Annotated in this window: 64 protein-coding genes (1 of these 64 only partly in view); 52 read left to right on the top strand and 12 right to left on the bottom strand. The window is 69.4% G+C overall.

What is annotated here, in order from left to right; translation table 11 throughout:
- On the top strand, nucleotides 1–363 hold the 3' portion of the coding sequence (locus ACFVT1_RS36495; protein ID WP_389803865.1) for a low molecular weight phosphotyrosine protein phosphatase. It extends 57 nt beyond the left edge of the window; the window shows 363 of its 420 coding nt (coding positions 58–420); the start codon falls outside the window, past its left edge; it ends in the stop codon at nucleotides 361–363.
- Between the two features lie 13 nt (nucleotides 364–376).
- Here the strand turns inward: ACFVT1_RS36495 and ACFVT1_RS36490 are convergent, their stop codons facing one another.
- The 5 genes from ACFVT1_RS36490 to ACFVT1_RS36470 all read right to left on the bottom strand — a co-directional run bounded on the left by ACFVT1_RS36490 (nucleotide 377) and on the right by ACFVT1_RS36470 (nucleotide 3383).
- Entirely contained in the window at nucleotides 377–1552 is a 1176-nt protein-coding gene (locus tag ACFVT1_RS36490; RefSeq protein ID WP_389803862.1) for a glycosyltransferase, read from the bottom strand.
- 60 nt (nucleotides 1553–1612) lie between these two features.
- A complete protein-coding gene (locus ACFVT1_RS36485; protein WP_389803859.1) occupies nucleotides 1613–1852 on the bottom strand; it encodes a hypothetical protein in 240 nt (79 codons plus the stop codon).
- 129 nt (nucleotides 1853–1981) lie between these two features.
- The gene (locus ACFVT1_RS36480; protein ID WP_389803856.1) at nucleotides 1982–2173 is read right to left on the bottom strand and encodes a hypothetical protein; all 192 of its coding nucleotides are present in this window, start codon (nucleotides 2171–2173) and stop codon (nucleotides 1982–1984) included.
- Nucleotides 2174–2294: 121 nt separating this feature from the next.
- Nucleotides 2295–3161: a hypothetical protein gene (locus tag ACFVT1_RS36475; RefSeq protein ID WP_389803853.1), complete on the bottom strand. Its 867-nt coding sequence runs from the start codon at nucleotides 3159–3161 to the stop codon at nucleotides 2295–2297.
- 93 nt (nucleotides 3162–3254) lie between these two features.
- Complete coding sequence (locus ACFVT1_RS36470) at nucleotides 3255–3383, bottom strand: hypothetical protein (protein ID WP_389803850.1); 129 nt, start codon at nucleotides 3381–3383, stop codon at nucleotides 3255–3257.
- A gap of 668 nt (nucleotides 3384–4051) precedes the next feature.
- On the opposite strand from ACFVT1_RS36470, the gene ACFVT1_RS36465 reads away from it, so the two are divergent.
- Entirely contained in the window at nucleotides 4052–4393 is a 342-nt protein-coding gene (locus tag ACFVT1_RS36465) for a hypothetical protein (RefSeq protein ID WP_389803847.1), read from the top strand.
- Nucleotides 4394–4483: 90 nt separating this feature from the next.
- Here the strand turns inward: ACFVT1_RS36465 and ACFVT1_RS36460 are convergent, their stop codons facing one another.
- Both ACFVT1_RS36460 and ACFVT1_RS36455 read right to left on the bottom strand, forming a co-directional pair.
- Nucleotides 4484–5314 (bottom strand): hypothetical protein, encoded by an 831-nt coding sequence (locus ACFVT1_RS36460; RefSeq protein ID WP_389803845.1) that lies wholly within the window; start codon nucleotides 5312–5314, stop codon nucleotides 4484–4486.
- Nucleotides 5315–5548: 234 nt separating this feature from the next.
- Nucleotides 5549–5851 carry a hypothetical protein gene (locus ACFVT1_RS36455; protein WP_389803843.1) on the bottom strand — a complete coding sequence of 101 codons (303 nt, stop codon included), beginning with the start codon at nucleotides 5849–5851 and terminating at the stop codon, nucleotides 5549–5551.
- A gap of 192 nt (nucleotides 5852–6043) precedes the next feature.
- On the opposite strand from ACFVT1_RS36455, the gene ACFVT1_RS36450 reads away from it, so the two are divergent.
- The 17 genes from ACFVT1_RS36450 (at nucleotide 6044) to ACFVT1_RS36370 (ending at nucleotide 16014) form a co-directional block, all read left to right on the top strand.
- On the top strand, nucleotides 6044–6394 hold the full coding sequence (locus tag ACFVT1_RS36450; protein WP_389803840.1) for a hypothetical protein: 351 nt from the start codon (nucleotides 6044–6046) through the stop codon (nucleotides 6392–6394).
- Nucleotides 6391–7083, top strand: coding sequence for a hypothetical protein (locus ACFVT1_RS36445; RefSeq protein WP_389803837.1), 693 nt, complete (start codon nucleotides 6391–6393; stop codon nucleotides 7081–7083). Before ACFVT1_RS36450 ends, ACFVT1_RS36445 begins: the two co-directional genes overlap by 4 nt.
- 115 nt (nucleotides 7084–7198) lie before the next feature.
- Entirely contained in the window at nucleotides 7199–7324 is a 126-nt protein-coding gene (locus tag ACFVT1_RS36440; protein WP_389803834.1) for a hypothetical protein, read from the top strand.
- Nucleotides 7325–7397: 73 nt separating this feature from the next.
- Nucleotides 7398–7640, top strand: coding sequence for a hypothetical protein (locus ACFVT1_RS36435; protein ID WP_389803831.1), 243 nt, complete (start codon nucleotides 7398–7400; stop codon nucleotides 7638–7640).
- The gene (locus ACFVT1_RS36430) at nucleotides 7637–7774 is read left to right on the top strand and encodes a hypothetical protein (protein WP_389803829.1); all 138 of its coding nucleotides are present in this window, start codon (nucleotides 7637–7639) and stop codon (nucleotides 7772–7774) included. Before ACFVT1_RS36435 ends, ACFVT1_RS36430 begins: the two co-directional genes overlap by 4 nt.
- A 95-nt stretch (nucleotides 7775–7869) precedes the next feature.
- On the top strand, nucleotides 7870–8313 hold the full coding sequence (locus ACFVT1_RS36425; protein WP_389803826.1) for a Pycsar system effector family protein: 444 nt from the start codon (nucleotides 7870–7872) through the stop codon (nucleotides 8311–8313).
- Nucleotides 8314–8366: 53 nt separating this feature from the next.
- The gene (locus tag ACFVT1_RS36420) at nucleotides 8367–8501 is read left to right on the top strand and encodes a hypothetical protein (RefSeq protein ID WP_389803823.1); all 135 of its coding nucleotides are present in this window, start codon (nucleotides 8367–8369) and stop codon (nucleotides 8499–8501) included.
- 11 nt (nucleotides 8502–8512) lie between these two features.
- On the top strand, nucleotides 8513–9709 hold the full coding sequence (locus ACFVT1_RS36415; protein ID WP_389803821.1) for a hypothetical protein: 1197 nt from the start codon (nucleotides 8513–8515) through the stop codon (nucleotides 9707–9709).
- A 59-nt stretch (nucleotides 9710–9768) separates the two neighbouring features.
- Nucleotides 9769–10020, top strand: coding sequence for a hypothetical protein (locus tag ACFVT1_RS36410; protein ID WP_389803816.1), 252 nt, complete (start codon nucleotides 9769–9771; stop codon nucleotides 10018–10020).
- Nucleotides 10017–10616: a hypothetical protein gene (locus tag ACFVT1_RS36405; RefSeq protein ID WP_389803815.1), complete on the top strand. Its 600-nt coding sequence runs from the start codon at nucleotides 10017–10019 to the stop codon at nucleotides 10614–10616. Before ACFVT1_RS36410 ends, ACFVT1_RS36405 begins: the two co-directional genes overlap by 4 nt.
- A complete protein-coding gene (locus ACFVT1_RS36400; RefSeq protein WP_389803812.1) occupies nucleotides 10613–11122 on the top strand; it encodes a hypothetical protein in 510 nt (169 codons plus the stop codon). Before ACFVT1_RS36405 ends, ACFVT1_RS36400 begins: the two co-directional genes overlap by 4 nt.
- Nucleotides 11119–12015, top strand: coding sequence for a hypothetical protein (locus tag ACFVT1_RS36395; protein ID WP_389803809.1), 897 nt, complete (start codon nucleotides 11119–11121; stop codon nucleotides 12013–12015). Before ACFVT1_RS36400 ends, ACFVT1_RS36395 begins: the two co-directional genes overlap by 4 nt.
- Nucleotides 12016–12198: 183 nt before the next feature.
- Complete coding sequence (locus tag ACFVT1_RS36390) at nucleotides 12199–12360, top strand: hypothetical protein (RefSeq protein ID WP_389803807.1); 162 nt, start codon at nucleotides 12199–12201, stop codon at nucleotides 12358–12360.
- Nucleotides 12357–12767 (top strand): hypothetical protein, encoded by a 411-nt coding sequence (locus tag ACFVT1_RS36385; RefSeq protein ID WP_389803804.1) that lies wholly within the window; start codon nucleotides 12357–12359, stop codon nucleotides 12765–12767. Before ACFVT1_RS36390 ends, ACFVT1_RS36385 begins: the two co-directional genes overlap by 4 nt.
- Before the next feature lie 426 nt (nucleotides 12768–13193).
- Nucleotides 13194–13916: a DNA-methyltransferase gene (locus tag ACFVT1_RS36380; RefSeq protein WP_389803801.1), complete on the top strand. Its 723-nt coding sequence runs from the start codon at nucleotides 13194–13196 to the stop codon at nucleotides 13914–13916.
- A gap of 176 nt (nucleotides 13917–14092) precedes the next feature.
- Nucleotides 14093–14584 (top strand): hypothetical protein, encoded by a 492-nt coding sequence (locus ACFVT1_RS36375; RefSeq protein ID WP_389803798.1) that lies wholly within the window; start codon nucleotides 14093–14095, stop codon nucleotides 14582–14584.
- Nucleotides 14581–16014 carry a phage terminase large subunit gene (locus ACFVT1_RS36370; protein ID WP_389803796.1) on the top strand — a complete coding sequence of 478 codons (1434 nt, stop codon included), beginning with the start codon at nucleotides 14581–14583 and terminating at the stop codon, nucleotides 16012–16014. The genes ACFVT1_RS36375 and ACFVT1_RS36370 overlap by 4 nt, the downstream gene beginning before the upstream one ends.
- A 49-nt stretch (nucleotides 16015–16063) precedes the next feature.
- On the opposite strand, the gene ACFVT1_RS36365 is transcribed toward ACFVT1_RS36370, so the two are convergent.
- On the bottom strand, nucleotides 16064–16813 hold the full coding sequence (locus tag ACFVT1_RS36365; RefSeq protein WP_389803793.1) for a hypothetical protein: 750 nt from the start codon (nucleotides 16811–16813) through the stop codon (nucleotides 16064–16066).
- 256 nt (nucleotides 16814–17069) lie between these two features.
- Here ACFVT1_RS36365 and ACFVT1_RS36360 point away from each other — a divergent pair, with 256 nt between their 5' ends.
- The 7 genes from ACFVT1_RS36360 (at nucleotide 17070) to ACFVT1_RS36330 (ending at nucleotide 25879) form a co-directional block, all read left to right on the top strand.
- On the top strand, nucleotides 17070–17846 hold the full coding sequence (locus ACFVT1_RS36360; protein ID WP_389803791.1) for a hypothetical protein: 777 nt from the start codon (nucleotides 17070–17072) through the stop codon (nucleotides 17844–17846).
- A gap of 119 nt (nucleotides 17847–17965) precedes the next feature.
- A complete protein-coding gene (locus ACFVT1_RS36355; protein WP_389803788.1) occupies nucleotides 17966–18304 on the top strand; it encodes a DUF1360 domain-containing protein in 339 nt (112 codons plus the stop codon).
- Entirely contained in the window at nucleotides 18301–19986 is a 1686-nt protein-coding gene (locus ACFVT1_RS36350; RefSeq protein WP_389803785.1) for a hypothetical protein, read from the top strand. The genes ACFVT1_RS36355 and ACFVT1_RS36350 overlap by 4 nt, the downstream gene beginning before the upstream one ends.
- A complete protein-coding gene (locus ACFVT1_RS36345; RefSeq protein ID WP_389803782.1) occupies nucleotides 19983–20219 on the top strand; it encodes a hypothetical protein in 237 nt (78 codons plus the stop codon). The genes ACFVT1_RS36350 and ACFVT1_RS36345 overlap by 4 nt, the downstream gene beginning before the upstream one ends.
- On the top strand, nucleotides 20212–23646 hold the full coding sequence (locus ACFVT1_RS36340) for a phage minor head protein (RefSeq protein WP_389803781.1): 3435 nt from the start codon (nucleotides 20212–20214) through the stop codon (nucleotides 23644–23646). Before ACFVT1_RS36345 ends, ACFVT1_RS36340 begins: the two co-directional genes overlap by 8 nt.
- Nucleotides 23646–23816 (top strand): hypothetical protein, encoded by a 171-nt coding sequence (locus ACFVT1_RS36335; RefSeq protein WP_389803778.1) that lies wholly within the window; start codon nucleotides 23646–23648, stop codon nucleotides 23814–23816. Before ACFVT1_RS36340 ends, ACFVT1_RS36335 begins: the two co-directional genes overlap by 1 nt.
- A 434-nt stretch (nucleotides 23817–24250) precedes the next feature.
- Nucleotides 24251–25879 carry a major capsid protein gene (locus ACFVT1_RS36330; RefSeq protein ID WP_389803775.1) on the top strand — a complete coding sequence of 543 codons (1629 nt, stop codon included), beginning with the start codon at nucleotides 24251–24253 and terminating at the stop codon, nucleotides 25877–25879.
- Nucleotides 25880–25971: 92 nt separating this feature from the next.
- Here ACFVT1_RS36330 and ACFVT1_RS36325 read toward each other — a convergent pair whose 3' ends face one another.
- Nucleotides 25972–26844 (bottom strand): hypothetical protein, encoded by an 873-nt coding sequence (locus tag ACFVT1_RS36325; protein WP_389803773.1) that lies wholly within the window; start codon nucleotides 26842–26844, stop codon nucleotides 25972–25974.
- A gap of 124 nt (nucleotides 26845–26968) precedes the next feature.
- Between ACFVT1_RS36325 and ACFVT1_RS36320 the strand changes: the two genes are divergently transcribed.
- From ACFVT1_RS36320 to ACFVT1_RS36215, 22 genes are all read left to right on the top strand, one after another.
- Entirely contained in the window at nucleotides 26969–27814 is an 846-nt protein-coding gene (locus ACFVT1_RS36320; RefSeq protein WP_389803771.1) for a cupin, read from the top strand.
- Nucleotides 27811–28356: a hypothetical protein gene (locus tag ACFVT1_RS36315; RefSeq protein WP_389803768.1), complete on the top strand. Its 546-nt coding sequence runs from the start codon at nucleotides 27811–27813 to the stop codon at nucleotides 28354–28356. Before ACFVT1_RS36320 ends, ACFVT1_RS36315 begins: the two co-directional genes overlap by 4 nt.
- A complete protein-coding gene (locus tag ACFVT1_RS36310) occupies nucleotides 28356–33443 on the top strand; it encodes a hypothetical protein (protein WP_389803765.1) in 5088 nt (1695 codons plus the stop codon). Before ACFVT1_RS36315 ends, ACFVT1_RS36310 begins: the two co-directional genes overlap by 1 nt.
- 35 nt (nucleotides 33444–33478) lie before the next feature.
- A complete protein-coding gene (locus ACFVT1_RS36305; RefSeq protein ID WP_389803762.1) occupies nucleotides 33479–34105 on the top strand; it encodes a hypothetical protein in 627 nt (208 codons plus the stop codon).
- Nucleotides 34105–34587 (top strand): hypothetical protein, encoded by a 483-nt coding sequence (locus ACFVT1_RS36300; RefSeq protein ID WP_389803759.1) that lies wholly within the window; start codon nucleotides 34105–34107, stop codon nucleotides 34585–34587. Before ACFVT1_RS36305 ends, ACFVT1_RS36300 begins: the two co-directional genes overlap by 1 nt.
- Nucleotides 34584–35027 (top strand): hypothetical protein, encoded by a 444-nt coding sequence (locus ACFVT1_RS36295; RefSeq protein WP_389803756.1) that lies wholly within the window; start codon nucleotides 34584–34586, stop codon nucleotides 35025–35027. The genes ACFVT1_RS36300 and ACFVT1_RS36295 overlap by 4 nt, the downstream gene beginning before the upstream one ends.
- 14 nt (nucleotides 35028–35041) lie before the next feature.
- Nucleotides 35042–36025, top strand: a complete 984-nt coding sequence (locus ACFVT1_RS36290) for a glycosyltransferase family 4 protein (protein WP_389803754.1) — start codon at nucleotides 35042–35044, stop codon at nucleotides 36023–36025.
- 76 nt (nucleotides 36026–36101) lie between these two features.
- Nucleotides 36102–36806: a hypothetical protein gene (locus ACFVT1_RS36285; protein WP_389803751.1), complete on the top strand. Its 705-nt coding sequence runs from the start codon at nucleotides 36102–36104 to the stop codon at nucleotides 36804–36806.
- Nucleotides 36807–36808: 2 nt separating this feature from the next.
- On the top strand, nucleotides 36809–37525 hold the full coding sequence (locus ACFVT1_RS36280) for a hypothetical protein (protein WP_389803748.1): 717 nt from the start codon (nucleotides 36809–36811) through the stop codon (nucleotides 37523–37525).
- Nucleotides 37525–38340 (top strand): hypothetical protein, encoded by an 816-nt coding sequence (locus ACFVT1_RS36275; protein WP_389803745.1) that lies wholly within the window; start codon nucleotides 37525–37527, stop codon nucleotides 38338–38340. The genes ACFVT1_RS36280 and ACFVT1_RS36275 overlap by 1 nt, the downstream gene beginning before the upstream one ends.
- A complete protein-coding gene (locus ACFVT1_RS36270) occupies nucleotides 38331–38915 on the top strand; it encodes a hypothetical protein (RefSeq protein ID WP_389803744.1) in 585 nt (194 codons plus the stop codon). The genes ACFVT1_RS36275 and ACFVT1_RS36270 overlap by 10 nt, the downstream gene beginning before the upstream one ends.
- Nucleotides 38912–39289, top strand: coding sequence for a hypothetical protein (locus ACFVT1_RS36265; RefSeq protein ID WP_389803741.1), 378 nt, complete (start codon nucleotides 38912–38914; stop codon nucleotides 39287–39289). The genes ACFVT1_RS36270 and ACFVT1_RS36265 overlap by 4 nt, the downstream gene beginning before the upstream one ends.
- Before the next feature lie 99 nt (nucleotides 39290–39388).
- Nucleotides 39389–39835: a hypothetical protein gene (locus ACFVT1_RS36260; RefSeq protein ID WP_389803739.1), complete on the top strand. Its 447-nt coding sequence runs from the start codon at nucleotides 39389–39391 to the stop codon at nucleotides 39833–39835.
- A 284-nt stretch (nucleotides 39836–40119) separates the two neighbouring features.
- Nucleotides 40120–43329: a hypothetical protein gene (locus ACFVT1_RS36255; RefSeq protein WP_389803737.1), complete on the top strand. Its 3210-nt coding sequence runs from the start codon at nucleotides 40120–40122 to the stop codon at nucleotides 43327–43329.
- Complete coding sequence (locus ACFVT1_RS36250; RefSeq protein ID WP_389803734.1) at nucleotides 43329–44765, top strand: hypothetical protein; 1437 nt, start codon at nucleotides 43329–43331, stop codon at nucleotides 44763–44765. Before ACFVT1_RS36255 ends, ACFVT1_RS36250 begins: the two co-directional genes overlap by 1 nt.
- 22 nt (nucleotides 44766–44787) lie before the next feature.
- On the top strand, nucleotides 44788–45780 hold the full coding sequence (locus tag ACFVT1_RS36245; protein ID WP_389803731.1) for a hypothetical protein: 993 nt from the start codon (nucleotides 44788–44790) through the stop codon (nucleotides 45778–45780).
- A 1429-nt stretch (nucleotides 45781–47209) separates the two neighbouring features.
- On the top strand, nucleotides 47210–48004 hold the full coding sequence (locus tag ACFVT1_RS36240) for a hypothetical protein (RefSeq protein WP_389803728.1): 795 nt from the start codon (nucleotides 47210–47212) through the stop codon (nucleotides 48002–48004).
- 13 nt (nucleotides 48005–48017) lie between these two features.
- Nucleotides 48018–48332 (top strand): hypothetical protein, encoded by a 315-nt coding sequence (locus tag ACFVT1_RS36235; RefSeq protein WP_389803725.1) that lies wholly within the window; start codon nucleotides 48018–48020, stop codon nucleotides 48330–48332.
- A gap of 1 nt (nucleotide 48333) precedes the next feature.
- Entirely contained in the window at nucleotides 48334–48564 is a 231-nt protein-coding gene (locus tag ACFVT1_RS36230) for a hypothetical protein (protein WP_389803722.1), read from the top strand.
- Entirely contained in the window at nucleotides 48564–49499 is a 936-nt protein-coding gene (locus tag ACFVT1_RS36225) for an N-acetylmuramoyl-L-alanine amidase (protein ID WP_389803719.1), read from the top strand. Before ACFVT1_RS36230 ends, ACFVT1_RS36225 begins: the two co-directional genes overlap by 1 nt.
- Nucleotides 49499–49741 (top strand): holin, encoded by a 243-nt coding sequence (locus ACFVT1_RS36220; RefSeq protein WP_389803716.1) that lies wholly within the window; start codon nucleotides 49499–49501, stop codon nucleotides 49739–49741. Before ACFVT1_RS36225 ends, ACFVT1_RS36220 begins: the two co-directional genes overlap by 1 nt.
- Nucleotides 49738–49995 carry a hypothetical protein gene (locus ACFVT1_RS36215; protein WP_389803713.1) on the top strand — a complete coding sequence of 86 codons (258 nt, stop codon included), beginning with the start codon at nucleotides 49738–49740 and terminating at the stop codon, nucleotides 49993–49995. The genes ACFVT1_RS36220 and ACFVT1_RS36215 overlap by 4 nt, the downstream gene beginning before the upstream one ends.
- Nucleotides 49996–50055: 60 nt before the next feature.
- Here ACFVT1_RS36215 and ACFVT1_RS36210 read toward each other — a convergent pair whose 3' ends face one another.
- Nucleotides 50056–50259 carry a hypothetical protein gene (locus ACFVT1_RS36210; RefSeq protein WP_389803711.1) on the bottom strand — a complete coding sequence of 68 codons (204 nt, stop codon included), beginning with the start codon at nucleotides 50257–50259 and terminating at the stop codon, nucleotides 50056–50058.
- Nucleotides 50260–50335: 76 nt separating this feature from the next.
- Here ACFVT1_RS36210 and ACFVT1_RS36205 point away from each other — a divergent pair, with 76 nt between their 5' ends.
- The 4 genes from ACFVT1_RS36205 (at nucleotide 50336) to ACFVT1_RS36190 (ending at nucleotide 53147) form a co-directional block, all read left to right on the top strand.
- Nucleotides 50336–50974 (top strand): HAD family hydrolase, encoded by a 639-nt coding sequence (locus tag ACFVT1_RS36205; protein ID WP_389803950.1) that lies wholly within the window; start codon nucleotides 50336–50338, stop codon nucleotides 50972–50974.
- Between the two features lie 53 nt (nucleotides 50975–51027).
- Nucleotides 51028–52212: a helix-turn-helix domain-containing protein gene (locus tag ACFVT1_RS36200; RefSeq protein ID WP_389803709.1), complete on the top strand. Its 1185-nt coding sequence runs from the start codon at nucleotides 51028–51030 to the stop codon at nucleotides 52210–52212.
- A 633-nt stretch (nucleotides 52213–52845) separates the two neighbouring features.
- Nucleotides 52846–52980, top strand: coding sequence for a hypothetical protein (locus tag ACFVT1_RS36195; RefSeq protein WP_389803707.1), 135 nt, complete (start codon nucleotides 52846–52848; stop codon nucleotides 52978–52980).
- Nucleotides 52977–53147 (top strand): hypothetical protein, encoded by a 171-nt coding sequence (locus ACFVT1_RS36190; protein WP_389803704.1) that lies wholly within the window; start codon nucleotides 52977–52979, stop codon nucleotides 53145–53147. Before ACFVT1_RS36195 ends, ACFVT1_RS36190 begins: the two co-directional genes overlap by 4 nt.
- A 92-nt stretch (nucleotides 53148–53239) precedes the next feature.
- On the opposite strand, the gene ACFVT1_RS36185 is transcribed toward ACFVT1_RS36190, so the two are convergent.
- Both ACFVT1_RS36185 and ACFVT1_RS36180 read right to left on the bottom strand, forming a co-directional pair.
- Complete coding sequence (locus ACFVT1_RS36185; protein ID WP_389803701.1) at nucleotides 53240–53479, bottom strand: helix-turn-helix domain-containing protein; 240 nt, start codon at nucleotides 53477–53479, stop codon at nucleotides 53240–53242.
- A 141-nt stretch (nucleotides 53480–53620) separates the two neighbouring features.
- On the bottom strand, nucleotides 53621–55072 hold the full coding sequence (locus tag ACFVT1_RS36180) for a recombinase family protein (protein ID WP_389803698.1): 1452 nt from the start codon (nucleotides 55070–55072) through the stop codon (nucleotides 53621–53623).
- Between the last annotated feature and the right edge of the window lie 47 nt (nucleotides 55073–55119).

The following is a 55119-nucleotide window of genomic DNA, read 5'->3' as shown; positions in this document are numbered from 1 at the left end:
GCCCGCCGGGGCGGTGACGACGTGCAGGTCCGCTCGGCCAGACTGATCGGCAAATGGCAGGACCAGCCCGCCAACCCCTCCATGATCAAGGCGGCCGGCCGACTGGGCTACGACCTCAGCACCCACCGAGCCCAGCAGATCACCCTGGAGATGCTGGACTGGGCCGACACCGTGCTGACGATGAACGCCGCGGTCCTCGAAACGCTCCGCACGATCTGCACCGAGGACAACGCACAGAAGCTCGGCCTCTACCTCGGCGACCGCGACGTCCCCGACCCGATGGGCCAGGGCGGCGACGTGTTCAACGACTGCGCCGTGCTGATCGAGACCGGCACAGCCCTGCACATCGGTCGCCTCCCGTAACACCCCGCACCGGTCAGCCGGACGCAGCGGACAGGATCACATCCACGAGCCTGTCCGCCGCGTCCGGCCTCCCGTGCGCACGGGCCCGCTCCGCCATCGCCACCCGCCGTGCGGGGTCGGTGAGCAGCGGACCCACCGCGTCGCGGAGGCTCGCCGCCGTCACTTCGCCGAGCAGTGCGACAGCAGCACCCGCCTCCGCCAAATGCTTGGCGTTGTGGGCCTGCTCGTTCCCGGCCGAGGTCGCGAGCGGGACGAACACGGCCGGCTTGCCCAGCGCGGTCAGCTCGGCCAGCGTGCCGGCACCGCTGCGCGAGATTACGACGTCGGCCAGCGCCAGCACGTCAGGGAGTTCCAAGCCCATGAACCCGGCGAGGCAGTAGCGGCTCGCCAGCTCCGCCGGGAGACCCGCCGTGTCGCGCCGCAGCTCCTCCACGTTCGCCGGCCCGCACTGGTGGATCACGTTCGACCGCTCCAACAGCCACGTCAGCGAGTCCCGCACGACGCCGTTGATCTGCTGCGAGCCCTGCGCACCGCCGGTGACGTACACGGTCGGCAACCGCCGGTCGAAACCGTGCAGTCCCAGCGCCGCAACTGCCTTGTCCGCGTGGCCGGTCAGCACCTCGGGGCGGACCGGATTGCCGGTGACGACCGCAGCGCCCCGCACCGACTCCGGCAGGAGCGGCAGCGACGACTCCGACGACACCGCGATCCTCGTCGCCGAGCTCGCCAGCTTCTGGTTGGCCAAGCCCAGGCGCACAGTCTGCTCGTGAAGAACCAGCGGGCGGCGGCACATGCGGGCGGCCAGACCAGCAGGGACGGCCACGTAACCGCCGGTGGCAAGCACGACGTCCGGCCGGAAGTCAGCGACGACCTTCCGAGCCTGCGCCACCCCGAGCGGCACCCGGGCCATGTCCCGCACGTTCGCCGGCGACACCATCTTGAGCGGATTACTGGAACGCCGGATCTTGCCCGTGGCGACCGTAGTAAAGGCGATGCCCTCGGCCGGTGCGACGCGGGCCTCCAGACCGTCCGGCGTCCCGATCCACAGCACGTCGAGCTGTCTGCCCTCCGCCGCCAGCCGGTCCTGCAACGCTCGAATTGCGGTCAAGGCGGGATAGGTGTGGCCCCCGGTACCTCCCCCCGTGACGATCAGACGGAAGGCACGGGGAAGAGAGGAAGCATTGTTCACCCGGCGCACCCTACTGGTTGCGCTCACCCATGACGGCTCCAACGCCACCCATCACGTAGTTCACACCTCCGGAGAACTCTGACCGGGCCAGGCCGCGTCCCACTGGTGCGCGCCGCCCCCACGCCACTCGACCCACAGCGGATCATCGAGGACCTGCTCAGGGTCCAGGACCCCCGCGGCTTCGAGGAACACCACCAGGTCGCGGTCGGAGTGGGCCAGGCCCAGGATCTGCCCGCGCACGGATACCCTTCGGCCGCCCGTGGCTGACGGCCGGTGCACGACGATCGGTGCTCCGTCCATGCCTCCCATCGTGCGCCGGCCCGCACGCCCCAGCACCCCGAGCCACACACCACACACCACGGCACCACGCACCACGCACCACGCACCACGCACCACGCACCAGTGGAGCGACGCCGCGAAAGCGACGTCCTACAGCACCCAGCCGATGTCACGCACCTCCAGGCCGTCGGCATAGGCCACGAACGAGACCCAGCACCAGGCCCCGAAGGCGTCGGCGACCTCTTCGCCACCGGGCGGCGGCCACCGCTCGGGACGCCCGGCGACTTCGACGAGAAGGTCCTGCACCGCCGCCCGCGCCTTGTCGCACGGCAGCCCAGCCATGACCTCAGCCGCAAGCCACTCCATCCGTACGTCCCGCATCCCGCACCCCCCTGATCGACAGGGACAGCACGCTATGGCGGGGCAGCCGCTCCTGCCCAGCCCTGTGGATAACTCCGTAGCGCTACTCGCGTACGCGGGTGACCGTGACGGTTGCATGCCTGGTCGTCCCCGCCAGCACCTCCACCAGCAGCCCCCGGTCGCACGTTGTGTACGGCTCGCCCCCGCTGGTCCAGGCCGCGGCGCCCGGCTCGGAGGCGACCAGGGCGAGAGCAGCACGGAAGCGCACCGGGGCGCTCAGCCGCCGCGACAGCGCCACCCGCCCGCCAGGAAGCTCGACCGCGAGATGCGTCGGCCGTGCCGGGGCGCCGATATACCCCACGACGGGGCAGTCGACCGTGTCGGCATGGCGCAATTTCCGCCACCCGTACCGACCGCTGGGATACGGCCCGTCCAGCGACTTGATCACCAAGCCTTCGACACCCTGCTCCCGTAGGGCCTCCCACCAGACGCGCGCCTCGTCGGGGTCGGTCGTCATCGGGGTCGGCTGGATCGGCGGCTCGCTGGACACCTCAGCCAGTAGCAGCGAGCGGCGCACGCGGTACGGGCGCGACCGCACGTCGCCCTCCTCGGGATGCTGTAGAAGGTCGAACGCCACGAACGTGGCCGGCAGGTGCTTGGCGAGCACGTACCCCCGTGCGTGGCCGCTGGCCGCCCGCTGCTGCACCGCACTGAAGTCCAGCCGCCCGTTCCGGTAGATGACGATCTCGCCGTCCAAGATCACCCCGGGGCGCAGCCGCATAGCACCAACCGCCAGGTCCATCCACGCCGACGTGATCACCCGGCCCGTCTTGGACCGCAGTACAACCGTCGACTCGGTGCGCTCCACCGTTGCCCGGTGGCCGTCGTACTTCGGTTCGTACGCCAGGCCCGGCGATGTGGGCAGAGTGCCGACGGCTTTGGCGAGAGCGACCGTGATGGGCGGGTCCATACGACCAGCGTGCGGCGAGGTACCCGCTACAGCAGCCCCGGACGCATCCCCCCGCCGACGGACCACGCGGACGGACGCGTCCGAGGTGTCCGGTCAGCGCCTGTCGCGTCCTGACCGGGCCTCGATCTTCGCGATCTCCACGCGCGCCTTCGCGAGTACTGCGGTGAGCGTGACGACACACACGCTTCCGATCGCGATGACCAGCCCGGCAGTTCCGCTCATGGTTCGGTCCTTCCACTCCTCGGTGGCCCGGCCCAGAACCAGCGGCGATGCTCAGGCTACGGCGGTTGCCCCAGCTCCCGGCCCACACCAGCCGACATCGCGAACCTCAAGCCCATCCGCGAACGCGGCCACCGTCACCCAGCAGCGGGAACCGAATACGTCGACCACCTCCTCGCCGCCGGGCGCCAGCCACCTGGCTGGCGCCTGCACCACTTCGTCGATCACGGCCTGGACCTCGGCCCTGGCCTGGACCGACACGCATCAGCGCCCCCTCAAGTCGACAGGCCAGAACCGTACGCGCGGCGATTGCCAGCCTGCCCGACCTGTGGATAACACTGTCAGTCGATGAACCCGCCATCCATGCGCCGCTGATGACCGCCGAGCAAGTGCTTGCACTGCGGGCAGTGCCGCATCGCGCCCCGCTTCACCGCCCACGAAATCCCCACCGTGCACAGGTGCATGAAGCCCACGGCACAGCTCTGGATCAACCGGGCCAAACCCGGCTTCGTGCATGTCCCGCAGTCCCGACACCCGCTACTCATTGCGCCCCCTCGTCGTCCGATCCGGAAAGCCGAAACCTAACCGCACATCGACAACCTGCGGCAACTTCCCGGACAACCTGCCGCATTCCTCAACGGACACCCCACCCCGGCCGCTACGGTCCCGTCGTGCGATACACCTACCGCTGCGACGCCTGCCGCCTCACCTGGGACGCCCACGACGACATCTACCTGGCCAGATCCGACCAGAAGCAGCACATGTACCGGGCTCACGAGGGCGCCAGGCCGGACGGGCAGATCATCGAAACCCCCGGCCCGCTCGACCAGCTCGGCAGCGCAGCGTGGGCGGTCGTCTCCTCGGTCGCCCAGCTGATCGTCCGAGGTGTCGTACGCGGGATCCGCTCCAAGAGCTTTCGCGAGGCACAGCAAACCGAGTGGTTCCGGCAGGCCGCAATGCTCCTCGGCGGCGGGGTGCTGCTCATGGTGTTCGTCCGCTGGCTCACCCACTGACCCCGTCGGCCCTAGCCCGAGGCCGGACAGCGAGAAGCCCCCACCTCTAACTGCGCGAGGTGGGGGCTTCGCTTTGCGGACGAGTCGCCGCTACGTCCCGGCCTGCTGCGACGGAACACCGGCAGCGTCAGCAGGCGGCTGCGGCGGCCCGGCCACCATCGCCTGCACCAGGGCCATCAAGATCTCCGCACGCTGTTCGTCGTTCAGCTTCCCGTCAGCGATCAGCCGCTCCGCGGCAAGGAACCGGGACAGCTCCAGCGGCTGATCGAAATACGACCTGAGATGGCCGGCAGCTGCTTCCTGCGACCGTACGAACGTCCGGCTCACATAGCCCGCCAGCGCGGCCGAGACTGCCCCAAGTCCTCCAGCAACGATGCTGCCCGCCGTAGTAGACGCCTTCAGCGCTACGACGACGAATGCGACGAGCAGTACGAAGCCCATCACCATTGCCACCTGAGCGTTCCGGAACGACTGCTTCGCCTGACCGGTAGCGATCTTGTGATAGAGCTCCAACCGAGCGTGCGTAGCCGCCCACAACTCCGCCAACGCGAGATGCTGCGATCCTGCAGCGCCTTCCGGCGAGGTGGATTCTGGTCCAGCCGCAGCGTCCGCTTCCTCACCATCTCGCGGCTGCGGAGGATGCACGTGCACATCCCCGTGTACCTCACCGTGGATTGCTACCCCTTGAGCGTGGACCGCCTCATTACGAAGTGCACGCTCAAGGTCTCGCTCGGCCGCGGTCAGACGCTGACGACTTTCTCCGATGCTCTCGCTATCGCGCCGCACCCGCTTTTCAACCAAGAGGATTACACCAAGAACACCAATGCCAGCGAATACGACAGCGCAGACAATTAAGATCTTCTGCTTAAACGTTACATCCCATTGATTAACCTCTCCCCACAAAGCAATCGCGATGGTCACAAGGACGGGAATTGGCATGAAAATTTCAAATTTCCACTGACTGAGGCGCCGAAATCGCCTGAACCTACGCGGTGAGCTGCTGGTTGGCATAGCCGATCAGCATGCCAACCAGCCCCTCCCCAGTCCAGCCGGGAGCGCCCAACCGTCACATCCGGGCCGGCCCTTGCGCCTGAAAGCTCAGGAGTCGTCCGGTCGGATGCAGGCCGGGCGATCCTCTACACCGCTCGGCCGTTCCTATTCGGCTGGGCGGTCAGATTGCTTCGGTGGCCTCTTCGTTCCCCGAAGCCCGGCGCCGATCTGCTGCGCGCGGGCTGCCGTGATCCCGCCGAGAAGGCCTCCGATCTCGGCCCAGGTCTTACCCTGGGCCCTGAGTGACTGCACTCGTTGCTGTCGGAGCTCGCGCAGCTGCGAGTGATAGTCCGGCCAGTCGTTGAGCGCCTTGGTGACGGCTGCCGCGCATGCAGCGTCGTCCGTGATGTCGTCGAACGCCTTGATGGCTTGCACGAGCCGCTTCACCTCCTTCTGTTCGTCGGCCAATCCCGCTCCGCCTTCCGTTTCGGGAGCGCGACACCATGAGGTTAAACCCTAGGGTTGCAGTGGCTCAACCCTAGGGTTTATGTTGTTCCTGCGGGGCCGCCTCCGGTCTCGTGCCTGCCAAACGGCCCCGGTCTGGAGTTCGCTCCTCCAGCCGGGGCCAGCCAGAACCTGCTTCCGACAGGAGATCTGACCGTGTCCAAGGCTATCCGCCGTACCCGGCGCGCAACACGCCGCGCCGCCCGTGCCGTCCTCCGGGACCGCGCCCGCGCCAACCGCCCGCACTCCCTCGCCTCGTACGTTCTGAACGGCGGCGAGACCGCCGAGACCGCGAAGAGCATCTCTGCTGGTCTCCGCACCGCTGCGAAGAAGCTCGGTCTCACCGGAAAGGCCAGCCGTACCCGCCGGACCGTCGACGGCCGGGGCCGCCTTCGCCGCGTCGTCCGCTACACCGCCGATCAGTTCCGGGCCGCGCTCGCCGCGTACCGGCCGCGCAAGCAGGCGTACATCGCCGCCCGCGCCCGCCTCCTGGAGGTGGCCGCGTGACCACCGCCGACGAGATCCGCACCAACATCACCGAGTGCGAGAAGAAGGTCGCCCGCCTGGAGCGGACCTGGCACCTGCACAACAGTCACTTCGACCGCGAGAACGCGGCCTCCGAGCTGTCCGGCCTCGTGCAGTACGTCGCCCGGCAGCGCGAGGAACTCGTCGCGGTGGAGGCGGCCGAGCGCGCCACCCAGGCCACCGTCGGCCAGCTCACCGCCGCCGCCACTCGCAGCGGCAACCCCGCCGCCGTCGCCGTCGCGTACGTCGTCTCGGGGGTGACGGTCACGTCCGACAACTCCAGCCCGGGTGCGGACGAGGACCTCCACCGCGTGGTCCCCGTCGACGAGCCGCTCTACGGCCCCACCGCCCGCGCCATGCGCGACGCCCTCCGCAAGACCACCGCCCACAACGGCGACAGCGACCCCGACGCGGACGAGGCGCTTCGCCGAGCCCGCCAGCGGCCCGGCGCCCGTACCGCGAGCCACCTCTCGGCGGTCGGCACGCACTTCGCCACGCACCGGCCGGCCGACCCGATGACGGAGGCCGCCCGTATGACGGTCACGCTCCGCACCGCCGGTAGTGCCGACGCGGCGCGCACCATCCTGCGCCGCCTGCCGTTCCCGGCGGGTGGTGTCACCCGCGGCGAGTACGGACACCGCGTCCTCACGCAGGCGGGAGGTGCCCGATGACGTGCTGCGGACAGCCGATGGCTCTCCAGGGCGACAAGTTCGTCTGTGGGAAGTGCGGGGCCTGGTTCATCCCCGGATTCGTTTCCGTTTTCCGCGCGGCGGAGGTGACCGTCTGATGGCCGCGACCACCCCTGTCGACCAGGACGCGAACGCGTCGGCGGCCGAGTTGATCGCCCGCGCAGAGGCCGACCGCCAGGCGCAGGCCGCCGCAGAGGCCGCCCGCAGCGCCCGTCAGCGCTGACCACCCCAGTTCGGCCGGGCCGCGCCACATCCCCCCGCGCGGCCCGGCCACCGAAACCCTTCAGGAGCACCTCGTGCAGAACACCCATGCCTCCGAGCCATGGCCCGATGGCGTCGTCGCCCGCTACCTCACCGTCGGCGGCGCCACCGTCGACCTGACCATTCGGCTCACCCTCCCGCCCTCGCCCGAGCCCTTCAACGGCGGCGAGCCCGTTGAGGAACACACCCCGGAGACGGCGGACGAGCAGGCCCGTGCGTGGGCCCAGTCCCACGCCGAGACCTGCCGCGCCATGCCGCGCCCGGAGGCGGCCCGATGACGTGCGAGTTCTGCCATCAGGCCAAACCCGACGTGACCGTCAGGCGCGACCCGTTCGCCTGGGAGGTCAACGACGAGGACTGGCAGATCCCGCTGTGCGACGCCTGTGAACAGGACCGCGCCGACGAAGCCTGACCGCATTACCAGCCCCGGCCCCGGCGTGACGCTGCCGGATCAGATCCGGCCTGGGGCGCTCACCGCACCACTCGACCACCACCAAGAGGACCGCCATGGACCGCACTGACACCAACCTCGATAACGCGATCAGCCACACCGTTTCGGAGATCAGCCGCACGGACACCAAGGCCGGCTTACTCCTCACACTCAACGGCCTGCTCGTCGCCGCACTCGGTCTCACCGGCACCGACCTCCACGGCCCGGCTCTCGTGCTCGCCGTCACCGGTGTGGTCGCTCTGGTCGGGTCCGTGGTCCTGGCCCTGCTCGTCATCCGCCCCCGCCTCGCGGGCGGGTTGATCGACGACCGGGCGAGCTTCGCCTTCTACGCCGCCGCCGCCCCGGACGAGATCACTTCCGCGCTGGCCGACGACCGCCGCCCCGCCCGTCTCCAGGCGCTCAGCCGCCTGACCCTCCGCAAGATGCGGCTGCTCATCATCGCGGGCGACGCCGCTCTTGCTGCGCTCGTCCTGATCGCCGCCGCGATCCTCGCCCACTGATCCTCACCGCACCGCAGCCCCGGCAGCAGCCGTGGCCTATATCGGAGCCCCGCATGCATCGCTTCCGCACCCCCCTCGCCCGCTGGGGCTTCACCACCCTGGCCATCCTCGGCGCCGCCACCGGCCAGTACATCCCGGCCCTCATCACCGGCGCCCTCGCCGCCTACGCCTGGACCAACCGCCGATGAAGGGCCAGCCCATGCTTTCCCAAGTGCAGAACGTGGCCGAACAGGTGCCCGTGCAGGCATGGGCCGCCCTGCTCTCCCTCGCCACCCTCACCTTCGGCTACCGCATCGCCCCAACCCTCCGAGCCCGAACCGGCCACCGGAAGCCCCGCGACACCAAGAAGCGCCGCAGCACCATCGGCTTCGCCGGGATGGCGCTCGTCGTCACCTTCGGCTTCGGCCTGTCGGCGAATACGTCAATGCGGTTCGCCGAGACGCGCCTTCACATGCTGCACCCGTGGACTCTGACGATCGGCCTCGCACTTGAGGCGATCGTCCTCGGCCTGACCCTGTACTCGTGGGCATTCGAGGACAAGAGCACCGCCCGCGCGGCATACCTGCTCGTCTTCGCACAGGCGATCGGCGCCATCGAAGTCGTCCGGTCCGAAGGCGAAGACATCGGCACCGCCCTCGTCCGAATCGTCGGCCCAGTCATGCTCGCGTACGGGCTCCACAAGCTCCTCGGCCTGGAGGCGAAGCTCGGCCACATCGAGATCCGGCCCGACGGGCTGCTCGCGCGCGCCTGGCGCGACCGGCTCAAGCGCTTCGAATCCAGGCTCGGGATCGGGTCACGCGGCGCGTCCGCCGAGGCGATCAGCCGTCGTACCGCCCAGGACAAGCTCGTCGCCCTCGTCACCCTCGGTAAGCCCCGGATTATGGCGCAGCGCCGCTACGAGAAAGCCTTGATGCGGGCAGGCGACGCCTCGTTCCACGGCCTCAACGACACCCTCGACGAGTACGGAGTCGAGCTCCGCATCACGACCCGAATCGACCGCATGCGGGCCTTCAAGAACCTTCCCGACCGGGCCGAGCAGTACAGCCTCCGCGCCATGCGCCCCACCGGCGCGCCCCAAGGCGCACCTGAGGCAGCGCCCGACGACGCCAACGCTCTGACCAGCGAGGGCACACCAGGGCGCACCTCAGGGCGTGGTGAAGGCGCGCCCGAGGCGAACTCGGGCGAGGCGCAGGCGAACAAGGGGCGCGAAGGGGACGACGTGACCCGTCGCACCCTCGCGTTCGACCTCTACTTCGACCTCCGCCGTGGCACACAGCCACCCTCACAGAACGCCTTCGAGAAGGCCTGGCGCGACAAGGGATACGGCCTGAAGACCGACGACATCCGCGCCCTCTACAAGGACGTCCACATCAAGGTCACCGGTAACAACCCGTAGCAGCCAGCCTCTCCAGGCGATCCGAAACAGCAAGCCACCCACACCCGAAGGACCGTCCGATGACCACGACGTACTACGCGCCCCGGCCCCGGCCGGCCGACCCACGCACGCCCCGCACCACCAGCCGCCCGGCCCCAGACGGCGATGTCCGGCAGATGCTCGGCGTCGCGCTGCCCGACGGGTACGCGTGGACGCACCGCCCCACCCTCACCGTTATCTACGGCGGCGACCCGAACGCGCCCGGACAGGACGAGCTCCAGACCCGTGCCTGCATGATCCGCGCGATCAGCCGGTGGGGAGTATCCGCATGAGCGCCGACCAGCCCGCCGGGGAGCGCCGCGTCGTCACCCCGACCCGCATCATCCCGGCCGACCACGAGATCCCCACCGCCCGCCCCATGCCCCAGGCGCCCCCTGGGACGACTGATCTCCCGCCGTGGCGCACAGCCGCCCCCATGCCAGCGCCTGCGGCTCCACCACCCCCACCGCCCCCGCCGCCCGTACAGCAGATCTTCATCCCGCAGGGCCCCTTCGAGGTCCACCTCACCCTCCAGCCGCCGGAGCCCGAGCCGACCTGGTGGGAGCGATTCACCACGTGGGCCGGGCGGTTCGGTCGACCGTGGCAGATCTGCGGCGGGGTAGTCCTCGCCCTGATCCCGATCCCCGGCGTCGGATACAGCGTCGCCACCACCTGGGCTTCCGCCGTGAGCGAGACCCGGGACGCGTGGGGGCAGGGGACCGCATATGGGCTCGCTCTCACGCCGCTCGCCTGGGCCTTTCTGCGTCTCTACTACCTCGGCGGCACCATTCGCCGCCTCACTGTCCTTGCCGTATCCGTCGTCGGTCTGACCGGCGTCTTCCACCTCTACGACCCCGTCACCTGGGTCACGGGAGTCCACGCATCATGACCACCACCCAGACCGGCGCCACGCTTGCCGGATGCACGGTCGCCATCGCGATCCTCTTCATCCACCTCAGGAAGTGGTGGACGGGCGGCAGAGCCCTCAAGGATCTCATCGCGACCATTCAGGGGTTCATCACTGGGGCACTCGGCACCATTTGCGTCGGCGGCCTCGCTGGCTGGCTCGCCGGATGCACCCGACAGGCCGCCAATACCGGGGGCGGCAAGGCGATCACCGGCGTCACCGGCACGAGCTCGGGAAGCTCTATCGCGTCTGGCTCGATGGGGCAGCTCACCGAAGAGGGCGGCGTCGTGGTGTTCCTGATTTTCGTCGTCCTGGTCATCACGTACAAGGCAGCGCCCAAGGAGGACAAGGGGCGCCTGGTCGGTGCCATGGTGGCTGGCTTCATTCTCTGCGGCACTGCCGGAGTTGCTGGGGCCCTCAACGGCCTGCCCGACCTGGTCAACTCCCTCGGCCTGAGCGGAAAGAACGCCTTGGGCGGTGCCCTGTGACCACCAACCTGTTCAAGAAGCACGGCAAGTCAGCCACCGGCGAAGCCCCGCCGGCCGAGCCGGAGCAGGACCAGGAGGCGAGGGAGAAGACGAACCCCGCCGTCGAGGAGACGGAACTACGGGAAGCGCTGCGCGAACTGCGGGAAGCGGTGCAGGAACTGGGCTCGCGGCTCAGGCAGGGGAGCATCTGGATGTGCCAGCGCTGCGGCAGGGGAGTAGCCGCTTGGTGCAGCGCCGGCCGCCGCGACGACCTGGAGGGGATTGCTGCGGAATACGGCGTGTGGCTCAGGGGAGCCGTCCTCCTCGGAGCCGCTTACGGAGCCTGGAAGGGTGTCACCGCAGCCCCGTGGGTGCCGATCCCGGCCGCTGGCGTGTGGCTCGTCGCCTCGCTCTACGCCAAGGCCCCCGCAGAACCAGAGGGCGAAGCCGAGGAGCAGAAGGAAGAAGGAGCGGAATCCGCGGCCGAGGACGGGGCCAACGTCGAGGGATCAGCAGCGCCGCCGGTCGAGGAGCCGCCGCTGCCGTCCCATCAGGCCCTCCACGAGGCGCTCTCCAGGGTCGGTACTCCGCACGCCCACATCGCTGTCCTCGCCGAGGATCTGGGCACCCCCGCCGAGCGTGTTCGGGCAGCCCTCGACCAGCTGTCCATCCCGGTCGAGGCAGTGAGGATGCGTGGCCGGGGCTCCTCCACGGGCATCCGCGCCAACAAATTCCCGGCCCCTTCCCACGCCCCGGTTGCCCCTTCTGGCGGTGTTGTTGGTGCAGGTCAGAGCGCCAACAACGACAACAACAACACCGTGAACCTGGTTCACCGAGAGGGGCTCGTCATCGCCTACACCGACGACGTGACCAACCCAGTCCGCACCCACGTGCACGTCCAGACCGGCGCCTGAGGAGAGACTCATGGATCAGCCGACCACCCAGCAGTAGATGGATATCGCCGAGCAGACCGGCCGGGACGGCGATGCCCGAGGCCCCACCCGAACTTCCCCCCCGGGCGGGGCCTCTTCATGTTTCCGCAACCGAGCCCCCGGGGGAGCATCAGGCAGCACACCAGCCCACCACCGGAGCACCCCATGACCGCCACACCCGACCACCACGCCGAGTCCCAGGCGCAGCACATCGCCGACCTGCGGGAAGCCCTCCAGGAGTCCACCCGCTGGCTCGCGCACTCCGCAGGCCGGGAGGCTGCCACCGACCCGCACCCGGGACCAACCTTTGAAAGGAATCGCCCATGACACCCGAGGAGATCGCCGGGCGGATCGCGGCGATCCACGCAGAGAACCCGCAGGGCGCGTGGAACCGCATTCCGCCGCTGTGGCGGGACGTGCTCACTGCCATCGCGGCCGGCGCCCCGGACGCCCATCTACTGGCCTCTGCGGCACTACGTACGGGCAAGCCCCAAGCACCTCGGACGCGGCCGCTACTCACCCGCGGTCGGCTGCGCGCCCTGCTCGCCGCATACGACGGCACGGACCTGGCTACGGCCGCTCAAGACCTGGGCCTGCGCCCTGCGACCGTCCGCACCTACATCCGGGACGCGCTACGCACCCTCGACGCCCGCGACGCTGCCCACGCTGTCGAGATCCTCCTCGCCCGTGGCGAAATCAGCGAGACCGACCTGCGGCCGCTCCCGCCCAGCTAGCCGCCGACGGGCCGGAGGATGCCTCAGCCCGACCGAGCCTCCTCGTACCCACCCCTACCCTCCCCACGACGAAGGGAGGGACATGGACGACCTCAAGGGACATCACCGGCCGCGCGCTGGCTACCGCTGGGTGCGACGGCCGGAGACCGCCGAGCGGGACGCCGCCGCTGCCCGACTCCGCGCGGACCCGGATCGCCAGACTCCCCTTCGGGGACGCGGCCCGCGCCACCCGCACCGTCTCCGCCGGGATCTCCCAGGCCCCTTCAGCTACATCGACATCAATACCCGCCCCACTATTCCGATACCAAATTCCGGGCACGTCAATTGAAAACCGGGCAAATGGGTATGTCGGGGTCAAGCCTCCACCCCGTAGGCCGTGTACCGACTCGCTCGCACCCGCACACGCGACCGCACGAAAGCAGACCCATGCCAACCTGGACCATCCACCACGGCGACGCCCTCACCCTCCTCCCCACCCTCAACACCCTCGTCGACGCCGTCATATGCGACCCCCCGTACAACAGCGGCGGCCGCACAAACGCCGAACGCAAGAGCCAGGGCGCCCGCGACAAATACGTCTCCGGCGACGCTCAGCACACCCTCGCCGACTTCGACGGCGACACAAGAGACCAGCGCGGATACACCCACTGGCTCGGCCTGGTCCTCGCCGACGCCTACCGCCTCACCCGCCCCGGCGGCAGCCTCCTCACCTTCACCGACTGGGCACAGCTCCCCGCCACCACCGACGCCCTCCAGGCCGCCGGATGGACCTGGCGCGGCATCATCCCCTGGCGCAAACCCATCAGCCGCCCCGTGAAAAACGGGTTCCGCCGCGAATGCGAATACGTCCTCTGGGGCACCCGCGGAGAACCGCTCCGGCACGCGCCGACCATCTACCTGCCGGGTTGGCTCGAAGGGTCACAGCCGCGCGGCAAGCAGAGACACCACATCACGCAAAAACCCGTCACGGTCATGCAGCAACTCGTCCGTATCGCACCCGAAGGCGGCACCCTGCTCGACCCATTCACAGGCTCCGGGACCACCGGAGTTGCCGCGCTCGCAGAGGGCCGGCACTTCATCGGTATCGAACAGTCCGCGCAATACGCCGAGGTAGCACGCCAGCGCCTGACCGGAGCCAAGGCTGCGTAACCGAGACCGCCCGGGACTTCGTGGGGGCGGCAACCGTGAGGCCCCACCACGCAACCCCGCGCGGCGGGGCCTCACCCATGCCCACAGCGCGCCAATACCCCACCGGCCTCGAACCAGTGACGCCACCACCACGCCTCGTATCCTCAACACACAGACACACGAGGACGGAGGCACCCATGGCGGACTCGACTGAGCAGCCACGAGACGGCAACAACAAGTACGAGTACGTACACACAGCCGTTCAACGCGACGCCGCCGCGTCCCTCCTCAAGGCGGAGGGGAAGACCTACCAAGAGATCGCGGACACCCTCGGCTACTACGACCGCGGCCACGCCTGGCGGGGCGTACAGCGAGCCAGGACAGCCATCCTCCGAGAGCCTGCCGAACACCTCATGCAGGTCGAGGCTGAGCGCCTGGACGAGCAGTACGTGGCAGCGCTCAGCATCCTGGAACGTGAGCACCTCACGGTCTCCCACGGCAAGGTCGTCTACGACGACACCGGACAACCCATCCTCGACGACGGGCCGAAACTCGCAGCGCTACGAGAGATGCGGCAGATCCGCGAGAGCTACCGCCGCCTTCACGGCCTCGACTCCCCGGCCAAGGTTGATGTCGGCGGAGAGCTCAAGTACGAAGTCGTGGGGATCGCCCCGGAAGACCTGGCGTGACCACCGTTCGCTACGAGCCGCGCGGCGCAGCCCAGGACCTGTTCCGCATTCGCGACTCCGAGGTGGTGGTGGCCGGGCCGGCCGGTACCGGCAAGTCCCTGGCCTGCCTGTTCCGGCTCCACTTCGCGGCGCTCAGCACCTCGGGGATCCGCTGCCTCATCGTGCGGAAGACCGCGGTCTCGCTCGGGTCGACGACCCTCGTGACGTATGAGAAGAAGGTCGCCGTGGACGCCCTGTCGAGGGGCATCGTCCGATGGTTCGGTGGCTCGGCCCGCGAGGCACCCTCCTACCGGTACGCGAACGGCAGCGTGATCGTCGTCGGGGGCATGGATAAGCCGGAAAAGGTCATGTCGGCCGAGTACGACCTGGTGTTCGCCGATGAAGCCACCGAACTGACCCTGACCGACTGGGAGTCGATCGGCACCCGGCTGCGCAACGGGGTTCTCTCGTGGCAGCAGCAGCTCGCGGCGTGCAACCCGGCCCAGCCGAAGCACTGGATCAAGCACCGGGCCGAACGCGGCGCCATGCGCATGCTCGTGTCCCGGCACAAGGACAACCCCGCCTACATCAACCAGGACGGCACGCCCACCGAGAAGGGGCGGGACTACTTCGCCAAGCTCGACGCCCTCACCGGGGTCCGCCGACTACGACTGCGCGACGGAATCTGGGCCGCCGCGGAAGGACTCATCTACGAGGGATGGGACGACGACGCCCACCTGATCGACAGCTTCCCAGTGCCGCCCTCCTGGCCCCGCTGGTGGGCCGTGGACTTCGGATACTCCAACCCGTTCGTGCTCCAGTGCTGGGCCGAGGACCCCGACGGCAGGCTCTACCTCTACCGGGAGCTCTACCGCACCCAGCGCCTCGTCGAAGACCACGCCATCGACATCCTCCGCCTCGTACGGCGCTGCGCCGACTGCTGCGGATCCACACGCGACGGGCACGAGTGCCAGACGTGCGAGACGTGCGCGCTGGAGTGGACGGAGCCGAGACCACAGGCGGTGATCTGCGACCACGACGCCGAGGACCGGGCCACCCTCGAACGGCACCTGGGCCTACCGACCACCGCGGCCCGCAAGACCGTCTCCCCGGGAATCCAGGCAGCGCAGTCCCGGCTGAAGCCGGCAGGCGACGGGAAGCCGCGTCTGTTCCTCATGAGGGACGCGCTCGTCGACAGGGACCAGGCGCTCGACGAGTCCAAGCGGCCGGCCTGTACGGCGGAGGAAGTCCCCGGCTACGTATGGGCAGTGAAGCCCGGAGGCGAAGCCAAAGAGGAACCGTTGAAGAAGGACGACCACGGAATGGACACGCTGCGGTACGTCGTCGCCCAGCACGACCTGGTCGGGCACGCCCGGGTGAGCTCACCGTCCGGGCCGCGCACCGAGCGGCCCTCTGCCGGGGCCGCACGCTACGGACGGCGGATCGGGTAGGCGCACGGCCCGGGGTCGGGATAGGGCCCGCGGAGCCGCAGATGTACGGTCAGTACTCGCCCGCGACTTCACGGCTACGGGACAGCCCGGGACGTTTCGCGGAGCGGTGAGACCGGCCGAGAGACGGATTGAGCAACCAGTCGTTGGCGGCCTCCACGAACCGGGACAGCGCCGCCGCCAACTCGACTTCCGCCTCTCGACGGGCAGCGGCACGCATCTGGTAGAGCCTCCGCTCCGACGCCGGCTGCAACACAGGGCTCAAATCCATTTCCAGCAAGTTCTCCAGTTGATACAGGTCATCCCTGTACTGCTCGACGTCCGGGCCGTCTTCCCCCTTGACTGCCGCCGCGTCCAGCTCCGCAATGATGCGCGATACGAACTTCAGGCCACCTCGGGCCGTCTCGGCCACGAAACCGTTGTGCGTGAGGTCTTCGAGCTCACGCAACAACCGGGGGACCTGGCTGGGCGGCGGCTCCGGATTCTGGGCCAGAACTCCGGCCCATTTGCCTGCGTCGGCCGCCGCGTCTTCAACACCGGAGCGGCCAGCGAACCCGAGACGCACCTTCATGGCCGAGGCGGCAACCGCTCTCGCGGCCTTGGTCTCGGCCTCTTTGCCCGAAGATGCCGAGAAGGCGTCCACGGCGTCCAGGAACGCGGTGGCGATGTCCAGCCGCTTGTCGAGGTGGGAGGTGTGCAGTTGCAGGGCAGTCTGGCGGCGCCCTTCCCATAGCGCGTACAGGGCGGTGATCAAGGCGCCGATCGCGGGGCCCAGGAACAGTAAGTTCTCGGTCTTTGACATATCCCCAGGCTGGTCTCTTCCGGCCCCAGGTATGCCGCTCTTGAGGTAGTTCGGAGGTTCAGTAGACCGTTCGTGTCCGGGCATTGACATACCGAGAGGGGGAGTGCCTGTAGCCGCAGTAGTCCACTCCGCGATCTCGCGCCTGTTGGCGGTGCTGCACCAGTTGATGGCATGTCGGCCGATCGTTCCTAGCAAGCCCGTCCCCGATCGGTAATCCCTTCGGGCATACCGGGTTGGGCCCGGCAGGATGTTCGGCGTGAACACGGTCATCGGATTCATCAAAGACAACCCCGAGGCGTTCGCCGGAATAGTGGCGTTCCTCGCCATCTTCGGAGGCGTCCTCGGTAACTGGATCTCTGCCAAGGTGCAAGCCGCAAGCGGCAAGGCACAGGCGTCTGCCGCGCGGGATGCGGCCTGGATCGCGGCCGAGGCGCAGCGCCTGGCCACCTTGCACACGGACCGACGGATCGAGATAGCCGCGTTCATCCGAGCAGCTCGGGAAGCCGTCAAGAACGCAGAGCTGATGTACGTGCGGGAGGGGTGCGAAGAGCCGGCCCAGGCCGCGTACGCGAACCTGACGTTGAAGCAGGCCGAGCTGGAACTCATCGCTCCCGGACCGGTCGTGGAGCTGGCCGGCATCCTCGTGGACGCCGTCAAGGACCACATGAGCCTGGCGTTTCGGCGGGCTGCCGCCACGCGAACGTTCAAGCTGGTCACGCGCATTCGCGCGGGCGAGCCTGGACACCGGGCTGCCCACCGGGCATCGTCCGCGATGGAAGCACTGCGCACCGTGTGCGAGGGCGAGGACAACGAAGACGAACGGCAGGCCTTCCGCTCGGCGGCAGGGACCGCGCTTGACGACGTGCCCGGTATCAACCGCGAGCAGGCTGAACTGCTGCTGCAGGATGCGCCTCTGCCCGCGGTAGGGCCTCTGAGGCATGGCGCTGTCACAGTGTTCGGCGCGGCCCTGCGGGACCTGGTGACCGCGACCCGCGCGGTGCTGTGCGCCGACGACGTACAGCGGGCAGGATGACCAAGGAACCCTGTGGACGGGAAATTTTTCGGTCAATGCGAGATCGAACGGGAATATTTTCGGCCTAAGCCTATGATGGTCGGCGTACCCGCAAGATCTTCCTGATTGGGTAGGCCGCCGTGATCACGCTCCTCGTCCTCGCAGTACTCGCCGTCGCGGCCTACCGCGCCACCCAACTCGTCGTCCACGACACGCTCCTGGACCTCGTCCGAGACCGCGTCCACGCCTGGCACGCCGCCCGCCCCGCCTCCGCCCTCCGCACCGGCGTGATCACCCTCATCTCGTGCACGTACTGCGCGGGCTGGTGGCTCTCCGGCGCAATCCTGGCGACCTATCTCTTCGCCACCGGCAGTTGGGACACCGCCCCCGCCCTCGTGCACGGCATTGAGTGGTTCGCTGTCGCCGGCGGGCAGGCACTCCTCAACCGCCACGACGACAACCGCCCGGTCACCGCATGACCCGCGAACTCGTCGGCGCAGCTACCCGATACACCACCCGCACCGCGAAGACGACCGCACAGAACCCCTCCCGTGTGCAGCAGGCCACAGCCTGGGGCTTCTACAAGACCACCCCTGAGGTCCGGTTCTTCGCGAACTGGATCGGCAACGCCATGAGTGGGGCGAGGCTGTATGCGGGCCGCCGCCGCCCCGACGGCACGATCGAGCCCGCCCCCGACAATCACTCCGCCGCCCGGCTCGTCGCGACGATCGCGGGCGGCCCGGACGGGCAGACGCAGCTCCTGCGGAACTTCGGCCGGCACCTCGCCGTCGCCGGAGAGGGCTGGGCTGTCATCCAGCCCCGCAAGGACGGCGAGGACTGGCATGTCCTTTCCGTCATGGAGGTCACGCAGAAGTCCGGGGCGCTGCAAGCGGAGATCGACGGCCAGGCGGTCAAGATCCCCGCAGGGAACTCCGATACCCCTGCCGCATCCATGGACCCGATTGCCATCCGTGTATGGGATCCCAGCCCGGTCCGGCACCTCGAAGCAGACTCCCCGGTCCTGGGTAGCCTCGAACAGCTCGATGAACTCAAGCTGTTGAGTGCCGCGGTCCGTGCGATCGCTCGCTCCCGGCTCACCGGCCGCGGCGTCCTCCTCGTCCCACAGGGCACGCGCTTCCCTTCCACGCCTGGTACGTCGGACGCCGAGGACGACCTGATCGATGTCTTCATGACGGTCGCCGAGACCGCGTACCGCGACCCGGAATCCGCCGCCGCGACCGTGCCGATCATTCTTGAGGTCCCGCCCGAACTCCTCGCCCAGATCCAACGCCTCACTTTCGAGTCCGACTTCGACGAGCTCGCCATCAAACTGAGGCAAGAGGTCCTGACCCGTTTCGCGAACGGGTGTGACATCCCTGCTGAAATCTTGCTGGGGATGGCTGCGGTCAACCATTGGGGGACCTGGTCTCTGACCTCGGAGGCGATCCGCCTCGGGATCGAGCCGCGCCTCGCCACAGTTGCCCATGCCCTGACCACACAGTGGCTGCGCCCCCTCCTGGAAGGCGACCACGTCGAAGACGCCGACCAGTGGATGGTGTGCGCCGACTCCTCCCCACTCCGCGTCCGTACGAACCGCGCCCAGACTGCCCTGGAGGTCTACGACCGCGGCGGCATCTCCGACGTAGCGCTACGCCGCGAAACCGGCTTCGACGAAGCAGACGCCCCCACCATCGCCCCACGGAGGCCCGACATGCCCACCACCCCCGTGCCCGCGCCCCGCCTGCCCGCCGACGAAACCACCACCGAACCCGACACCCTGCCCGCCTCCGCGCACCCCGCCAGCCCCGCGCTCATCGCCGCAACGGACGGCCTGATCTGGTCAGCCCTCTCCGCAGCTGGACGCAAGTTGGAGCGCACCCCGGCCTGCCCCCGCTCGCAGCGCGCGCAGGCCCGCGAGATAGAACCCGCCGAACTCCACACGCTGGTCGCGGTCGACGCCGTGCAAATCGATCAGTGGAAGCTCCTCGATGGGGCATGGTCGCGCGTGCCGGAGATCGCCGCACGGTACGGCCGCGACCCGGAGTGCCTGGCCGCGGTCCTCAACGAGTACGCCCGCGAACTCATTGCCGCCGGTGTCCCCCACGCCTTCCAGCAGACCGCTGGCGTGCTGCACGCCCCGTGCCTGGCCGCCGCAGCATGACCTGCCCAGACCAGGCCCGCCACACCCAGGCCGTCCAACCACCGCCTGCCATCCACGTGCCGCTCGCGCCCGGCGACGTCCACGCCGACTGGTGCACGGTGTGCAAGGCCTACACCGTCCTCACCGGCACGACGCTGCTCCTCACCGCAGGCGGGGTGTCCACGGTCGGGACCTGGCAGTGGTGCGAGATCTGTGACGATCCGACCGACCAGCAGGAGCCCGCCCGTGGATGACGTACTCCAGCAAGCCCTGGACGCAGCAGAGGAGGCCGTCGCCGCGGAGGTGGCCGACGTCCTCGCGGAAGTGGCCGACGAGTTCGCCGCTGCACTGGCCGACGCCACAGAGATCGTCGCCGCCCGTTTCTCCGTAGCTGGCATCGCCCGCATGTGGGGGCAGCGCGTGCCGCGCCTCGTCCGCCGCCTCCTTGGCGTCGCAGAGACCGCCGCACAGAACACCGCCGCGGCAGTCGACGCCGAGCTCCCCGACAGCTGGGACGACCTCCCCACCCGGTACGACGACGACCGGGAACTCCCCCCGGGCATGGGCCAGTACGTCGAGACCACCGAGCACCTGCTCCGCACCGTCGGCGACCGCCTGGCCGACGTCGCCGTACGGGAACTCGCCGCCGGCGTAGACGCGGGCGAGGACATCGAGCAACTCCGCGACCGCCTCCGCGACGCCTTCGCCCGCGAGGGGGCGCAGCTCGGCACGATGCGCGAGGAACGAATCGCCCGTACCGAGGCGGCCCGTGCCTGGAACAGTGCGACGCTCGCCGCCGCTCAGGAGCTCACCGGACCGGACCGGCCACTCGTCAAGCAGTGGATCCCCCGCCATGACAGTGACGTCCGGTCTTCACACGCCGCAGCCGCCGGGCAACTTCGGCTCCTGGACGAGCCGTTCACGATCGCCGGTATCCCCATGGCTGCCCCCGGCGACCCGACCGCCCCGCCGGAACTGTTGATCAACTGCCGCTGTGTCCTGGCAATCGCACACGCAGACCGCACCGCCTCCTACGAATCTCAGACGCCCGACGGGCTCGAATTTACGAATCGACGGAAGGAGCCGGATGTGCCCGAGCATGTGACAGCTGTGGCCGACGGCAGCCACCGCACGGGCGCCATGATCGCGCTCATGCCCACCCCCGAGGACGCGGAGCGCCTGGCCGTCGAAGGCGGCGAGGAGGCAGAGGAACTGCACCTCACCCTGTACTTCCTCGGCGAAGGCGCCGACTGGTCCGAGGCAGAGCGGCAGGAGCTGATCACCCTCGTCCAGGACCGGGCCGCCCACGACCTGGAGCCAATCACCGCCCGAGCGTTCGGCGCCAACCACTGGAACGCCGGCACCGACACCCCGTCCTGGGTGTGGGCGGTCGGAGACGACCGCGACCGCCCGACCGACGCCCCGCGCCTGGAGTCCGCGCGCTGGGTGGCGACACACGCCCTTGAGGACCGGCACGGCCCGGAGATCCCCGTCCAGCACTCCCCATGGGCGCCCCACATCTGCGCCGCATACAGCGACGCCCCGGCCCTCCTCGCGCAGTTGGAGGAACGGCTCGGCCCGGTCACCTTCGATCGCATCCGCGTGGCCTTCGCCGGCGAGTACACGGATATCCCCCTCGGCCCCACGGAGGCCCCCATGGAACCCGAAGAGACCACCGCCGACGGCATGCCCACCCGCGCCTGGTCTACCCCCGACGGCACCGCCCTGGCCTTCGAGAACGAGGAGACCGGCGACGGCCGGATCTTCGCGGCCGGTTCCTTGTACTGGGACACCACGCCGGCCCCACTCCAGTACGCGGACGAGATGCTCATGGGCCACGAAGGCGCCGAACTCGCCGGGTCCATCGACTCCTTCGCCCGGGACGGCGACCGCATCACCGGCAAGGGCGTGCTCTACACCAGCCGCCCCGCCGGAGCCGACGCCGCCATGCTCCTGGAGGAAGGCGCACCCCTCGGCGTGTCCGTGGACCTGGACGACGTCGACGTGGAGTTCGTGGACCGCACCGGACCCGAAGGCGAGGAGGGATACGCCCTGGCCGCGTCCCTCGCATCGGCCAGCCTCATGCGCCTGCCCGACGGCGCGTGGTTGATCAACGCCGCCACAGCCGCGGAGTGGACCGCCTCCGGGACAGCGCTCTCCCGAGCTCAGCACGCTGTCCAGCTCATCACCGGCCCCGGCGGCGTGGTGTCCGCCGACGCCGTACGCAAAGCGTTCACCGGCACCGGGGTCCTCACGGCAGCGGTCGGCGACCCTGACGACCCGGAGAGCGGCACCGTCGTCCACTCCGAGAAGACCGGTGACCTCCTGCTGCGCATCACCCGGGCACGGCTGCGCGGCGCCACCCTCGTCGCCATGCCCGCCTACAACCGGGCCCGCATCGTGCTGGACCCGGTCGAGGCGCAGGTCAGCGCACAGTCGGCCACCGCCTCCGCCGACCTGGCCCACCTCCTGGCCGCCGCTCCCGGCGACATCCACTGGAAGGTCGTGGCCTACGTCTCCGCGTCCCCGATCGCGGTCGGCCCCCGGCAGGTGGCCCTGGCCTTGGGCATCACCATGGAGTCAGCGCGCGGCCACCTCACCCGTGCCGTTGAGGCCGGGCGCCTCGTACGCCTGAGCCGCGGCCTGTACGTCGGCGCCTCAACCATCCCTGAAGGCGCCGAGACCACAGCTGCCGCCGTCTCAACGGACTTCGAGGACCCGGCCCTTCAAAACTTGGTGGCATCCGCCTGGACCGCGATGCAGGACACAGACCCCATGCCTGCCGCCTGGTTCCGGGAGCCGACGGCCGAGGAGCTGCCCCCGGGATCCGGCGGGGTGCACTACTCCGGCGGCAGGGTGTACGGGTGGGTCGCCCAGGCCGGTGAGCCCCACGCCGGGATGCCCGGCCGCACCCTCACCATCGACAGCCTCGGGGACATCGACACCACCCACTTCCTACGCGCGAAGTTCAAGCTGGACGACGGCAGCCTCATCCGCGCCGGAGCCATGACGATGAACGTCGGCCACCACAGAGACGGGGCCGAATGCGAGACGGCGTCCTGCCAGTTCGACGACACCCGCACCGTCGCCGGGATCGTCACCGTCGGCATGAGCAGCGGCGGCATGTGGTTCAGCGGCGCCGCCGCCCCCTGGCTGTCCGAGTGGGATGCGCTGACCTTCCGGGCCTGTCAGCCCAGCTATCACATGAAGCAGGCTCCGGGCGGGAAGTGGCAGCTGCGCGCGGTGCTGTCCGTACCGGTGCCGGGGCACTCCTCGCCCCTGCTCGCTTCCGTGGTCGAGCGGTCGAACCTCGCGCTCACCGCAGCAGCGGCCGGGGGACAGGGCTCCTCGGACAATGTGTCCGGACAGGGGGCGGACACTGCGGATACCTCGTCCGGGAACGTGTCCGGACAGGCCGAGTCCGCCGCCGCTGACCTGCCCGACCAACGCCAGGACACCCTGTCCGGACAGGCCCCGGACAAGGGGGACATCGTGGAAGCCGTGGCCGCGCTGCTCACCAGCCCGACGTTCCTCGACCGATTCACAGGCGCCCTGGAGACCAGGGAAGCCGAGCGCACCGCAGCCCGGGACGAGGTGGAACGGCTTGTCGCAGCCGTCGCCCCGGCCCGCCAAGAGATCGCCGCCAGCATGGCCGGCACCGTGATGAGGGGAGAGGCCTGATGGCTTGCTCATGCCAGAAGAACCGCCAGCAATACGAGGTCGTCGCGGCCGGAGGGAAAGTGGTGTTCACCACGGGCTCGAAGCCCACCGCCGACTCCGTGGCCAAGCGCTACCCGGGCAGCGAGGTCCGGGAGAAGGCCAAGGCCGGGGCAACGACTGCCGCGAAGTAAAACCCCCCGGGGCTGCACGCCACGGCGTGCAGCCCCGGAGTGCCTACAGATGCTATGCCTTGCTGTCCTTCCCCCGCGGGCCGGGCAGGGGCGGCATGCCGGGCGGCTCCAAGAGGTCCAGGAGCTGCTCCACGAGCCACTCCCGTGGTTTGTCCGCAAGAGCGTCACGTAGACGCTCCCTGCGCCGGCCGCTCATCTCCTCCGCTACCTCCCGCTCCACCTGCCGCTGAATGTGCCGAATCGTCGCGTCGCCCATGCTGGGACCGTAGAGGCAACGGCCACTGCAACGGGCCAGTTCGCTCGAATCCGGCGGCCGCGCGAGGCGCCGGACCTTGACACCAACCCGCTGACCACAACGGCGGGCTAAGATTCTCAGCACTGACGACCGCTGGTTCTGGGCCGGGTCCTCCAAGGCACTCATTGGAGACCCACCCATGGACCCGTTCGAGCTTCCCGACGACATCACCACCCTCGGCGACGATGAGCTGTCCGCTCTCCTGGAGGGGGCCGTCGAGGCCTTCGACACCCGGAGCACCAGCAGCGTCATCACCCCGAAGGATCTGGAGCAGATCCGGACCCTCGCGGCCGGTGTCGAGAACATCCGTACCGAGCAGGCCGCCCGCCACGAGGCAGCCACCCAGGCCGCGGCCGAGATCGACGCCCTTGCGGCCCAGGTACGCGGAGGCGACCCGGAACCGGAGCCCGCCGCCGAGATCACCGAGCCCGCCGAGTCGGCCGAGCCCGTGGCCGCCGACCCCGAGCCGGAGCCCCAGGTGGCGACTGCCTCCCTCGTCTCGCGCCCGGCCCTGGACCTCTCCGGGGTGCGGCGCCGTCAGCCGCGCGTCCTGCCCCCGCCGCCGGCACCGACGACCCACATCACGGCGGCCGTCGACGTCCCCGGCTACACCCCGGGCGCGGCCCTGAACTTCGACGACGTCGTGCGCGGCATCAACTCCCGCGCGACCGCGCTCAAGACCGCCGGGGGCGGCGTCGGGCAGGTCATCAGCTATCGTCACCCGTACCCGCAGGAGACGATCGTCACCGACTCCTCGTCGGCGCCCGAGGGCACCACCGTCGCAATGACGGCCTCCCAGCAGTCCCGCCTTCCCCAAGGCAACCTGGTCGCGTCCGGCGGCTGGTGCGCCCCGTCCGAGACCTTGTACGAGCTGACGGACACCTCCTGCCCGGACATGCTGTGGGACGCCCCGGAGATCCAGCTCGCCCGCGGCGGGCTGCGCTACTACAAGCCCCTCTCCCTAGACGTCAGCGCCATGACGTGGGTCCACACCGAGGCCGACGACATCGCCGGCAACACCAAGCCGTGCTTCCGCATCCCCTGCCCCGACCCCGTCGAGGTCCGCTGTGACGCCGTCGGCGTGTGCCTGGAGGCAGGCATTCTGACAGCCCGCCACTTCCCGGAGCTCATCGGCTGGTACCTGCGCAACAGCATGGTCGCGCACGAAATCCGCATCCGGCAGCAGCTGTTCCAGCAGGCCCTCAACTCCGCAACCCCGGTCACCGTCCCGGCCACCATGGGCGCCCTGTCCGCCGTGTACGCGGCCGTCGCGCTCCAGGCCGCCGACATCATCGAGCGCCACAGCCTGTGCGAGACCACTGCCCTCGAAGTGGTCTTCCCCTGGTGGAGCCGGAACCTGTTCCTGGCAGACCTGGCCCGCCGCAACGGCGTCTCCATCGACCAGGTGACCACCTCCCAGATCCAGGACCTGTTCACCCCACTCGGTGTCCGTATCCAGTGGGCGCGCGGCCTGGCCCCGGCCGTCCCCACCGACATCGGCGCCCCCACCCCGGCCCTGGACTGGCCGGAGACCCTCAACTTCCTGATCTACCCGGCCGGTGGCCTCGTCATCGGCCGGGGCGAAGAGGTAAACCTGGGGGTAATTCACGACAGTTCGAAATTCAGTACGAACGACTTCACCGCCCTCTTTGCAGAAGAGTGCGTAGCGCTCGTTGACAGGTCGGTCGACACCCGCGTCGTGACCGTTCCTGTATGTCCGACGGGTGAGACCGGCGGCCAGACGGTCCTCGCCTGCCCCATCGCCTGATCCCACATCCCCCCCGAGAAGCAGACGGGCCCGGTGACCTAACACCGAGCCCGTCAGCCCCCACCCGAGGAGGTGAGGCAGTGCTATATGCCCTACTGGACGCGCTTCCAGGTACGGCTGTGGACGACATCCCGGATGGCCTGAGGTTTGACGCCGAACTCAGCAGCCAGGGAAGCGATGTTGCTGTCGTGCTGATTGGTACCCGGGATGTATCGCGCCCGGATATCCCTCACCTTCGCGGGGTCGAGGCGGGCCCGGCCGTTGCCCTGCCCGTGGGCGCCGCGCCCCTTCGTGTCCCTGTCCCGGCTGTTGTCCGCTGGGCTGCCCTCCCACAGGTGTGTTGGCTCGACGCAAGGCGGGTTGTCGCAGGTGTGGCAGGCGTGCGTAGCGCGTTTCATCGGCCGCCCCAGGTTGTGGGCGACGACGACCCGCGTAATTCGGGTGCTCGCCTTACCCGCCACGCTGGCAATCGGGTATCCGTAGGCGTCGATGGAAAACACGCCGTGTGCCTCACGGCATCCCGTGACCGGGTCCGGCTCGATGGCCATGACCAGGGCGAGAATGTCCTCGGCGCTGCGGTTGTACCGGTAGCGGCGACCCGTAGGGTCGGCGTCCCCATTGCGGCGGCTCCAGGCGTAGCAGTCCACGCACCAGCCAAGATGCGTGGCGCCCTCCCCGCACCATTCGACCCTGCACGCCTTGCCCTTGTTCGCTTGGTGGAACGCGCGGGCCGCAGGGTCGTTCCCGCGCTGCGCCCGCTGGTAGCAGCGGTCACACAGGTCCGTGCTGCCGGCACGGGCGCGACGGCCACACTTCGGCGTTGTGCACACAGGGCGCGTCGGATTGTTGCGGCGGCGCCACTGGTAGCAGTACCGGATGTGCGCGCCGCCCTTGAGCCGGTTGTCGAGTTCAGCTGGCTTGGCGCAGACCTCACAGCTGCTGGCGGGTGTCGTAGTGTCGGCCATGGCCGGACTCCTTCTAGTCAAGGATTCGGTCAGGGTCGGCGGCGTGTGGAGCGCCGTCGGCCCACTCACCAGGTACAACGTCCGGCAACTAACGGGCGGTTCCGCCTGGTTGGGGTGATTCGCGATGACCGCTGGGCTGCGTAGCTATGTGGAGGCGATCCCGGGCACCCCGCTGCCGCATGGCGTCTTGGGCGCCTCGTGTACGACCGTCACCGACGTCACCGAGGACCGCATTCACGAGCTGAACGGCGTGGAGTGGCTGGCGTTGGGCTGCTGCCCTGTACGAGACTGGGTTGACCCGTGCGGCGCTGATCCCGAGGAGTCCCCGGGGCCCCCGGCGCAGAAAGAGTTCTGCCGCCCCACCATCGAGCACGCCGCGCCCATCACCGTGTACGCGGGTGCGGAGTGCTCCACCCTGGGCTGGACGTATGAGGAGGCCCGCGCCCACGCGGAGGCATCCCTGGCCCTGGGTGAACAGCAGGCCCTGGAGGCTGCGTTCTGGCGGGACAAGCTGGCTATGGACGCCGTCGACCTCACCCCAGCCGAGGGCCCAGTTCACATCGCGCAGGGCATTGCCGCCCTGGAGGGGTGTCTCGCGGAGTCTTATGGCGGGGTGGGCACCATCCACGTCCCGGCCGGAGCCGCGGCCCTGCTGAGCTGCTGCAACATCGTCCGCGAGGACCCGGAAACCGGGGCGCTGCGCACCCTGGCCGGGAACTGCGCCGTGATCGGTGCCGGGTACAGCGCGATGAACACCGGCCCCGGGAACATCCCGGCCGAGCCCGGCACCGCGTGGCTGTACATCACCGGCCCCCTCGTCATCCGCTGCGGCCCGGTCGACACCATCCCAGACCGGCCCGGCGCGTCCATCAACATCCGCAACAACGACCGCAGGGTGCTGGTCGAGCGCACCTTTGTGGTCGGCACGACATGCACCGTGTGCGCAGTGCAGATTCAGGTGTGCCCATGAGCAGCGACGTGATCCAGATCCAGCCGAACCGGGCGCAGCGCCGTCCGTTCGCCCAGTGGGCGGTCGCCCAGACACCCAAGTTGCGCACCGTCGGAACCAACACGTTCGCCGTCCCGGCTGCACTGTTCGCCGAAGCGCCGGAGGACATCCTCATCGGTGCCCTGGTCGACGGCCACCGGTACGTATCCCCGGACGAGGACGCCGCGTTGGGGCGGCCCGGACCGGGCGCCGGCGAACTGCTGGGCGTGGCCACCCCCGAAGGGTTCACCGCCTCCGCCCCGGCCGCGGCCGTCGAGGCGGCGCTGACCGAGCACCAGGCCACCCCCGGCGATGCGCTGCAAGAGGTCCCGGCAACCGCGTACGCCACAGAGACCGTCCCGCTCGACCCGCCGAGCAGCGACCGAAGCTACTCCACTCCCGGCGACGAGGAACACCCCGACCAGGAGGGTCCCGGGCCGTACCCGTGCCCGCTGTGTACCCGCGACTTCACCACTGTGCGCGGCCGGGACTCCCACCGCCGCCAGGTCCACCCGGAGGCGTAATGCCCGTCGAGCCCATCCCGTGCCAGACCGGAGGCGGCGACACACCCGTCGAGGTCACCACGTGCTGCTCCCCGTCGATCGCCTCAACAGCCCTGTGCCGCCCGGACGGTACGGCAGTGCTCGTCGTCGTGCAGTCCGGGTGCGCCGAGTGCGGGCAGGACGCAGGGGCCCCGGAGGCCGTGGGCTGGATCGACACCAGCACCGGCACCTTCACCCCCGGTGCGCCACCAGCCGATGCCGGGCCGTGCGAGACGCTCAACGGGTGCGAGGAGCCAACGCAGCCGGTCGCGATGACCGGCCTGTGCCTTGCGGACGGCACCCCGATCTCCGTGGTCGTCACCCGCGATTGCGCGGGCACCGTCACCCAGGAGGGATGGCTCAACCTCACCACCGGGGCATGGGCCACCGGTGCGCCGCCGGCCGGGACGATCGCGTGCGGCGACTCCCGCAGCATCCAGGTGTCCGGGACGTTCTGCGACGTCGACCCGGCCAGCGGGGACGTCCTCGGCCTGGTCCTCGTCGAGTACTCCTACGCCGCTGACGGTTCGATCGCCGGCGTGCGCCTGGTCGACGCGGTCACCGGGGACACGTACACCCCGCAGGGCGAGGTGACGACGTGCCCGGCCGGGGTCGAGCAGCCGGAGCGGGACGTGGTTCAGCTCTGCGACGTGCAGGCGGACGGCACCGTGACCCCGATCATCCGCGACTTTGCCCGGGATGAGACCGGGCAGATCACCGGCCACGCGGACTACGACGTCGACGGCGCGCCGTACACCCCGGCGGGCACGGTCGGGGTGTGCCCGGCAGAGTCGACATGCCAGGACTGCACCACGCAGGTCCTGTGTGACACCGACATCATGCCCCCGGCCACCATCGCCGGGACGGCCGCGTCCGGGAAGCTGTCCAACGGCGTCGCCTGGACGGCGACAGGCCCCTCGGCGCTCCCGCCGAACCAGCAGGGCGACGGCGCGGCCTGGTGGGGCCTGGCACTCTTCCCCAACCCGAGCCTGCCACTCACCACGTTCAAGTTCGACCAGCCCGTCACGGCCGAGTTCAGCGTCCTGATGGTCCACTCGACCGGCACCGGGGCCAAAGAGAACACAGCCCAACTCCCGGCCGGGGCACATCCCCTCAGCCTGCCGCCCGGCTACACCTACGACCCGGCCACCAGCATCCTGAGCGTGGACCCCACCCTCACGGCCTGCGCCCCTCTCACCGCCCCTACCCGCGCGAACAGCGCCCGCTTCCGCGTCACCGGAGTGTCATCCCTCGCGCTCCAGTACCTGGGCACGAAGAGCGTCCTCACCGCCTGCGCGAAGATCGGCAACTGGCTGTTCGGCGCCGTAGACGTCTCCCTGGGCGGGCAGTTCCTCCGCACGGTGTGCCGGGACTGCTCCGGCACCACCACCACCGTCACAGACACCCTCCTGGACGGCCTCACCCCGTACACCCCGGCCGGCACGGTCGGCGTGTGCCACCCGCCCGAGGCCGAGCCGTGCGCATCCACGGTGTCGACGCTGCGCCTGTGCGACCTCAACCCGAACGTCGAGCCGGACGAGGACGGCAAGCGCTGCGCCCTGCCGTTCCTCAGGCACCTGATTCACGACTGCACCGGCGCCCTGGTCGAGACCCGCGACACCGCCATGGACGGCACCACGCCGTACACCCCGGTCGAGGTCGTCGACTGTGGGAGCGGCGGCGTGCCCGCCCTGTCCGAACTCCTGTGGCCGCAGACCGGCATTGCCGAGGACCCCGCCGGGGTAGCGCGGCAGGACTTCATTTACACCGTCACCAATCCGGAGACCAGCGAGGTCGCCCGGGTCAAACTGCACGCGAGCAGCGCCTCGCCCGGCGGGTGCGGCACGTACGACCCGGCGAACCCCGTCTTCAACAACCCGACGACGTACACGCTCACCCTGGACGCCGTAGCCCAGGAGATGAGTACGTTCAGGCTGGACCTGCTGGACTTCGACACGTTCGAGGGCGTCACAGGGCTCAACCCGATCCCGTCCCGTGTCGAGGGCGATGTCACCTGGACCGGGTCGACGATCAGGGCGAACCAGAACGACATCACCGCCTACGTCTACTTCGACAGCCCGCCCGCGCAGATCAGCTACCGGTACGGCAACACCGGCGGCGGACGGGCGTGCACGGCTGTCCGCTTCCAGGGCATGACGCTTGTGCCGGACGGCTGCTGTGGCTGCGGCAGCGGCGGCAGCACGCCGGAGCAGCGGGTGGACGTCGAGGCCGAACTCCTGTGTATCCGCGACGAGGCCACCGGCGACGTCCTCGGTCAGGTCGTCGTCGAGCGGGTCTACGACGACCAGACCGGCGACCGCATGGAGCAGCGCCTCACCGACCCGACGACCGGCGACCCGGTCGAGCTGCCGGCCGGGGCTGTCCTGGCACGCTGCCCGTCCCCGGACCGCATCACGCGGCAGATCTGCGTAGTCGCGACCGGGACGGCCGAGTTTCTGACCAACGCCGGTAACGCGACGGCGGGGCGGGATGCTGACTGGCAGTGGGCTCCGGACCTCTCCGGTACCTGGTACCCGATGTACGAGGTCGCCCCGAACACGCTGTGGACCGTCACTGACCCCGCACCGAATCCGGCGCATTGGGTGTCCCCGCACGCGAACAAGGGCGTCTGCTCCCCGAACCTCGCCGCGGCCCCTCACGTGACCGCGACCTGGTACACCCGCGCCTCCTGGAACCTGCCCTCGGACGTCGACCCGGAGACGATCCGGATCGCCGCGACGGTCCTCAACGCGGACAACGACGTCGTGCAGTGGCGGCTCAACGCTGGTGAGTGGCAGCCGGTCGGCGGCGGAGGGTTCACCCCACCGGCCTGGAGCATCCCGCCGACCGCCGTTCCTGGTGGCCGGGCTGGGCAGAACGAGGTCATCGTTCAGATCCTGGAGACACAGCCGCCGTCCTCGGTGCCGTGCCCGAACGGCAACCAGGCCGGGATGATCCTCCACGTCGTAGCGACGTACGACCACGAGCCGCGCGTCTGGACGCAGGTCATCGAGGACGGCCGGGTCTACTACCTCGACGAGAACGGCGACCGCCAGGAGAAGATCCCCGACGGCGACCGCATCGTTCCTTGCGGCGGTGGTGGCGGGGAGTGCTGCCCGCAGCCCGAGTGCCGGAACGCCTCCACGCTCCTGCTGTGCGACATCCCGACAGACGGCACACCGGGCCCGACGGTCACCGACACCGTGCCCACCCCGTACTACCCGTACCCGACCGGCCTGCCCATGACCGGCGCACAGGCCCTGTGGGACGGAGGCGCCCTCACCCTCCCGCCGGGCACCGGACCGCAGCCCGGCACGACCGGCACCGTGCGCACCCTCGCCGCGAAGGTCCAGGCCCCGCGCCCCGCGTGCGACACCGGGACGGCTCACGTGACGGTGTCGGTCCGCGCCGACCAGCTCGGCCCGGACACCGGATGCGCCATCACCGGCGCCGTGCGCCTCTTCAACGGCTCGGCGCCGGTCGCTACCGTCCTCCCGCCCAATGACGCCAAGGTCGGCTGGTCGGGCACACTCACCGTGGAGGCGGACGTCCCGGCCGCCGACCTGGCCGCCGGGAACATCACCTTCTTCATCGCGCTCGACACCTACGACGACTCGCCGCAGGCCTGCCCCGGCAACCCGCGTAAGACGTCTTGGAAGCTCTCCGGGGTCACTGCGGCCGTCGACTACGAACAGGCCGGTTGCGCACCGCAGTTCCTCCGCACCGTCACCGTGGACTGCGAGGGTGCCATCATCGCCGTCACGGACACCACTCTCGACGGCGCCCCGTACACGGTCACCGGAGAGGTCGGCGAGTGCACGACCAGCGGCGGCGATTGCTGCCCGACGGAGGCGTGCCGCGACACCAGCACGGTCCTGCTGTGCGACCTTGACCCGGAGTGCCAGGCCGGCATCGAGCCGACCGCGACGGACGAGCCGAACCCGGCCAGCTTCAACAACTGGCGACCGGGGAGCACGCCGACCTGGTGCCACCTGGACACGCCGGGGCAAGGCGCACCGGTATGGACCGGCGGGTCCGTCGTGCTGGGCCCCGACACAAAATGCGCGACCAGCTCGGGCGGTGACACGCACCGCGTGATCGGTGTCCACCTCGCGGCCGGATCTCCGTCGCTCACGGGCACCGTGGACGTGACGGTGTCGCTGCGGGTCACGAACAATGGGCCGCACGCCGGCTACATGGGTGACGGCATGTTCGCGCTGTGGGACGCGTCCGCCGGGCAGTCCCGCATCAAATACGTCAGCGTGCCCACGTCCGCTCCGGTCGGTGCGGTCTACACCCTGACCCTGACCGCGGCCGTCCCGGCGGCGGCGCTCGCGGCCGGTGACATCGTCGCGGTCCTGGACCTGGAGACGTACCACGGCGCCGGGCCCAAGGCGTGGAAGGTCGACGAGTTCAAGTGGTCGGCGGAGATCCCTGCGATCGAGTGCGAGAGCCAGTTCCTGCGCACGATCGTCAAGGACTGCGCCACCGGAGCCACCGTGTCGGTCGTCGACACCACCCTGGACGGCGAGCCGTACGAGGTGACCGGCGACGTCGGCCAGTGCACCCCGGCCAACGACGGGGGAACACCGCAGCCAGACCCATGCCAGGCCACCAACGTGATCGAGGCGTGCCGGTGCGACGACACCGACGGCGACGGCGTACCGGACACCGACTACATCGAGCTCCTGGCCGTCGACTGCGAAGGCGCCCTCACGAGCATCGGCACGTACACGCCGGACCTCTCCGCCCCCTACACCCCGGTCGCACCCGTGCCGTGCGAGACGGAAGGCGCACCGTCAGCCACGGGTGTACAGGCGCGCCGCGTCGAGCTCGCCGCGGGCGAGACATGGGACGTGCTCGCCTGGCCGACGCTCCAGTCCGTCACGGCCGTCGCCCGAGGCACCGGCGAGATCACGACCGCCGACGGCACATCCAGCCTCGTGGCCGGGGAAAGCGTCACCTGGTCCGTGGTTCGGGACGATGACGCGCTGCTCACCGGTCCACTCGTGATCACCGCCGACACTGGCACGGTCACCCTGTCCTTCACGACAGGGGTGACCCTCTGATGGCCGGATGCTGCTGCCAGGCAGGCAGTACGCGCGTGTACCGGACCGACCCCACCGTCGACCCGGCCCCGTGCAACGCCCTCACCCTCACGGCGGCCGGGCTCCTCGCACCGCGCACCGAGGTGGCCGGCAGCGGGCCAGGCGGGGCAGTCGGGACGGAGCGGTCGGTCGACATCGACGTGACCGCGCCAGCTGGCGGGACGTGCCCGCAGGCGTGGCAGGTCGGTGCTCGTCTCACTCCGGTGCACGGGCAGACCTCCGGCGTCGTGAGCCTTCAAGACGCCGCCTACGACACGTGGGTGCCGGTTACCGGGGCGCAGCTGACGCTGCCGGAGCCAGGCGTCTACGAACTGGTCGCCGACGTGCAGGGCGGTCTGATCATGGTGGGCAGTGTCTCCAACGCGATCCTCCAGGCCAGGCTCTTCGACGTCACCGCCAACGCCGCGGTCCCGCTCAGTACGCGGAGCATCTTCCTCTTCGCTGCTACGCCCGCCGACGGAGTCACACACACCCTCCACAGCAACGCCTCGGCAGCGGCGCTCTACCAGGTGGCGGGGCCCGCGACGATTCGAGTCGAGGCGCTGAAACGCGTCGACAGCGGAACCACGACCGCTGAGGCCGTCTGGGCCACCAACTTCCGTTTCAAGAAGGTGTCCGACTGATGACTGGCACCAGCGGAAGCCTCTCGCCCGCCTCGGCCCTGCCGGTCTACGGCCGTGTCTGGGCCACCGGGAATCTCGACCTGGTCGCCCCCGCCTCCGGGGCGTGGCTGCCGGTCCCCGGCTGCCAGATCACGCTTCCGGAGGCGGGCACGTACGAGGTGACCGCCGAGTCCGACGGCGCGATCAACCTGTTGGGGGTGTCTGGTCAGGGCGTCGTCATCAACATCCGGCTGTACGACGCCACAGCGGGGGCTGTCGTTCCGAACGGCGCACGGCTCCTGGTTGCCAACAGCAACGCCGCCAGCGCCGCGGCGATCGCCAACGGCGCGCACGCCACCCACGACTACGAGGTGGCGGTCACCGGCCCGACCACTCTGCGGATGGAGGCCCAGCGGGTCACCGGCGGCGGCGCCCCGATCAGCTACACCGGCGTTCTCGCCGTGGGCACGACGCTCGCCTTCAAGAAGCTCGGGACGCTGTGAGCGGCACGAGCGGTAGCTCCGGCATTCCCGGCCCGGCAGGTCCTGCGGGACCACGGGGCACTGACGGTGCCACCGGATCGGTCGGTCCGGCCGGTCCGCAGGGCGAGGCGGGCGCCGACGGGCCTGCCGGTCCCCAAGGGCCGGCCGGAGACCGTGCACCTGCGGGACCCCGCATCGAGCACCGCACGGCGGTCACCGGCGCCGCCGGGGATGCCGTCTTCACCTGGTCGCCGCCGTTCGCTGCCCCGCCGGTCGTTACCGCAACCGTCGAGGCCGGGGCTGGCTTCCGCTCCACCCGTCTCGCCGCGCACAGCGGGGCATCCACGACCGTTCACGTCGATGTGTCAGCCGGGGTCACGCTCCTCGGTATCGGCGTCCTGGCCTTCGGCGCCGCTGCTGCTGGCGTCACCGTGCACGTCCACGCCATCGAGGCCCCGTGAGGAAGGCACCACCCATGCGTGTCCTCGTGATCCTGCCGGTGTATGGGCAAGGCGCCCTCCCCACAGGGGCGTTCGTCACCAGTTACGAGTACGTGCGCGGGCTCGTGGCGGCCGGGCACGCGGTGGACGTGGTGACGACAATCAAGGAGCCCGGTGACGTCCGTGTCGAGGCCGGGGTGAGGGTGTGGCCGCTGCGGTACTGGCGGCGCGCCGTCCAGGCTTCACGGCCGGAGCTGCTGATCTCGCACCACGGGGACCGTAAAGCGCCGCGGATCGTGGCGCAGTCCGGGCGGGTGCCGCACCTGCTGATGGTGCACGGGATGGCAGACGACCGCGACCTCGGCCGCCCGTCCCTGGCATGGTTCCCGTCAGCCGCGTGCCGGGACCACTACCCGGCCTACCGGGGCAGGGCCCTGGTCCTCCCGCCCCCGATCGACCCCGGCCTGTACCGCACTGCCCCCGGCGGCATGGTCACCCTGAACGGGTCGACGGGCGCGAAGGGGGCCGACGTCCTGGCCGCGGTGGCCGCACGGATGCCGGACACCTCATTCCTGATGGTGCGGGCGACAGGGCACACCCCGGACGCGCTGCTCCCGGCGAACGTCGAACTGGTCAACCGCACCGACCCGCGGACCGTGTACGCCCAGACACGCGTGCTGCTGATGCCGTCCACGACCGAGTCCTACGGCCGTGCCGGCGTCGAGGCGATGCTGTCCGGCATCCCCGTCCTCGCCGCCCCGCTGCCCGGCATGCGTGAAGCCCTTGGAGACGCGGCCACGTACATCCCGCGCGAGGACACCGACCGCTGGGTCGACGAGCTCCACCGCCTGACGGACGCGGCGGTCTACGCAGAGGCATCGGCCAGGGCGCGGGCCCACACGGAACGACTCGACTACGGGGCCAACCTCGCCGAGTTCGAGACCGTGTGCCGCAGCCTCCGCACCCCGGGCTACCGTCCCTACCGAGCACGGCCAGCGGCGCGCCCCGTGCACCGGTAGACGGGACGGCCGGGCGCTACGCTGGGGGTGCCGCTGGTTCTGGGCCGGGCCCCTCAACACCCATGGTGGAGGTCCAGTGTCCGCCCCGCTCATCGCCAACGCGTCCACGTTCCGAGTCACCCGCGTCGACGGCTGTGGCCGCCCTGTCTGCGGCCCCGACAACGCCTACGTCACCGACTGCTTCGCTTCCCTCGCAATGAACGCCAACATCGAGGACGGCGAGGACATCACTTTCAAGGCCGCGAACGGCCGCCAGTGCGGCTACAAGAAGGGCTGCCCGACCCTCAACGGGTACGACATCGAACTCGTCTTCTACCAAGCGTCGCCGGAGCTCATTGAGCTCATGACCGGGTCGCCGGTCTTCTACGACTACGCAGGTCGCCCCATCGGCTGGGACGACTGCTCGATCGCGTGCCGCGCCGGGTTTGCGATGGAGCTGTGGGCGGACATCCTCGGTGAGGACGTCTGCCCGGAGGAGGACACCGGCGAGGGCGCCTGGCAGTACTTCCTGATGCCATGGGTCTCCAACGGCATCATCGGCGACCTCGAACTCGCCAACGAAGCCGTCAATTTCACACTCACCGGGTCCACCAGGTCGGGTGGCCGGTGGGGGGTCGGCCCGTACGACGTGATGGCCCAGGACGCGGCCGGCACACCCGGCCCGATGCTGACCCCGCTCGGCCCGACCTGCCACCGCAGGCCGTTCATCACCACCATCGCACCGCCGGAGCCGTCCACCGGGTACCTGCCGGTCGAGGGCGAACTCTGCGAGGTGTCCTAACCATGGGCGACGGGGAGCGGCCGGACATCGTCTACGTGGTGCGGCCGGGGAACCAGAACGAGCAGCTGCGCTATTCGCTGCGCACCCTGGCGAGCCTTCCGCACCGCCGGGTGTGGATCGCCGGTTACTGCCCGACATGGGTGGGGCCCGACGTCGGCCGTATCCCTGTCGCCCAGTCCGGAACGAAGTACGAGAACAGCACGGCGAACCTTCGGGCCGCTGCCGAACACCCCGAGGTCGCCGAGGAGTTCCTTTACCTGAACGATGACTTCTTCGTGATGCAGCCCGTCGACCGGATGCCGGTCCTTCACCGGGGCCCGGTCGGCCGGGTCGAGGCGTACTACGCCACGCGCGCGAACGGGAAGTACCTGCGCGGGCTGCGCGAGACCCGGGCCCTGCTCGCCGGCCTCGGCCACCCGGACCCGCTGTCCTACGAACTCCACGTACCCATGCCGATGACCAAGGCCGGGCTACTGGAGACCCTGGACACCGGTGCCCGTCTCGACGTCCTGCACAAGCGCACGCTGCACGGGGCGCTGCACCGGCTCGGCGGCCGGGAGATCACCGACCCGAAGATCCTCACCCGCGGCCCCGGCTTCCCCCGAGAGGCGCCGTTCCTGTCGACCATGCCCGACACGTTCACCCACGGCCAGGTCGGTGCCTTCATCCGTAGCCAGTTCCCGGAGCCGTGCCGGTACGAGGCGCAGGGGCGGCACTGATGGCAGTCGGAACGGTCTGCGATCCGTGGCCGGTTGAGCTGTGCTGTGACGTCCCGGAGGACACGCCTGAGGACCAGGTGCAGCGCTGGGCGCTGGTTGCCTCCCAGATCCTGTGGGCGCTCTCCGGGCGCAGGTGGGGGCCGTCCTGCCCCGTCACCGTCCGCCCCTGCCGCAAAGCGTGCCTCGACTCCAACCCGCTCTCGTTCCCTGCTGGTGTGCAGAGCACCGGGGGGTGGATTCCGTACCTTGGCGCGGATGGGCAGTGGCGCAACGCCAGCGTCTGCGGCTGCACCTCCTCGTGCTCGTGCGGAGAGTTGTGCGAAATCCGCCTGGACGGCCCGGTGTACGACATCCTGTCCGTCCAGGACGGCGAGGATGTCCTGGTCCCGGAGGCCTACCGGGTCGACTCCCCGAACATGCTGGTCCGTACCGACGGCGAATGCTGGGTGACGTGCCAGGACATGGCCGCTCCCTGCGGTACCCCGGGCACCCTCTGCGTCACGTACAGGACCGGCCTCCCCCTGGATGCTGCGGCGATTGCTGCGGTGTCAGAGCTGACGTGCCACCTCATGAAGGGCTGCACAGGCGGCAGCGGTTCGTGTGGGTGCAAGGCCAATCCGAACATCACCCGCATGACCAGGCAGGGCGTCCAGTGGGAGAAGCCTGACCCGACGCTCATCTACTCCGAAGGCCGAACCGGCCTCCCGCTCGCTGACGCCTGGCTGTTCGCGGTGAACCCGTACCGGCAGGCGAGCGCGTCCCGGGTGTACTCGCCGGACTTCCGGCGCCCCAGGGTGGTGCGGCAATGGCCCTGAGCCCTTTCGCCCTCCACGACCTCACTGAGGCCGTCCTCGGCTGTGTGTGCGCCGCACTCGACCAGACCGCCACCGCCATCCCCGAACAGCCAGGCTGTCCGTGCCGGGCCTGCGTCGTGCCGGGGACACCAGCATGGGACGAATGCGTTGACCCGTGCAGCGGCGACATGGCCGGCGGACAACTCACGGTGAACGTCGCCCGGATCTACCCGTCGACCCGGTTCCCCGAAGAGGACCAGGAGGTACGCGGGCTGCGCGGATGCACCCCGCCGCCCACGACTGCCGTCGAGCTGGTCGTCACGCTCCTGCGGTGCGCCCCGATGGTCACCGAGCAGGGCTGCCCGCCCACCTGCGAGGAACTGGCGGCCACGGCCCGAGTGACCCACCTCGACTCGGTCACCGTCTACAACAGCCTCATGTGCTGCCTGCCTCATACCGCCGGACGCCGCGGCCGGCGCTTCGTGATGGGCCAGCAGCGGATCATCGGCCCGCAGGGCGGATGCGTCGGTATCGAGCAGCGCGTCATTGTCGCCCTGCCAGGGTGCTCCCCGTGCCCGGAGGAGGTCTCACCATGAGTGTGGAAGTGCGTATCGACGCGACCCGGCTGGAACGAGCACTGCGCCGGCCGGGCGGGATCGGTGAACGCATCCTGCGGCGACGGGCCGCCCCGGTCGTTCGGCGCGCCGAGCAGCTGGCACCCGGAAGCATGGGGCGCGGGATCACCCTCAGCGTCCAGGGCACCGGCCGCGGCATGGCCGCGATCATCACCTCAACCCACCCGGCCAGCATCTACGTCATCAACGGGACCAGGCCGCACGTCATCCGGCCTCGCCGCGCCCGCGCACTGCGGTTCCAGGCCGGCGGGCGGACCGTGTACGCGGCCGTTGTTCACCATCCCGGAACGACTGCGAACAACTTCCTCGCTCGGGCTCTGCACGAGACCCTCTGAGAGGCCCGGTGAGCAGCCGATCGGCAGAGGACGGGCGCGGATACTCTGGTGGTGCTGCTGGTTTTGGGCCGGGCACTGCACGACTTATGGGAGCCCCTCATGGCCAGGAAGAGTTTCGCCCTCCGGACCGAGTCTCACGTCGCCGAGATCGGTGATGACATCGAGCTGGAGTTCCAGCCCGAGGTGATGGGCGACGAGTTCCTGGACGCCTACGAGGCGTTGCAGGATACGTACACCGAACTCGGCGTCGACCCGAGCAACGCGGCCGGCATGACGCCTGCCCAGCTGCGCACGACGACGGACGCTGTCCGGGCCTTCCTGGCCGGTCTGATGCTGCCGGAGTCGGCCGCCCAGTTCGACACGATGAGGCTGCCCCACCGGGTGATCGTCGCGCTGCTGGAGTGGACGATGGAGATCTACGGGGGCAACGGCGGCCAGCGCCCTCCTACGTCGTCCAACGGCTCTGCCGCAGCGTCGCCGCCTCGTGGGACTCGTGGGACGGCCAGCTCGCGCTCCAAGGGGTCGACCCCCGCACGTGGACGCTGACACGCCTGCTGAACGCAGCCGAGGCCGCGATGGACCAGGCCGCGGCCGACGACGCGGAGCGGCAGCGGAACCGGGCCAAGCTGTACGCCCCGCCACCAGGTGCTCGGCGACGGCCCGCTGAAAGACCGGCCGGGGCCGGGGCGGGGATGACGAGGGCGCAGGCGTCGGCGTTGACGGCGCAGATGGAGGCGGAGGACGCGAGGCTGAATGGCCGTCGCGGATAGGCTTGCATTGCTGCTGGTTCTGGGCCGAGCAACCACCACGAGGTCTCGTGAGGTTGCTCGATGGCCGACGACGTCGATGGCTCGGCACGCATCCGGATCACCCTGGACGACTCCGGTGTTGCCGCTGAAGCGCGCGCTCTCGGTGTACGGATCAAGGGCGCGATCGACCGAGGGATGCGCGGGGTCGGGCGTGACCTGGAACGGCAGCTGCGTGCGGTCCAGATCACCGTTACGCCGGACCTGCGCCGGTTCGATGCCCAGTTGCTGGCCGGCCTCCGGTCGCTGGACAGCATCAGCGTCCCCGTCTCGCCGGACCTGACCGGGTTCGTGGAGCGACTGCGGGCAGCGCTTGCGGGCGAGGAACTGTCTGTACGGGTCGTCCCTGACCTGAGCACCTTTGACGCCCGGCTGCGGGGGCACAACATGCCCACGCTGAACGTCCCCGTCAATCCGGACGTCAACAACTTCACGCGGGCCCTGCGAGGGCTGACGTCCCTGGCGGGCGGTGCGGGGTCCGTCCTGGCCAGTGCGTTGCAGTTCGGGGCGATCGGTGGCGCGGCGTTGGCCGCGGCTGCCGGGATCTCCTCGTTTGTTGCCTCGCTCGCGCCGGCGATCGGGATCGTTGCCGCGCTGCCCGCAGTGATCGGCGGCGTCGTTGTTGCGACCTCGGCCCTGAAGCTGGCTTTGTCCGGGGTGGGTGACGCGTTCGGAGCGGCCCTGGGCGACGACGCCAAGAAGTTCGAGGAGGCCCTGGAAAACCTGTCGCCCGCAGCTCAGGCCGCTGCCCGCGAGCTGCGGGCACTGAAGCCCGGGTTCGACTCGCTGAAGTCGACGGTGCAAGACGCCTTTTTCAAACCGTTGGCCAGCCAGATCACCGGCGTCGCGCAGGCCCTGAGCGGCCCCCTCAGGTCCGGACTGGCCGCTGTTGCGGGGAACTTCGGCCTCGCCGCCCAGCGGGTCGGGAACTTCCTCCAGAGCGCCACTGGTATCAAGTCCATCCAGGGCATCCTCCAAGGGACCACTCAGGCCACCAGCGGGCTGGCTGCTGCGATCGGACCTGTGGTCTCCGGGCTCACCCAGGTTGCCGGTGCGGTGTCCAAGGCGTTCGGGGCCCAGACCGGCAACGCGATTGTCTCCCTCGGGGCGCGGTTCGGGGGTTTCCTTCAGCAGGCGGCGCAGGGCGGGCAGGCCGTTGCATGGGTACAGGGCGCCCTTGGAGTTTTCCGGCAGTTGGGCGCCGTTGTCGCCCAGGTCGGCGGCATCCTCGGGGACGTCTTCGGCGCCTTGTCGGCCGGAGGTGGTGGTTCGCTTGGTGCGTTGACTCAGGTATTGACCACTGCCCGGTCCCTGATTCAGCCGCTTCTGCCGCTTATTACTCAGCTCGCCCAGCTTTTTTCGGGTGTTTTGTCTGGCGCTTTGTCGACTGCGGCGGCTGCGATTGGGCCTGTAGTCAGCGCGGTTTCCAGTACCTTGATGCCGCTCATTCCTGAATTGAGTAGCGCATTTCAAGGGCTTTTCGCCGCGCTTGGGCCCGCCGCTGCTCAGATCGGTAGCGCCTTGGGTAGCGCATTTTCTTCAATTCTGCCTATTCTTACTGGTTCGGTTGTGCCTGCATTTACTCAACTCGTGGCTGCCGCAGCCCCGTTGGTGTCGATGCTTGTCGAGAGCTTGGGTCCAGCGGTCGTCCAGTTGGCTGGCCTTTTCAGCGCTGTGCTTGGTTCCGCCGTCCAAGCCGTTGTCCCGCTGCTCGGTCCCGTCGTCGAAATTGTGTCCGGCCTCCTGTCTGCGCTCACGCCCCTGATTCCCGCAGTCACGCAGGTCGCAGCCGCACTTGGGGGGAGCGGAGGTCTCGGGGGTGTCGCCCAGGGGCTAGCCCCGCTTCTGACGTCGGTCGGTGCTGCGGCCACGACACTCGTCGCCGCCTTGGTGCCGCTCGTCAGTCAGGTACTGGTCGCGCTCCTGCCGATTTTGCCGCCGATCGTTGACGCCCTTAATGCCCTAGTTGCTGCACTTGTTCCGCTTTTGCCGCCAATTGCTGAGCTGGTCGCCTCCTTGGCCCCGATCGTGTCCCTCCTGATCAGCATTGCCGCACCAATCCTCGAAATCGCGGCTGGTTTCGCCTCGTGGCTGATTATCAAAACTGTCGTTCCAATCGTTTCGCTCGTCGTGTCCGCACTGACCGGCCTTGCCGGTGCCCTGACCTCGGTGGTCAATTTCATCGTCAATTTGCCATCGCAGATCGTCGGTGCCTTGTCGTCCCTTGGGTCCACGCTTTCCGGATTTTTCACCGGGCTGTGGAATAGCATTACGATCGGAATTCAGACCGGCCTTACCGCCGTGATCGGTTTCTTCACCGGCCTGCCAGGAATGATTATGACTGCGCTTTCTGCGCTCCCCGGTCTCCTCGTCGAATTGTTCACGTCGGCTGTGGCTGCGCTGGGAATTGCGCTGCTCACTGCCGTGGCCTCGGTCGTGTTCGTCTTCACCGAGCTGCCAGGGAAAATCGCGTCAGCGCTCACCTCGCTGGGCGCGACGATCCTGAACGTGTTCGTGTCGGCGTTCAATGCGGCGACCAGTGCCATCAGCGGATTTGCCGTGTCGGCGGTGGCGTATTTCATGGCGTTGCCGGGCCGGATCGGTTCTGCCCTGGCAGCCCTGCCCGGTCGGGTGGTCGCGATGTTCCAATCCGCTGGGACGTCCGCCCTGGCCGCAGCGCGGTCTGCGGGTGTGTCCATCGTGACGTTCTTCGCCGCGCTGCCGGGCCGGATCGGCTCTGCCCTGTCCTCGCTGGGGTCAAAGATTGTCGGGGCGTTCCGCAGCGCGCTGGGATCGGCCAGGAGTGCCGTGAGCTCTTTGATCTCCAGCATCGTGGGGATGTTCTCCGGCCTGGGCGGCAAGATCGTCGCCACGATTGGCGACATCGGCGGCCAGATCATGGGGAAGATCAAGGGCGGCCTGCCGTCCTCCGTGCGGGGGCTGCTGCCGTTCGCGGACGGCGGGATCGTCACCCGGGCCACGCCAGCACTCGTCGGGGAAGCCGGACCTGAGGTAATCATCCCGTTGACCCGGCCTGCTCGTGCCCGGCAACTGGCGGAACAGTCCGGACTTGCGGACTTCCTCGCTGCCACAAGCGCCAAGGAGCCGCAGGCGAGTGCCGCGCGGCCGGGGGCGACCATCACGAATCACTGGACGATCCACGAGGCGGGCGATGCCCACATGACAGCCCGACGCGTACTCAACCGCATGACTCTCGCGGCGGGGGTGGTCTGATGTTCGCCGACTTCATGAACCTGGGCGGGGTCGAACTCTTCAACTCGGCCCGGCTGGACGCGTATCTGGCGAGTGTCGGGCATCCGCTCGATTCCGTGGGGGCGTGCGGGTGCCCGACGTTCACCGCCGAGCACGTCGGGGATGAGCCGTACACCAGCCCGTGGGAGGACGAGGCACCGTGGTGGGACGAGGACGTCCCAGAGTCCGCCGACTTCGCCGGCTTGCTCGTCTTGGACGTCGAGGGCATGGACGACCACCCGGTCACGCGGTCCGTGACGGGGGCAGTCACCGGCGGTGCCGCGCTCGGCGCGCCGCGCGTCCAGCCCCGCACGATCACCGTGACCGGGGTGCTCCTGGGCGCTACGTGCTGCGGAGTCGCGTACGGGCTGCGGTGGCTGTCCCAAGCCCTGTCCGGGTGCGGTGACGGGTGCGGCGGGGACTGCCTCACCGTGTACAACTGCTGCCCACCCGAAACCGAAGACGTCGACGAGTTCGTGAAGCGGCACCGCCGGACGCTGCGCCGTGTCGCTCTGGTCGATGGGCCGCGCGTCATCGCACGGAACGGCAACGGCTGTACGGGCAGCGGGATGTGCCAGTCCGGTGCGGATGTCCTCACAGTCGAGTTCGTCCTCACCGCCGGGACGCCGTGGCTGTGGACCGACCCTGTGCCCGTGCTCGACGTCCCGGCTCCGACTGATGACGGGACCGAGTGCATTACCTGGTGCATCCACCGCGGCCCGGAAGGACCGCCGGACCCGGTGTGCATCGAGCCGTCCGATACGGCCTGTGCGACCCCGGGCGCAGTGACGGCCGAACTCACCGACGCGGCGTGCGAGGTGGCCTGGCCGGCGCTGGAGCCCGTACGCGACCCGTGCGACGCGACATGCCGCCTGGCCGCGTGCCCGGACCCGGAAGACCTGTGCGGTAACCCGTCCTGCAGGACTCCCACACCGCCGGTCCTTCCGCCGCCGGAGACCTGTTTCCGGCACGCCTTGGCCGTCAACACCGAGACGTACGAACTCGACTTGAGCAGCTGGCCGCGGTGGTTCGGTGCCGTGCCGATCATCGAGGTCAGCGCGGGGAGCCGTGACATGCGACGCGTCACGATCACCCTGTATGAGCGGACGGCGGAGCACGAGGGGCTGTCGTGCGACGAGGTGGTAGAGCTGGAGCGCTGTAACCCTCACAGCACGTACGAGATCGCTTTCGTGGCAGCGGGCGGTGTCATGACGCTGGACGGGCAGGTCGGCCGCGCGACCGTCGAATGTCTCGGCCGGTGCGAGAGCGCCACGGACGCGTACGGGCGCGACGGCGGCCCTCTTGCCTTCCCGCTGCTGACGTGTGACCGGTACTGCGTAGAAGTCTCGGCTGACGCGATTTTCACCCCGGCCCCGGATGCGACGGTGACGGTGTCGCTGTCCGGCCGAGAGTACTGAGGAGGAGAGTATGGCTGGTTGCGTGTCACACACAGCGCAGATCACCGACCGCGACGGTGCAGTGGTCGCGGGGACCGACATCCTGCTGTCCGTGGAGTGGTCCCGCGCCCTGGACGACCTGTCCGAGGCGAAGGTAGTCGTGGCGCCGGATGCGGAATGCTGCGCCGCGCTGTCCCGCGTCCGGACGTGGCGGCACAAGCTCGCGATCTACCGGGGTACCGCGCCGGTGTGGGAGGGGCCGATCACCGGCGTGGAGTGGACGGTCGACGGGGCCGAGATCAGCGCCGTTGACATCCTGGGCTGGCTGGACCGCCGCACCCCGCACACCACCCAGGAGTTCGTGGATCACGAACTCGCCGAGGTCGCGCAGTGGCTGATCGATGACGGGTTCGAGCCGGACGACCCTGGGCACATGGTCACGATCGTGGCCCCGTCCCGTATCCGCGGCCGCCGCTCCTACCAGGTCGACGTGGGGCAGACCGGAGACCACCTCCGGGACCTTGCCGCGACCGGGCTCGACCTCACCGCGCTCGGGTCACGGATCCTGATCCTGCCTGAGGATCACTCCGCGCGCGTCGCCTCACTGTCCGACGCGGACTTCGCCGACGAGCTGGTGGTCGTCGAGGACGGGCTGGCGCTCGCCACCCGGTGGGTGGTGCATGGCAAGGACGACGTGAAGGGCGTGGCCGGCGGCGTCCACCCGTACTACGGGCTGATCGAGCGAGTGGTGGAGGAGACGTCGATCCTGGACGACGCCTCGGCCGAGGCCGCAGCCCGCTCCCGACTCGCCGCGAGCTGTCCCGCCCCCGTGTTCCTCGACTCCCAGGAAGCGACGCTGTCCCCGGACGCGAGCGTGGACATACCGGCCCTCGTACCTGGCTGGTGTGTGGACGTCACCACCACCCAGACCTGCCGGACGATCTCCCAGGCCATGAAGATCGCCACGGTCAAAGTCAAAGAGGACGGCGGCTCAGAGACCATCTCGCTCCAGCTCACGCCGGCCGGGGTGGGCTGATGGCGCTGCGAGGATCGGCCGCCAGGCGGTCACCCGACAACCCCCTCGGCGGGGTACTCCGCGACCTGGACCGGCGTACCCGGTCGATTGAGCATCAGCCCAAGTCCAGCCCCGAGCCCGGCCCGAGGGGCGAGACCGGCCCGCAGGGACCACAGGGAGATCCGGGCCCACCCGGTCCGGCCCCGGCCGCGACGGTCGCTGTCACCGACCGAAACGGGCGCGCCACCTGGACGTTCGACACCCTGTTGCCGGTGCCCCCTGTCATCGGCGCCATTGCGGTCGACCCCGGGCATGGCGAGCGCGGGCCGCTCACCGTCACCGTGGAAGAGGTCACGAAGGCATCTGTCGTGGTGCGGGTGTGGCGTACCCGGCCAGTCCTCAGCCTTGGCCTACTGCCCACCGTCCCCGCCGCTGGCGTTGATGTCCACCTCACGGCAACCGTGCGCGCCGGGGCGCCTGATGGTGAGACGAGCGAGGGTTAGTCTCGATGGAGTCGCTGGTTGTGGGCCGGACTCGTCATTGCAACCCCCTTGGGAGGGGTCATGGCTGCTGCGGTCTGTGCATGTGGTGAGTACTTCAACGTGGATGACACCGGCGAACTCTGCTTGAACCCGGGCACGATGGGTCTCCGTAAGGTCGTTCAGTTCGCATCTCCCGGCACGTACAAGTTCACGAAGGCCGATTACCCCTGGCTGGCCCGCGTACGAGTCAAGGTCCAGGCCGGTGGCGGTGGTTCGGCCGGCGCTGACGCTGACCCGAAGCAGCTGATTTCCCGGCCTGGTGGGTCGGGTGGGGGCTACTCGGAGTCGGTGATCGAGGTCGGCGCTCTCGCGGGTGTGGAGTCGGTTGTCGTAGGTGCGGGTGGCGCAGGCGGGAGCGGTAACAACGCCGGTAGCACGGGCGGTGCGTCCAGCTTCGGGGGCACGGTGACCGCTAACGGTGGGAACGGTGGCGGGGACGGCATGACCTCCGGCACGTCGAACACGACGTCGAACGGCACCAGCGCGCCGACGGGCGGAACGGGGCAGATCAACATGGGTGGCGGGCCTGGTGAGGGCGCTATCCGGATGGGGATGCGTGGCCTGTCCGGGCGTGGTGGGGACTCCCACCTCGGGTTTGGCGGGTACGGCCGGTCCACGTCCGGGCCGGGGGGTACGTCCCGCGGACGTGGTGGCGGCGCTGGCGGCGCGTTCTCGTCGGACGGAGCGAAGTACGACGGGGCCGCCGGGGGGAACGGGATCGTGATTGTGGAATTGTTCGGTTAGTTCGCTTTACGGGTAGTCGCTACCCAGTTGTCGCTGCGCTGTTTATCGGGTTTGCCGAGGGCTGCGGCTACGCTTGTGGTGCCGCTGGTTCTGGGCCGGGCCATCTCTGACTTTGGAGTGGTCCAGTGGCCCGATGCGGGTGTGGCACAGACCGGTGCTCGTGCGTGATCGTCGCGGGCGACGGCATCCAAGTCGACGGCGCAGGCAGCCCGTCGAATCCCGTCGTGATCACGGCGAAGCCGGCCCCGCTCGTCGTCGCCGATAGCAGCTGCATTGCCCTGGGCGGCCAGGGCACCACTGCGGCCCCGCTCAAGGCGTCGCCGCGCCTGGACCCGAGCCCGACGAACCTCCTGGCGTGCGGACCGGGCGGGCTCCTCGTCGCCGGGGGTACGGGCGGGACGGTGGCGACCGGGTGCGGGCTGACGGGCGACGGGTCGACCGGCAGTCCGGTATCGGTGGCGGTGAAGGACTGGCCTCACTCGTGCACCGTCGATACCGCGGCTGGCGGTGTCTACTGCGACGGGGCCGGAGTGCTGCGCTCGGAGCCCAGGACCCGGGTTACGCGCGCGGCGACGTCGGGGGATCAGGCGTATTCCGCCACTCCGGTTCCGGCCGGTAGAGACGTGGTGATTGCGACGCAGTCGCTCGTCATGACGAACTCGGACACATGCCGCCAGGCCATCGCCCAGGTGGTCGTGAGTATCGATGTCGATTTCACGCTCCCTGCGAATTCGTCTGCTGTCGCTGGAATTGGAAGCGACGACATGCAGGCATTCGTGAATCGCGGCAGTTCCACAGCCACAGCTGTGCATACGCAGGTGAGTAAAACCGTGCAGCGGAGTATCCCGGCCGGAGGAACCCTGACCGAGCCGCTGGCCATCACGATGGGCCGCGGTACGGGCGGGGCCACATACACCCGAATTCAGTGGGCGATCCAGGCCCTCATCATCAGCGTCTAGGAAGAGCTGAATCATGGACGAAACGTATTTCTACCGGCACGCTGACGGATCGTATTCCACGGTCACGGTCAGCGGGATCGAGCACTCGCCCGCGCCTCCCGAGGACGCGGTGGAGATCACCGAGGCCGAGTACAACGAGGGCGTCGCAGCGATCGAGGCGGCGAACGCGCAGCAGGTGGCCGAGCAGGAAGCGGCTGCGCAGGAGCGCGCCCGCCAGGACTACGAGGCCCTGATCGCGGCCGGTATCCCGGCGGAGACCGCAGCCCGCATGTCCGGGTACACCCCGCCCCACCCGACTGTGGGTGGCACGCAGAAGAAGGGACGCTGACGTGTTTACCGCCGACGACCTGACGCACCGGTTCACCTACCACGCTCCCGTGACTCGCGAGCGCGCCGCAGCTCACGCCACGATGCGTGGAGCATGCGCGGGGCTCGCCGCGACGATCGTGGACATGTGCCCCGACGGGCGGGAACAGGCTCTCGCGATCACCAAGCTCGAAGAGGTCATGTTCTGGGCCAACGCAGCGATCGCCCGAACCCGGACGACGGAGGACGGCTGATGGCGGCCCCGCTGAGCGCCGACCGGCTGCTCCAGGCGCTCCGCGCCGAGGGCGTCCACGTCGTGGAGGTCGGTAACTGGCGCGCGCACAACCGGAACTCGAAGGGGCCGTGGGGTCCGGTCAACGGGTCGATCGTGCACCACACGGTCACGAAGGGCACCGCATCCACGGTCGCCATGGTCCGTGACGGATACACAGCGCTGCCGGGCCCTCTGTGCCACGGGATGATCGCGAAGGACGGCCGGGTGCACATGGTCGGCTGGGGCCGGACCAACCACGCCGGCGGTGGCGACCCGCGTGTGCTGGAGCAGGTCATCGCCGAGTCCTACGGCACCCGCCCGACCCCGCCCACGAAGGGCAACGCGAACGGAACCGACGGCAACGCGCGCTTCTACGGCTGGGAGTGCGAGAACCTCGGCGACGGCAAGGACCCCTGGCCCAGGGCGCAGTACCAGGCGATTGTCCGCGTCCAGGCCGCGCTGTGCCGGGCGCACGGCTGGTCGGCGAAGTCCGTGATCGGCCACCGCGAGTGGAGCGCCGACAAGGTCGATCCGCGCGGCATCGACATGCCCGAGCTCCGCGCAGATGTGGCCGAGCGGCTGAAGCACCCCGCGAGCTGGAACCCGAACGAGGAGGACCCCATGGCAGGGATCACCAAGAAGGACATCTTCGACGCCGTATGGAAGACGGACGCGATCGGCGGTCCGGCGGACGCTGCGGACCACAAGACGAACCCGACCTGGCAGGCGCAGTCGATCCTGAAGGACGTGCAGGCCCGCATCCGAAACATGGACAGGCGGATGGCCGCCCAGACCGCCGCGATCACCGCGCTCGCCGGTCAGGTCGGCACGGGCGCCGACACGCAGACCGTCGTCACCGCGGTCGAGACCGCGATCAAGCGGGCCGTCATCGACGACAACACCGTGGAGTCCTGATGGCTGCGCCGATGTTCACTGCCGCGTTCTGGGTTGCTACTGGCGAGCGCTCTGTGCGTACTGCTGCGCAGGCCTTCATCGCGGCGGCCGGCCTCGACGCTGTGGGTGTCCTCGATGTCGACTGGGGTCAGAGTCTCTCGCTTGCCGGAAGTGCTGCGCTCCTGGCGGTGCTGACCGCGATCAGCGCGTCCGGCGCCGGGGGCGGCCCGGGGCTCACCGAGACCGTCAGGGATCGCAGGTGACTCCGGCAAGCAGCGGTGGCGACCGTGTCGCGGTTGAACTCGCGGAGATGCGCGGGGAGATCAGGACGGGGTTCGCCGAGCTGAATGGGCGGCTGGACTTGGCGCTCCAACGGACGGCGACGGTCGAGTCAGACATCGACGCGCTGCAGGCCCGGGTTGCCGCTCTGGAACGTGGCCGGTGGCCGCTGCCTACGATCGGCGTCCTTGCGGGGGTGGGTGGCGCGGCGACTGGCATGCTCGCGCTCCTACGCTGAACCACGGCGCCCCCTGCCTGGCCTCGGCCCGTACAGGGGGCGGTTTCGCGAGTCCAGGGGTCAGCTGTCGTCCTCGGCCGGGTGCCGGACGACCCGCTTCAGCTCACGCTCGACCTCGTACCGGGACTGCCCAGTTGCCTCGGCGTGGGCGGTGATCGCCGCCTGTACCCGGGCCGCGGTCTCCACCGTCAGCACGTTGTTCTGCTGCTCGGCCCAGGCCGCGCGTTCCAGCTCGATTAGCTCATCAGTCAGTTCGATTGCCACTGCCGGATACTACTGGCTGATTCCGGCCACCTCTCGGTGCCACACACCCGGGTGCCGCCCGTAGGCTCGCCGGGTGATTCAGACGATTGTGTTCGACATCGGTGAGACCCTCGTCCGCGACGACCGGTACTGGGCGTCCTGGGCCGACTGGCTGGGCGTCCCTAGACACACCCTGTCTGCGCTCGTCGGCGCCGTCACCGCCCAGGGCCTCGACAACGCCGAGGCCCTCCGCCTCCTTCGCCCCGGCATTGATGTCCCGGCCGAGTACGCCGCACGCGAGGCCGCCGGCCACGGTGAGCACCTCGACGAGACCGACCTGTACGACGACGTGCGCCCCGCGCTCAGCGCGTTGCAGGAGCTCGGCCTCCGGGTCGTTGTCGCGGGGAACCAGACGGTGAAGGCCGGTCAGCTGTTGCGGGCGCTGGATTTGCCGGTGGACTTCATCGCCACTTCCGGGGAGTGGGGCTGCGCCAAGCCGAGCCCCGAGTTCTTCGCCCGGGTTCTCGACGCCTCCGGGGCCCTTGCGTGGGACACCCTCTACGTCGGCGACCATCCCATGAACGATGTCTTCCCGGCCGCCCAGGCCGGTCTTCGCACGGCACATCTTCGACGTGGGCCGTGGGGGCATCTGTGGGCGAACGACCCGCAGGTACAGGAGACCGCGGACTGGGTGATCGGTTCTCTCATGGACTTGGCCACGATCACCGACGAGTAGGCAGTACACGCGATTCCGTACCCGCACAGTGACAGTGCGGGTACGGTCTGGTCATGTCCGCCGACTCCCCACACGAGGTCGGTGAGCGGGTCGCCGCACGTCGCCGCGCACGTCGCCTCACTCAGACCGGTCTCGCCACCGCTTCGCACGTCTCCTACGCCACCGTCCGGGCCGTCGAGCGTGGTGCGCGGCGACCCAGCGACGATGTGCTCGAAGCGATCGCAGCCACCCTTGAGGTGGACGCCACGCAGCTACGCACGGGGTACGTCGGCACCGAGCGCCGCGTCCACCGGGCCCTCCCGGAACTGTCCGCAGTAATCGCTGGGTACGAGTTCCCGCAGGGGCCTCCGACGCGGACACCGGACGGACTCGCGGAGGCCATCGACACCGCGGTGGCCTGGCGGCTCGCTGCCCAGTACGGCCGGATCGCAGATGCGATCCCAAGCATCCTCGGCGACGCCATCCGGTACGTCCACGCCGCGCGCAGCACCGATCATCGGGCAGCTGCCAGAATGCTGGCAGCTGCCGCCCGAACCGCCGACGCGATCGCGTTCAAGTACGGGGAGCGCGACCTGTCCGCCAGGCTAATCGACTTAATGCGCTGGGCAGCTGACCGCTCAGGGGATCCGCTGGTCCAGGCCGCCACGGCGTACGTACGGACCGAGGTCTTCTTCGCGGCTCGGGCCCATGCTGTGGGACTTGCCGCACTGGAGCAGGCGATCGAGGCCGCTCCCGCGCCATCGTCCCGCTCTGAAGCGGCTGCCCGCGGCGCCCTCCACATGCGTGCCGCCGTGATTGCTGGGCGAGGCGGGAACGTGGGGGGCGCCGATATCCACCTGACGCACGCCCGGCAGCTTGGCGACCAAGTCGCGCGCGAGGGTGTCTACCTGGGCACCACGTTCGGCCCGGACTCGGTCCGGATCCACGAAGTTTCCGTCGCTGTCAGCCTCGGCCGCGACCATGTCGACCGTGCCCTGCGCGTGGCCACCGAGTGGAAGCCGCCAACTGGTCTGCCGGCCGAGCGCCGCTCCGGCTTCTATATCGAGCTGGCCCGCGCGCAGGACTGGGCGGGCCTTCAGGCGGACGCGTTCGAGAGCCTCAAGGTGGCCCGCGCGGCGGCCCCGCAGCACACTCGTGAGCACCCGTGGGCTCGTGAAGTCGCTGGTAGTTTGCGGCGATTCCACCGCGCCGATGCTGAGGGTTTGTCGCACTTCGCGCATTGGATCGGCGCTGTCTGAAGGACTGCTACAGGGAGTAGCAGTTGCAGCTCTTCCCAGGGGCCACGCTCTACCTGTCCGCATCACACAGGTAGAGGAGGACTCCATGACTACCCCTGTGCTCGTCGAGGGACGGGTGAGTATTGCTCGCCTCCACGGCGCAGCCTGCTGGCACTGCGGCGCCGTGACCCGGAAGCTCGTCCCAGACGGGGTCGTTGTCTTGCCGGGCCAGACTCGGCGCTGGCCGATCGTCTCCTGTGGCTGCACGCCTACCACCGCCCATGGAGCCGACCGTGCCGGATGAGTTCACCATGCCTGATCCTGTGTCGCTGTCCAACGCTCAGCAGCGCGGTGCGACGTGCATCTGGTGTGGCGTCACCCTGGCCGCTGGCGCTGCACATGACCTCGGGCCGCGGCCGGTCGACGCGCACGGAAGTGCGGCCCGTTGGTTCCCCCGCTGCTGCCAGACCTGTTGGAAAGGCCGCCAGTGATCACCCTGACGAAACCAGCGCCCGGCGATGCGGAGTACCGCACGCTCCTCGGCCATACCTATGTGTGCGCGGCCTGCCGCTGCTCGCCGTGCCCCACCGCGGTCCAGCTCACCCGCGCCTGGCGGGAGGCGCGCCGATGATGTGTGACCGCTGCGACCAGCCCATGACCTCTGAGGAGTCGAAGGCGTACGAGGTGGCCGGTGCGACCGGCCCCGGCATCACGATCCACGTGCACGAGCAACCGTGCGCGCTGCCCGCCTGCGCACAGCCGCGAACGTATCCGGCCTGCCGCTCGTGAGCCCTGAAGAGCACGAGGCGGCATGGGATACGCACCTGGCCCGGATGGAGGCCGCGTGGGGCTCCCCGGTCAGCGCCCTCTGCGTCGCCGCCGAACGATTCGACGACCCGTCGCTGCATCACGAGTGCCGAAAGGCCGGCTGCGCCTGTTCCTGCCACACCCCCTGACTCCCGCCCGCGGCTGTGACATCGCGCCGACCAGCCGCGGGCGGGATCCCGCCCATACCCGAGGCCGGCGGCGGCCGGGGTCCGGGCGGCCCCTACTCGCGTACGAGGTCGGCGAGCGGTACGCCGATCGCGTCGGCGATGAGGAACAGCGAGTCGAGCAGTGGGGAGGAGTGTCCCTGTTCGATGCGGTTGTACGTGGCCCGGTCCATGCCAGCGCGCTCGGCAACGACTTGCTGGGTAAGCCTGGCGGCCAGCCGGGCGGCGCGTATCCGGTCCCCTGCTGCTCGGCGGCGTGCGAGTACGTGGTCAGGGGGTGGGGCGGAGCGTGGCACTCCACCACGCTCGGACGCTACTGATCGAATGTATGTAGGGCAAAACCTACATTGTGTCACTATGAGGAATACGGCCCTCCGGTATCGCCCCCCAGGCAGCCCGGAGGGACAAGCAGCGCCTCGCCGCAGGGCGAGGCGCTGCTATTTCCACTCGATCCGCACAGAGTCCGGATCCCAGTACCCACCGCCCGGCTGACGCCCCTTCCGCGAGGGGAGAATCGTCACGGCTACCAGATGCGCCACCACCGCCCGCCGCCGGGACAGGTCCAGGCGGTTCCACGCCGCGTCAGGGTCCTCTACGCCTACCAGGCACGCCACAGGATTCACCGCTACCGCCCGGGACATCACGCTCTCCGCGGCTGCAAGTCGGACGCGCGCCGCCTCGGCCGCCACCTGGTAGGACCGCATATCCAAGGCGCCGGACCCGAGAGCGGAAGCCAGCTCATCAAGGGTGGCCCGCGCCTGCCGCATGCCGGTCTGCGCCTCACGGACATCGACAGGGTTCTCCCGTGCGGCCAGGAGGTCGGCGGCGTCGGGCTGGCTGAGCCGGTCAAGGATGGCCAACTGCACCATGTCGTCCACAAGGTCACGGCGGCGGGACAGATGCTTCTTGTCCCGGCACGTGTACGCCCCCCAGTAGCGCGTGTCCGAGCCCGGGTTGCGGGAGTTTGAGGTGGCTGCGCGCATCGTCGTTCCGTCGGCGCAGATCCCGCATAGATACAGGCCGCTCCCCAGGTACTTGCGCTCGTTGCCCGGGGTAATTCGCCGCGCTGGGTCGGTGAGCACGGCGCAGACGCTTCGCCACGTGGGTTCGTCGAGCGGCGCAGACCATAGTGCGGGGCCGACTTCTTCGCCGCGGTGCTGCACGATGCCAGCATTTCGAGGGCGCAGGAGCATGCCGCGTAGCTCGGGGCCTTCCCACTTCCCGCCTGTGCTCGTCAAGATGCCACGGGCCACCCATCCGGCAGCAAGGGATCGCAGAGAGGCGCCGGCAAGGATTGCCTGGGCAGCTTCGCGGATGCAGTCGAATTCCCACTCGATGGGCGTCATGCCGTCCTTTTCCCACCCGAAGGGGCGACGGCCGCCGAAGTGCTGACCTTTGGCGGCCATTTCGTCGCGCTTTCGGCGCTGCCGCTCGACCATGCGCTCCACCTCGTACCTCGCCTGGACGCCGAGCTGCCGCGCAATCATGCGACCGGTGGCGGTGGTGAGGTCGAGGTGTCCGGCCTTCACTGTCCGCGTCTCGACATGAAGGGGTTCGCAGACGTCGATGTACTCCTCCAGCTCGGCCGGGGAGCGGTGGAGGCGGTCCGTGTGCCAGGCCAGGATGGCGCCTGCGCGCCCGTCTCGCAGGTCTTGAAGCATGCGCCGGTAGTCGGGGCGCGGTTTGCCGCTGTAGGCGCTCAGATCGTTGTCCTCGTACACCTCGACAACTTCGAGACCGAGTTGCGCGGCGAGCGCTTCGCAGTCCTCGCGTTGTCGGGCTACGCCGAGGCCGGCGCCTTCGCGGTCGCGGCTGATGCGGCAGTAGATGACGGCGCACTGACGGCCACCCGCTGCGGTGTCGATGGCGCTACGAAGAATGGGGCTCATGGCCCCAGCCTGGCAGTTTAAGTAGGTCTTTCGCAGAGGTTTGCTAG

Origin of the sequence: Streptomyces sp. NPDC057963, from assembly GCF_042887155.1 — a bacterium.
GTDB lineage: Bacteria > Actinomycetota > Actinomycetes > Streptomycetales > Streptomycetaceae > Streptomyces.
This window is presented reverse-complemented; position numbering and strand designations above follow the sequence as displayed.

Coding starts and splice junctions, on each gene's coding strand:
- ACFVT1_RS36485 (WP_389803859.1), bottom strand. CDS start 1,852: ATGGACGGAGCACCGATCGTCGTGCACCGGCCGTCAGCCACGGGCGGC.
- ACFVT1_RS36480 (WP_389803856.1), bottom strand. CDS start 2,173: ATGGCTGGGCTGCCGTGCGACAAGGCGCGGGCGGCGGTGCAGGACCTT.
- ACFVT1_RS36475 (WP_389803853.1), bottom strand. CDS start 3,161: ATGGACCCGCCCATCACGGTCGCTCTCGCCAAAGCCGTCGGCACTCTG.
- ACFVT1_RS36470 (WP_389803850.1), bottom strand. CDS start 3,383: ATGAGCGGAACTGCCGGGCTGGTCATCGCGATCGGAAGCGTGTGTGTC.
- ACFVT1_RS36440 (WP_389803834.1), top strand. CDS start 7,199: ATGGCCGCGACCACCCCTGTCGACCAGGACGCGAACGCGTCGGCGGCC.
- ACFVT1_RS36430 (WP_389803829.1), top strand. CDS start 7,637: ATGACGTGCGAGTTCTGCCATCAGGCCAAACCCGACGTGACCGTCAGG.
- ACFVT1_RS36425 (WP_389803826.1), top strand. CDS start 7,870: ATGGACCGCACTGACACCAACCTCGATAACGCGATCAGCCACACCGTT.
- ACFVT1_RS36420 (WP_389803823.1), top strand. CDS start 8,367: ATGCATCGCTTCCGCACCCCCCTCGCCCGCTGGGGCTTCACCACCCTG.
- ACFVT1_RS36415 (WP_389803821.1), top strand. CDS start 8,513: ATGCTTTCCCAAGTGCAGAACGTGGCCGAACAGGTGCCCGTGCAGGCA.
- ACFVT1_RS36410 (WP_389803816.1), top strand. CDS start 9,769: ATGACCACGACGTACTACGCGCCCCGGCCCCGGCCGGCCGACCCACGC.
- ACFVT1_RS36405 (WP_389803815.1), top strand. CDS start 10,017: ATGAGCGCCGACCAGCCCGCCGGGGAGCGCCGCGTCGTCACCCCGACC.
- ACFVT1_RS36400 (WP_389803812.1), top strand. CDS start 10,613: ATGACCACCACCCAGACCGGCGCCACGCTTGCCGGATGCACGGTCGCC.
- ACFVT1_RS36390 (WP_389803807.1), top strand. CDS start 12,199: ATGACCGCCACACCCGACCACCACGCCGAGTCCCAGGCGCAGCACATC.
- ACFVT1_RS36385 (WP_389803804.1), top strand. CDS start 12,357: ATGACACCCGAGGAGATCGCCGGGCGGATCGCGGCGATCCACGCAGAG.
- ACFVT1_RS36380 (WP_389803801.1), top strand. CDS start 13,194: ATGCCAACCTGGACCATCCACCACGGCGACGCCCTCACCCTCCTCCCC.
- ACFVT1_RS36375 (WP_389803798.1), top strand. CDS start 14,093: ATGGCGGACTCGACTGAGCAGCCACGAGACGGCAACAACAAGTACGAG.
- ACFVT1_RS36365 (WP_389803793.1), bottom strand. CDS start 16,813: ATGTCAAAGACCGAGAACTTACTGTTCCTGGGCCCCGCGATCGGCGCC.
- ACFVT1_RS36350 (WP_389803785.1), top strand. CDS start 18,301: ATGACCCGCGAACTCGTCGGCGCAGCTACCCGATACACCACCCGCACC.
- ACFVT1_RS36345 (WP_389803782.1), top strand. CDS start 19,983: ATGACCTGCCCAGACCAGGCCCGCCACACCCAGGCCGTCCAACCACCG.
- ACFVT1_RS36335 (WP_389803778.1), top strand. CDS start 23,646: ATGGCTTGCTCATGCCAGAAGAACCGCCAGCAATACGAGGTCGTCGCG.
- ACFVT1_RS36330 (WP_389803775.1), top strand. CDS start 24,251: ATGGACCCGTTCGAGCTTCCCGACGACATCACCACCCTCGGCGACGAT.
- ACFVT1_RS36325 (WP_389803773.1), bottom strand. CDS start 26,844: ATGGCCGACACTACGACACCCGCCAGCAGCTGTGAGGTCTGCGCCAAG.
- ACFVT1_RS36320 (WP_389803771.1), top strand. CDS start 26,969: ATGACCGCTGGGCTGCGTAGCTATGTGGAGGCGATCCCGGGCACCCCG.
- ACFVT1_RS36315 (WP_389803768.1), top strand. CDS start 27,811: ATGAGCAGCGACGTGATCCAGATCCAGCCGAACCGGGCGCAGCGCCGT.
- ACFVT1_RS36310 (WP_389803765.1), top strand. CDS start 28,356: ATGCCCGTCGAGCCCATCCCGTGCCAGACCGGAGGCGGCGACACACCC.
- ACFVT1_RS36300 (WP_389803759.1), top strand. CDS start 34,105: ATGACTGGCACCAGCGGAAGCCTCTCGCCCGCCTCGGCCCTGCCGGTC.
- ACFVT1_RS36290 (WP_389803754.1), top strand. CDS start 35,042: ATGCGTGTCCTCGTGATCCTGCCGGTGTATGGGCAAGGCGCCCTCCCC.
- ACFVT1_RS36280 (WP_389803748.1), top strand. CDS start 36,809: ATGGGCGACGGGGAGCGGCCGGACATCGTCTACGTGGTGCGGCCGGGG.
- ACFVT1_RS36275 (WP_389803745.1), top strand. CDS start 37,525: ATGGCAGTCGGAACGGTCTGCGATCCGTGGCCGGTTGAGCTGTGCTGT.
- ACFVT1_RS36270 (WP_389803744.1), top strand. CDS start 38,331: ATGGCCCTGAGCCCTTTCGCCCTCCACGACCTCACTGAGGCCGTCCTC.
- ACFVT1_RS36265 (WP_389803741.1), top strand. CDS start 38,912: ATGAGTGTGGAAGTGCGTATCGACGCGACCCGGCTGGAACGAGCACTG.
- ACFVT1_RS36260 (WP_389803739.1), top strand. CDS start 39,389: ATGGCCAGGAAGAGTTTCGCCCTCCGGACCGAGTCTCACGTCGCCGAG.
- ACFVT1_RS36255 (WP_389803737.1), top strand. CDS start 40,120: ATGGCCGACGACGTCGATGGCTCGGCACGCATCCGGATCACCCTGGAC.
- ACFVT1_RS36250 (WP_389803734.1), top strand. CDS start 43,329: ATGTTCGCCGACTTCATGAACCTGGGCGGGGTCGAACTCTTCAACTCG.
- ACFVT1_RS36235 (WP_389803725.1), top strand. CDS start 48,018: ATGGACGAAACGTATTTCTACCGGCACGCTGACGGATCGTATTCCACG.
- ACFVT1_RS36225 (WP_389803719.1), top strand. CDS start 48,564: ATGGCGGCCCCGCTGAGCGCCGACCGGCTGCTCCAGGCGCTCCGCGCC.
- ACFVT1_RS36220 (WP_389803716.1), top strand. CDS start 49,499: ATGGCTGCGCCGATGTTCACTGCCGCGTTCTGGGTTGCTACTGGCGAG.
- ACFVT1_RS36200 (WP_389803709.1), top strand. CDS start 51,028: ATGTCCGCCGACTCCCCACACGAGGTCGGTGAGCGGGTCGCCGCACGT.
- ACFVT1_RS36195 (WP_389803707.1), top strand. CDS start 52,846: ATGACCTCTGAGGAGTCGAAGGCGTACGAGGTGGCCGGTGCGACCGGC.
- ACFVT1_RS36180 (WP_389803698.1), bottom strand. CDS start 55,072: ATGAGCCCCATTCTTCGTAGCGCCATCGACACCGCAGCGGGTGGCCGT.